General features: G+C 66.8%; 52 protein-coding genes, 2 tRNA genes and 1 pseudogene (1 of these 55 cut by a window edge). 10 read left to right on the forward strand and 45 right to left on the reverse strand.

Translation table 11 applies throughout. From position 1 onward, the window contains the following. A partial coding sequence (locus tag KJ554_10195; protein MBU0742706.1) for a hypothetical protein occupies positions 1 to 238 on the reverse strand: 238 nt, incomplete at its 3' end. Positions 239 to 491: 253 nt separating this feature from the next. Here KJ554_10195 and KJ554_10200 point away from each other — a divergent pair. Further along, positions 492 to 1,592 carry a S1 RNA-binding domain-containing protein gene (locus KJ554_10200; GenBank protein MBU0742707.1) on the forward strand — a complete coding sequence of 367 codons (1,101 nt, stop codon included), beginning with the start codon at positions 492 to 494 and terminating at the stop codon, positions 1,590 to 1,592. A 24-nt stretch (positions 1,593 to 1,616) separates the two neighbouring features. On the opposite strand, the gene KJ554_10205 is transcribed toward KJ554_10200, so the two are convergent. After that, complete coding sequence (locus tag KJ554_10205; protein MBU0742708.1) at positions 1,617 to 2,780, reverse strand: cysteine desulfurase; 1,164 nt, start codon at positions 2,778 to 2,780, stop codon at positions 1,617 to 1,619. Between the two features lie 9 nt (positions 2,781 to 2,789). Then, positions 2,790 to 3,746 carry a quinolinate synthase NadA gene (nadA, locus tag KJ554_10210; GenBank protein ID MBU0742709.1) on the reverse strand — a complete coding sequence of 319 codons (957 nt, stop codon included), beginning with the start codon at positions 3,744 to 3,746 and terminating at the stop codon, positions 2,790 to 2,792. 258 nt (positions 3,747 to 4,004) lie between these two features. Between nadA and KJ554_10215 the strand changes: the two genes are divergently transcribed. Then, a complete protein-coding gene (locus tag KJ554_10215; GenBank protein MBU0742710.1) occupies positions 4,005 to 5,171 on the forward strand; it encodes a hypothetical protein in 1,167 nt (388 codons plus the stop codon). Between the two features lie 81 nt (positions 5,172 to 5,252). Beyond that, positions 5,253 to 7,175 carry an oligoendopeptidase F gene (gene pepF / locus KJ554_10220; protein MBU0742711.1) on the forward strand — a complete coding sequence of 641 codons (1,923 nt, stop codon included), beginning with the start codon at positions 5,253 to 5,255 and terminating at the stop codon, positions 7,173 to 7,175. Positions 7,176 to 7,240: 65 nt separating this feature from the next. On the opposite strand, the gene KJ554_10225 is transcribed toward pepF, so the two are convergent. The 16 genes and pseudogenes from KJ554_10225 to KJ554_10300 all read right to left on the reverse strand — a co-directional run bounded on the left by KJ554_10225 (position 7,241) and on the right by KJ554_10300 (position 23,524). Continuing rightward, positions 7,241 to 7,316: transfer RNA gene (locus KJ554_10225), tRNA-Lys, on the reverse strand. Positions 7,317 to 7,401: 85 nt separating this feature from the next. Further along, a complete protein-coding gene (locus tag KJ554_10230; GenBank protein MBU0742712.1) occupies positions 7,402 to 8,697 on the reverse strand; it encodes an adenylosuccinate synthase in 1,296 nt (431 codons plus the stop codon). Between the two features lie 101 nt (positions 8,698 to 8,798). After that, positions 8,799 to 9,191, reverse strand: a complete 393-nt coding sequence (locus KJ554_10235; GenBank protein ID MBU0742713.1) for a hypothetical protein — start codon at positions 9,189 to 9,191, stop codon at positions 8,799 to 8,801. Positions 9,192 to 9,276: 85 nt separating this feature from the next. Beyond that, complete coding sequence (gene yihA, locus KJ554_10240) at positions 9,277 to 9,855, reverse strand: ribosome biogenesis GTP-binding protein YihA/YsxC (GenBank protein ID MBU0742714.1); 579 nt, start codon at positions 9,853 to 9,855, stop codon at positions 9,277 to 9,279. 18 nt (positions 9,856 to 9,873) lie between these two features. After that, a complete protein-coding gene (gene lon, locus KJ554_10245) occupies positions 9,874 to 12,285 on the reverse strand; it encodes an endopeptidase La (protein MBU0742715.1) in 2,412 nt (803 codons plus the stop codon). A gap of 101 nt (positions 12,286 to 12,386) precedes the next feature. After that, the gene (clpX, locus tag KJ554_10250) at positions 12,387 to 13,649 is read right to left on the reverse strand and encodes an ATP-dependent Clp protease ATP-binding subunit ClpX (GenBank protein MBU0742716.1); all 1,263 of its coding nucleotides are present in this window, start codon (positions 13,647 to 13,649) and stop codon (positions 12,387 to 12,389) included. A gap of 27 nt (positions 13,650 to 13,676) precedes the next feature. Then, the gene (gene clpP, locus KJ554_10255; protein MBU0742717.1) at positions 13,677 to 14,279 is read right to left on the reverse strand and encodes an ATP-dependent Clp endopeptidase proteolytic subunit ClpP; all 603 of its coding nucleotides are present in this window, start codon (positions 14,277 to 14,279) and stop codon (positions 13,677 to 13,679) included. Positions 14,280 to 14,379: 100 nt separating this feature from the next. After that, positions 14,380 to 15,687 carry a trigger factor gene (tig, locus tag KJ554_10260; protein MBU0742718.1) on the reverse strand — a complete coding sequence of 436 codons (1,308 nt, stop codon included), beginning with the start codon at positions 15,685 to 15,687 and terminating at the stop codon, positions 14,380 to 14,382. 46 nt (positions 15,688 to 15,733) lie between these two features. Then, positions 15,734 to 15,816, reverse strand: a tRNA-Leu gene (locus KJ554_10265). Positions 15,817 to 15,931: 115 nt separating this feature from the next. Then, a pseudogene (locus KJ554_10270) lies at positions 15,932 to 17,333 on the reverse strand (sigma-54 dependent transcriptional regulator). An 89-nt stretch (positions 17,334 to 17,422) separates the two neighbouring features. After that, a complete protein-coding gene (locus KJ554_10275; GenBank protein MBU0742719.1) occupies positions 17,423 to 18,745 on the reverse strand; it encodes a 4-hydroxybutyrate CoA-transferase in 1,323 nt (440 codons plus the stop codon). Next, a complete protein-coding gene (locus tag KJ554_10280) occupies positions 18,742 to 19,845 on the reverse strand; it encodes an alanine dehydrogenase (GenBank protein ID MBU0742720.1) in 1,104 nt (367 codons plus the stop codon). The genes KJ554_10275 and KJ554_10280 overlap by 4 nt, the downstream gene beginning before the upstream one ends. Positions 19,846 to 19,918: 73 nt before the next feature. Next, positions 19,919 to 21,334, reverse strand: a complete 1,416-nt coding sequence (locus KJ554_10285; GenBank protein MBU0742721.1) for a 2-oxoacid:acceptor oxidoreductase family protein — start codon at positions 21,332 to 21,334, stop codon at positions 19,919 to 19,921. After that, on the reverse strand, positions 21,331 to 22,392 hold the full coding sequence (locus KJ554_10290) for a 3-methyl-2-oxobutanoate dehydrogenase subunit VorB (GenBank protein ID MBU0742722.1): 1,062 nt from the start codon (positions 22,390 to 22,392) through the stop codon (positions 21,331 to 21,333). Before KJ554_10290 ends, KJ554_10285 begins: the two co-directional genes overlap by 4 nt. Positions 22,393 to 22,416: 24 nt before the next feature. Then, positions 22,417 to 22,647, reverse strand: a complete 231-nt coding sequence (locus KJ554_10295; protein MBU0742723.1) for a 4Fe-4S dicluster domain-containing protein — start codon at positions 22,645 to 22,647, stop codon at positions 22,417 to 22,419. Positions 22,648 to 22,741: 94 nt separating this feature from the next. Then, positions 22,742 to 23,524, reverse strand: coding sequence for an enoyl-CoA hydratase/isomerase family protein (locus tag KJ554_10300; GenBank protein MBU0742724.1), 783 nt, complete (start codon positions 23,522 to 23,524; stop codon positions 22,742 to 22,744). A gap of 239 nt (positions 23,525 to 23,763) precedes the next feature. On the opposite strand from KJ554_10300, the gene KJ554_10305 reads away from it, so the two are divergent. The 3 genes from KJ554_10305 (at position 23,764) to KJ554_10315 (ending at position 27,394) form a co-directional block, all read left to right on the forward strand. After that, a complete protein-coding gene (locus KJ554_10305) occupies positions 23,764 to 25,314 on the forward strand; it encodes an acyl-CoA carboxylase subunit beta (protein MBU0742725.1) in 1,551 nt (516 codons plus the stop codon). Between the two features lie 22 nt (positions 25,315 to 25,336). Then, on the forward strand, positions 25,337 to 26,854 hold the full coding sequence (locus KJ554_10310) for an acetyl-CoA carboxylase biotin carboxylase subunit (protein MBU0742726.1): 1,518 nt from the start codon (positions 25,337 to 25,339) through the stop codon (positions 26,852 to 26,854). Between the two features lie 180 nt (positions 26,855 to 27,034). Then, positions 27,035 to 27,394, forward strand: coding sequence for a biotin/lipoyl-binding protein (locus tag KJ554_10315; protein MBU0742727.1), 360 nt, complete (start codon positions 27,035 to 27,037; stop codon positions 27,392 to 27,394). 61 nt (positions 27,395 to 27,455) lie between these two features. Here the strand turns inward: KJ554_10315 and KJ554_10320 are convergent, their stop codons facing one another. Next, positions 27,456 to 28,577 carry an aminopeptidase gene (locus tag KJ554_10320; protein ID MBU0742728.1) on the reverse strand — a complete coding sequence of 374 codons (1,122 nt, stop codon included), beginning with the start codon at positions 28,575 to 28,577 and terminating at the stop codon, positions 27,456 to 27,458. Positions 28,578 to 28,795: 218 nt separating this feature from the next. Between KJ554_10320 and mce the strand changes: the two genes are divergently transcribed. Beyond that, entirely contained in the window at positions 28,796 to 29,212 is a 417-nt protein-coding gene (gene mce / locus KJ554_10325; GenBank protein ID MBU0742729.1) for a methylmalonyl-CoA epimerase, read from the forward strand. A gap of 71 nt (positions 29,213 to 29,283) precedes the next feature. Here mce and KJ554_10330 read toward each other — a convergent pair whose 3' ends face one another. The 8 genes from KJ554_10330 to KJ554_10365 all read right to left on the reverse strand — a co-directional run bounded on the left by KJ554_10330 (position 29,284) and on the right by KJ554_10365 (position 37,340). Beyond that, positions 29,284 to 29,955 carry a hypothetical protein gene (locus tag KJ554_10330; GenBank protein ID MBU0742730.1) on the reverse strand — a complete coding sequence of 224 codons (672 nt, stop codon included), beginning with the start codon at positions 29,953 to 29,955 and terminating at the stop codon, positions 29,284 to 29,286. 109 nt (positions 29,956 to 30,064) lie between these two features. Beyond that, positions 30,065 to 30,925 carry an ABC-2 family transporter protein gene (locus KJ554_10335; protein MBU0742731.1) on the reverse strand — a complete coding sequence of 287 codons (861 nt, stop codon included), beginning with the start codon at positions 30,923 to 30,925 and terminating at the stop codon, positions 30,065 to 30,067. 1 nt (position 30,926) lies between these two features. After that, entirely contained in the window at positions 30,927 to 31,808 is an 882-nt protein-coding gene (locus KJ554_10340; protein ID MBU0742732.1) for an ABC-2 family transporter protein, read from the reverse strand. Beyond that, positions 31,798 to 32,823, reverse strand: coding sequence for an ATP-binding cassette domain-containing protein (locus KJ554_10345; protein ID MBU0742733.1), 1,026 nt, complete (start codon positions 32,821 to 32,823; stop codon positions 31,798 to 31,800). The genes KJ554_10340 and KJ554_10345 overlap by 11 nt, the downstream gene beginning before the upstream one ends. 27 nt (positions 32,824 to 32,850) lie before the next feature. Continuing rightward, entirely contained in the window at positions 32,851 to 33,123 is a 273-nt protein-coding gene (gene xseB / locus KJ554_10350) for an exodeoxyribonuclease VII small subunit (GenBank protein MBU0742734.1), read from the reverse strand. After that, positions 33,095 to 34,450: an exodeoxyribonuclease VII large subunit gene (gene xseA / locus KJ554_10355; protein ID MBU0742735.1), complete on the reverse strand. Its 1,356-nt coding sequence runs from the start codon at positions 34,448 to 34,450 to the stop codon at positions 33,095 to 33,097. Before xseA ends, xseB begins: the two co-directional genes overlap by 29 nt. Beyond that, positions 34,447 to 35,823 (reverse strand): MATE family efflux transporter, encoded by a 1,377-nt coding sequence (locus tag KJ554_10360; GenBank protein ID MBU0742736.1) that lies wholly within the window; start codon positions 35,821 to 35,823, stop codon positions 34,447 to 34,449. Before KJ554_10360 ends, xseA begins: the two co-directional genes overlap by 4 nt. Then, positions 35,820 to 37,340, reverse strand: a complete 1,521-nt coding sequence (locus KJ554_10365; GenBank protein MBU0742737.1) for a leucyl aminopeptidase — start codon at positions 37,338 to 37,340, stop codon at positions 35,820 to 35,822. Before KJ554_10365 ends, KJ554_10360 begins: the two co-directional genes overlap by 4 nt. Positions 37,341 to 37,563: 223 nt before the next feature. Here KJ554_10365 and KJ554_10370 point away from each other — a divergent pair, with 223 nt between their 5' ends. The 3 genes from KJ554_10370 to KJ554_10380 are packed head-to-tail and all read left to right on the forward strand — an operon-like array spanning position 37,564 to position 40,010. Further along, positions 37,564 to 38,868: a dicarboxylate/amino acid:cation symporter gene (locus KJ554_10370; protein ID MBU0742738.1), complete on the forward strand. Its 1,305-nt coding sequence runs from the start codon at positions 37,564 to 37,566 to the stop codon at positions 38,866 to 38,868. A gap of 3 nt (positions 38,869 to 38,871) precedes the next feature. Continuing rightward, on the forward strand, positions 38,872 to 39,603 hold the full coding sequence (locus tag KJ554_10375; GenBank protein MBU0742739.1) for a YIP1 family protein: 732 nt from the start codon (positions 38,872 to 38,874) through the stop codon (positions 39,601 to 39,603). Beyond that, on the forward strand, positions 39,600 to 40,010 hold the full coding sequence (locus KJ554_10380; GenBank protein MBU0742740.1) for a DUF2752 domain-containing protein: 411 nt from the start codon (positions 39,600 to 39,602) through the stop codon (positions 40,008 to 40,010). Before KJ554_10375 ends, KJ554_10380 begins: the two co-directional genes overlap by 4 nt. A 15-nt stretch (positions 40,011 to 40,025) precedes the next feature. On the opposite strand, the gene KJ554_10385 is transcribed toward KJ554_10380, so the two are convergent. The 17 genes from KJ554_10385 to KJ554_10465 form a co-directional block, all read right to left on the reverse strand. Continuing rightward, complete coding sequence (locus KJ554_10385) at positions 40,026 to 41,363, reverse strand: hypothetical protein (GenBank protein ID MBU0742741.1); 1,338 nt, start codon at positions 41,361 to 41,363, stop codon at positions 40,026 to 40,028. Positions 41,364 to 41,486: 123 nt separating this feature from the next. Continuing rightward, on the reverse strand, positions 41,487 to 41,939 hold the full coding sequence (mscL, locus tag KJ554_10390) for a large-conductance mechanosensitive channel protein MscL (GenBank protein MBU0742742.1): 453 nt from the start codon (positions 41,937 to 41,939) through the stop codon (positions 41,487 to 41,489). Between the two features lie 117 nt (positions 41,940 to 42,056). Then, entirely contained in the window at positions 42,057 to 43,202 is a 1,146-nt protein-coding gene (locus KJ554_10395) for an acyl-CoA dehydrogenase family protein (GenBank protein MBU0742743.1), read from the reverse strand. A 52-nt stretch (positions 43,203 to 43,254) separates the two neighbouring features. Next, on the reverse strand, positions 43,255 to 43,419 hold the full coding sequence (locus KJ554_10400) for a hypothetical protein (protein ID MBU0742744.1): 165 nt from the start codon (positions 43,417 to 43,419) through the stop codon (positions 43,255 to 43,257). 23 nt (positions 43,420 to 43,442) lie between these two features. After that, the gene (locus KJ554_10405) at positions 43,443 to 45,278 is read right to left on the reverse strand and encodes a carbamoyltransferase (protein MBU0742745.1); all 1,836 of its coding nucleotides are present in this window, start codon (positions 45,276 to 45,278) and stop codon (positions 43,443 to 43,445) included. Continuing rightward, positions 45,275 to 45,727, reverse strand: a complete 453-nt coding sequence (locus KJ554_10410; protein ID MBU0742746.1) for a hypothetical protein — start codon at positions 45,725 to 45,727, stop codon at positions 45,275 to 45,277. Before KJ554_10410 ends, KJ554_10405 begins: the two co-directional genes overlap by 4 nt. Before the next feature lie 200 nt (positions 45,728 to 45,927). Next, positions 45,928 to 47,037: a hypothetical protein gene (locus KJ554_10415; GenBank protein ID MBU0742747.1), complete on the reverse strand. Its 1,110-nt coding sequence runs from the start codon at positions 47,035 to 47,037 to the stop codon at positions 45,928 to 45,930. 89 nt (positions 47,038 to 47,126) lie between these two features. Next, positions 47,127 to 48,266, reverse strand: coding sequence for an acyl-CoA dehydrogenase (locus KJ554_10420; protein MBU0742748.1), 1,140 nt, complete (start codon positions 48,264 to 48,266; stop codon positions 47,127 to 47,129). Positions 48,267 to 48,278: 12 nt separating this feature from the next. Next, positions 48,279 to 49,121 carry a 3-hydroxybutyryl-CoA dehydrogenase gene (locus tag KJ554_10425; protein ID MBU0742749.1) on the reverse strand — a complete coding sequence of 281 codons (843 nt, stop codon included), beginning with the start codon at positions 49,119 to 49,121 and terminating at the stop codon, positions 48,279 to 48,281. Positions 49,122 to 49,176: 55 nt separating this feature from the next. Then, positions 49,177 to 50,361: an acetyl-CoA C-acetyltransferase gene (locus KJ554_10430; GenBank protein ID MBU0742750.1), complete on the reverse strand. Its 1,185-nt coding sequence runs from the start codon at positions 50,359 to 50,361 to the stop codon at positions 49,177 to 49,179. Positions 50,362 to 50,394: 33 nt separating this feature from the next. Continuing rightward, entirely contained in the window at positions 50,395 to 51,510 is a 1,116-nt protein-coding gene (locus tag KJ554_10435; GenBank protein ID MBU0742751.1) for an acyl-CoA dehydrogenase family protein, read from the reverse strand. A 254-nt stretch (positions 51,511 to 51,764) separates the two neighbouring features. Beyond that, complete coding sequence (locus KJ554_10440; protein ID MBU0742752.1) at positions 51,765 to 52,439, reverse strand: lamin tail domain-containing protein; 675 nt, start codon at positions 52,437 to 52,439, stop codon at positions 51,765 to 51,767. Between the two features lie 147 nt (positions 52,440 to 52,586). Further along, entirely contained in the window at positions 52,587 to 53,192 is a 606-nt protein-coding gene (locus KJ554_10445) for a nitroreductase family protein (protein ID MBU0742753.1), read from the reverse strand. Positions 53,193 to 53,207: 15 nt separating this feature from the next. After that, the gene (locus KJ554_10450) at positions 53,208 to 53,909 is read right to left on the reverse strand and encodes a pirin family protein (GenBank protein ID MBU0742754.1); all 702 of its coding nucleotides are present in this window, start codon (positions 53,907 to 53,909) and stop codon (positions 53,208 to 53,210) included. Positions 53,910 to 54,028: 119 nt separating this feature from the next. After that, positions 54,029 to 55,009, reverse strand: coding sequence for a methylmalonyl Co-A mutase-associated GTPase MeaB (gene meaB / locus KJ554_10455; GenBank protein MBU0742755.1), 981 nt, complete (start codon positions 55,007 to 55,009; stop codon positions 54,029 to 54,031). Between the two features lie 17 nt (positions 55,010 to 55,026). After that, complete coding sequence (gene scpA, locus KJ554_10460) at positions 55,027 to 57,171, reverse strand: methylmalonyl-CoA mutase (protein MBU0742756.1); 2,145 nt, start codon at positions 57,169 to 57,171, stop codon at positions 55,027 to 55,029. Continuing rightward, positions 57,168 to 57,184: the 3' end of a methylmalonyl-CoA mutase subunit beta gene (locus tag KJ554_10465; GenBank protein ID MBU0742757.1), read on the reverse strand. The gene runs 1,921 nt beyond the window's last position; only the last 17 of its 1,938 coding nucleotides appear in the window; its start codon lies beyond the right edge, outside the window; its stop codon occupies positions 57,168 to 57,170. The genes scpA and KJ554_10465 overlap by 4 nt, the downstream gene beginning before the upstream one ends.

Genomic DNA, 57,184 nt, shown 5'->3' on the forward strand with positions numbered 1-57,184 from the left:
GGTCATACACAACTCTTGACCATAACTCCGCCAGGGCCAGCGTGTAGTCGATGGCGGAGTCGGTCGACATGCGCTTGATGCGATGGCCGAGCAGCACCCAGACCAGCAACACCCCGATCAGGGCGTTGCAGAGGGCGATCCACAGACCGGAATGGCCGAAACCCCAGCCGATCTTGCCGGCGAAACCGATGAACAGCACAGCCGAAGAATAGGCCGTCGCGCAGGTGAAGGCCGTCATCCAGGGGCCCACGTTCCCGCCGCCCAGGAAGAAGTCGCGACAACGCGGCCGCGCTGGCCGCCCGCACCTTCACAGCGGGTAGGCTCGGCTGCGGAGGCAGATTGTCCAATATTTTCGCGGTGGGAACCCAGGGTGATAAAAGACACGCCGGGGGTCGTTTCTTGATCCACCGCCACGTTGCCTTGTGCTATATTCGCAGCGTTCGCGCGCCGCGCGTCGGCGCCTTGGCACGTATTGAACCGGGACCACGCAGATGACCGACGACGATCTCCGCCACGACGACGGCGAGGAAACCTCCGCAGAATTCGAGAAGCTCCTGTCAGAAGAGGAACCCGCCGCCGCCGAACAGGCGCCCGAACCCCGCGCCGGCGACAAGCTGACGGGTGTCATCGTGCAGATCGGCGAAACCGCATGTTTCGTCGACTACGGCGGCCGCAGCGAACTCCCCATCGCCACTGCCGACTTGCGCGACGACGAGGGGACGATCCGGCACAAGATCGGCGACACGATCACGGCCTACGTCGTCGGCAAGGGAGACGACCTGAGCCTGACCATCAAGCGACGCGCAAAGGGCAAGGACACACGCGTGATCGAGGAGGCCCTGGCCAGCGGCATGCCCTTGACCGGCACCGTCAAGGAGACCAACAAGGGCGGGTTCGTGGTGCTGCTGGGCGAGCACCGCGCCTTCTGCCCCGTCTCCCAGATCGACGACAGTTTCGTCGACAAACCGGCGGCATGGGTCGGCCGCAGCCTGGACTTCCGGGTGATCGAATTCTCCGAGGGCGGACGCCGGCTCGTGGTGTCGCGCCGCGCTCTGCTGCACGAGGAAAAGGAACGCCTGGCGGTCGAGACCCGCAAGACGCTAGCGGTCGGCAACGTCTGCGACGGCAAGGTCATCCGCATCATGCCTTACGGCGCCTTCGTGGACATCGGCGGCGTCGAGGGGCTGGTGCACGTCTCGGAAATGAGCCACCAGCGCATCGCGAATCCCGGCGACATCCTGAGCGAGGGCCAGGAGATCACCGTCAAGATCATGGACATCCAGAATCTCGGGCAGGGTCGCAGCGAACGGGTCAGCCTCTCCCTGCGGGCGCTCGAGAGCGACCCCTGGGACGGTATCGAGGACAAGCTGAAGCCGGGAGAATGGTACGAAGGCGTCATCACCGGACTCGCCGATTTCGGCGCCTTCGTGGAATTGCTGCCCGGAATCCGCGGGCTGATCCACGTCTCCGCGCTCTCCGACGAGCGGGTCTACCATCCCTCGGACGTGGTGAAGGAAGGCCAGCAGGTATCGGTCCGCATCATCGAGATCGACAAGCAGCGCAAGCGCATATCCCTGTCCATCACAGGCTAGCGCCGCCCCCCCGGGGGGGGGATCTCACAAGGCTCCCCCCTCCTCCCTCACCTTCCCGACGGCCGCGATGATCCGGTCCGCCGCGTATGCGACCTCTGCCGCGGTGTTGTTCCTGCCCAGACAGATGCGCAGGCTGGACGCCCTGTCGTCGGCGTCCAGGCCGATCGCCGCCAGCACCCGCGACGGCTTGCCGTCCGCACTCGAACAGGCCGAGCCCGTGGACAAGGCGAGTCCTGGCAACTCCCGCAACAACCGGACCGCCGCGACGCCGGGGAAGGTGAGGTTCAGGCTGCCCGGCAGGCGTCCTGCTGCCGCACCGTTCAGCCGCACGTCGGGCACGGCGTCCGTGATGGCGGCGAACAGGGCTTGCCCCATCCCGCGCAGCCTGGCCGCGTCGTCCTCCCGGCGCTCCCGTGCCAGCCGGCAGGCCTCGCCCAGGCCGGCGATACCGGGTACGTTGAGGGTGCCCGAACGGATGTCCCGCTCCTGGCCGCCGCCCGTGGACACAGCCCGCACCCTCACGCACGGCCCCCTGGCCCTGAGGTAGAGGGCGCCGACGCCTTTCGGCCCGTAGAACTTGTGGCCGGACAGCGAGAGCATGCCGATGTCGTCCCGGACGACGTCGAGCGGCACCTTGCCCACCGCCTGCGCCGCGTCGGTGTGGAAGATCACGCCCCTCTCCCTGCACATCGCGCCGATCTCGGCCCAGGGCTGGAGGGTGCCGAGCTCGTTCTGCGCCGCCACGACACTCACCAGCGCGGTGCCGGGCTTGACGGCGTCCGCGACATCCTCGCTGCTCATCCGGCCGTCCGGGCGGCAGTCCACCGTCACGATCTCCCAGCCCCGCGCAGCCAGTTCGGCCACCGGGCGCGCCACCGATTCGTGCTCCAGGTTGGAGGTGACGAGACGGCCGGGGTGGTCGTGAAGGGCCGCGAGACCCTTCAGGGCCAGGTTGTTGGATTCCGTCGCGCCGGAGGTGAAGACGATCTCGCCGGGCGAGCAGCCCAGCAGCGCCGCGACCTGTTCCCGCGCACGATCGACCAGGGCGGCGGCCGCCCAGCCGAATGCGTGGGCGCTGTGCGGATTGCCGAAATGGTCGGTGAGCGCCCGGTCCATGACCTCGATCACGGCCGGATCCACCGGCGTGGTCGCATGGTGGTCGAGATAGACGGGTGTGCGCACAGTCATGACGATCGCTCAGCTCAGGGCGAGCATGCGCTCGATGGGCCGCAGTGCCCTCAGCCGCAAAGTCTCGTCCAGGACGATCTCGGGGCTGCGGTCGCGCATGCAGAGATAGAGCTTCTCCAGGGTGTTGAGTTTCATGTACGGGCATTCGTTGCAATTGCAGGTCTCATCGGCCCCGGGCACGGTGAAAAACTCCTTGTCGGGGTTCTCCTTGCGCATCTGGTGGATGATGCCCGGCTCGGTCAACACGATGACCTCGCGCGCGCCGGTCTCGCGCGTGAACTTCAGGATGGCGCTGGTGGAGCCGACATGGTCGGCATGCTGGAGCAGGGCTTCCGTGCATTCGGGGTGGGCCGCCACCACAGCTTCGGGATGGGCGACCTTGAGTTCCACGAGCTTGCGCTCGCTGAACTGCTCGTGCACCTCGCAACTGCCCGGCCACAGGACCAGGTCACGTCCCAGCTTGCGGGAGACCCAGGCGCCCAGGTGGCGGTCCGGCGCGAAGACCACGGGCCGGTCGGCGGGGAGGGAGCCGACGATCTTCACCGCGTTGCTCGAAGTGCAGATGATGTCGCTCATGGCCTTGGTTTCCAGGGAGCAATTGATGTAGCTGATGACCGCGTGCCCGGGATACCGCGCCAGGAACGCGGCGAACTCGCCGGCCGGGCAGCCGTCGGCCAGGCTGCAGCCGGCCGCGAGGTCCGGCAGCAGCACCTGCTTGTCCGGGTTGAGGATCTTGGCCGTTTCGGCCATGAAGTGCACGCCGGCGAAAACGATCACCTCGGCGTCGGTCCGGGCGGCCTGCTGGCTCAGCGCGAGACTGTCCCCCACGAAATCCGCCAGATCCTGTATCTCCGATTCCTGGTAGTAGTGGGCCAGGATCACGGCGTTGAGATCGCGTCGCAGATCGTCGATCGCCTCGCACAGATCCAAGCGGGGATCGATGCGCCCAGGGTTTTGCTCGCTCATATCCCGTTTCCCATCCGCCATTTCCGGACCTCGCCATCTTCGAACCGCCACCAGGGAATATTCGTCCAGCAATCGCGAGTCGGCAAGTCCTTATGGACATCTAATCCCCGGATGCTTAATATTCATGAGTTGCCGCGTTCGTTTGCGCTCCGCCGGCCGCGGTGCGCGCCGTGAAACGCATGCAGTCGGGATCCTGGACGCCGGGATCCGGCCCCGATTCGATCCAGCACCCCACCCTACGCGAGGGACCTTGATACGATGAATTACGGTACCAAGAACAATCACAGGTGCGATACCGCCCCCTCCGTCGGGCGGCTATGGCTGCTCCTGGTCGCCACGCTGTTCGCTGTTTCCCTGAGCGGATGCAGCGACGAGAAAGTGGGCGAAGTTCCGCAAACTCCCTTCCCGGAGCCCGATATCATCGACTGGGTCTTCTCCATCTGGGGCAGCGGCCCCGACGACGTGTTCATGGTCGGCAGACCGGGCTTCATCCTTCATTTCGACGGCGGCACCTGGACCAGAACCGACGTCGCCGCGAGCACCCTGACGACCGTCTGGGGCACGGGGCCCAGCGACGTCTATGCCTGCGGCCATGCGGGCGCCCTCTTCCATTTCGACGGCACTGCCTGGTCGCGCATGGACAGCGGCACGGACATGAACCTCTACGACGTCGGCGAGGGACCTTACGGCGAGATCTACACGGTGGGCCACGACGGCGTCCTGAAGAAACTCAGCGGCGGCAGCTGGGTATCGACGCAGCGCCGGGCCTACCGCAGCTATCCCGTCGAGGGAGACCCGCCCGTGGAACAAGCCCCCGAAGATACGCTCGTCTTCCGCGATAGCATCGACTTCCTGACCGCGATCTCCGCCTATGGCATCGCGGGGAATTCCGCCATCGTGCTGATGGAGAACAACCACGAGGGTTTCGACCACGAATGGGAATGGGGACCGGTCGAGGACGATGACTTCAGCCTGATGACGTCCGCTGTCAGCAGCATCACGGTCGATGACAACTACCTGGCCACCGATACGGGCAAGATCCTGCGCCTCACCGCAACCTTCGATGGCTACCAATGGGTGCAGCCGCGCAACCAGCAGGGCACACCAAGATACCCGTCCACCTTCCCCGCCCGGGTGACCGATCTCTGGCTCGACGAAGAGGCGGACCTGCTCTACCTGACGACATGGACCGGTCGGATCGCCACCATGCAGCAGGACGGATCCTCATCCCGGACCATCTACGCTGACTCGGGCTGGCTGTCGGCCATCTGGGGCACTGGCAGCACGAACATCTACGCCGCCGGCTACGGGGGCGTCGTGTTGCATTTTGACGGCAACACCTGGGAACCCGTGGACGTACCTCTCCCCGACACCACCGCCAAAGAGATACCTGTCACCGATAAATTCGGACGGCCGCTACTCTAGGCGACCGCCAGACGATGTAGGCCCGACCCGCCACGCCGGTCGGGCCCGAAAACATGACGACACTTACCAGGAGGTGACCACATGAACCGGTCGGCACGTTTGTCCGGAGCCGTGTTCTGCTTCATGCTGACGACCCTGCTCGTGGCCGTATCAGCGCTGGCCTACGAGCCGAATCCGGCCGACGCCCGGGACCAGGTCCCCGACGCCTACAAGTGGCGTTATGACCACGTCTTCCCGTCCGTCGAGGCCTGGGAAGCCGAACTGGACGCCATGGAGGCGCTGGTCCCCCAACTCGCCGAATACGAGGGCCGCCTGGGCGAATCCGCCGACATCCTACACGAGTCCATAACCCTGTTCGAGGAGGCCATCCTGCGCCTCTACAAGCTCTACGCCTACACGCAGCTGCGCCTCGATCCAGAACTCTCCGACGCCGAGAACCAGATGATGCAGGGCAAGGTGGGCTTCCTCTTCCAGAACTTCGGCAGCACCACGTCCTACATGGAGCCGGAGCTGCTGGACATGCCCAAGGAGAAGATCGACGGCTTTCTGGCCTCGCGCGACGATCTGAAGATCTACCAGTACTACTTCGACGACATGTTCCGCATGAAGGCGCACAGCCTGAGCAAGGCCGAGGAGCGCATCCTTTCCATGGCAGGCCAGGTCCGCGGCGCCGCCGCGGCCGTCTCCTCCAAGCTGCGCGACATCGACATGGCCTTCCCGGAAATCGTCACCGAGGACGGCGACATGGAACCCCTGACCCTCGCCGGTTTCGGCAAGGCCCGCTCCAGCCAGACCTATCCGGTGCGCAAGCAGGCCGCCAGGGCCTTCTTCAAGACCTTCCGCCAGTTCGAGAACACCCTGGCCGCCACCCTCGACGGCGTGGTCAAGTCTCACCTGCTGACCAAGGAACTGCGCGGCTACGATAGCTGCCTCGAGGCTTCGCTCAAGGGCGACAACATCAGCACCACCACCTACCGGATGCTGATCGACACCATCAACGCCAACCTCGGACGCACGCTGCACAAGTACGTGGACCTGCGCCGCAAGGTCATGGGTATCGACGGCCCGCTGGAGTTCGCCAACCTCTACAACCCGATGCTCGAGGGCGTCGAGGTCGAATACACCTACGAGCAGTGCGTGGCGCTCCTGCTGGAGGGCCTCAAGCCCCTGGGCAAGACGTACCTGAAGGACCTGGCCGTAGGCCTCGATCCCGCCAACGGCTGGATCGACGTCTACCCCAACGAGAACAAGCGCACCGGCGCCTACAGCAGCGGCATCGTGGCCAAGAAAGTGCATCCCTACGTGCTGCACAACTACGACAACACCCTGGACGCGGTCTTCACCACCGCCCACGAGTTCGGCCACGCGCTGCACACCTTCTACTCCACGGCGACGCAGCCCTTCGTGTACTCGGACTACACGACGTTCCTGGCCGAGGTCGCCTCGACCTGCAACGAGGAGATCCTGCTGAGCTACTTGCTCGCTAAGGAGAAGGATCCCGCGAAGAAGCTGATGCTGCTGAACAAGCGCCTGGAGAACATCCGCCTGACCATATTCCGGCAGACGCTCTTCGCCGAGTTCGAGCTGCGCTTCCACGAATACGCGGAGGAGGACAACACCCTGACAGCCGACTTCCTCAACGACCTCTACAAGGACCTGATCACCAAGTACTACGGGCCCAACTTCGCCATGGGCGAGAACGACGAGGTGGAATGGGCGTTCATCCCCCACTTCAACTACAACTTCTACGTCTTCACCTACGCGACGGGCCTGACCAGCGGCATCTCCCTGGCCCGCAACATCATGGACCAGGGCCAGAAGGCTGCCGACCGCTACATCGACGAGATGCTCAAGGGCGGCTCCTCCGCGCCTCCGCTGGAGCTGCTCAAGCGCGCCGGCGTCGACCTCGAAAAGCCCGACCCGATCCTGACCATGCTGGACCTGTTCGAGCAGACTGTCGACGAGTTCGAAGCGCTGTGGACGAAGACGTACGGGGACAGTTAGACCGATCGACCGGATCGTAGACACCAGAGGGGCTCCGCAACCGCGGAGCCCCTCCGGTATATGTATGGTGAGCCGCCGGGGACTCGAACCCCGTACCATCTGCTTAAAAGGCAGATGCTCTACCTGATGAGCTAGCGGCTCGGTTTGGCAGGATGCGAGACGCGAAATCGTCCGACCCGGAGGCCGGACGATCTCAAGATACCACCTGTCCCCGAAGGTGTCAAAATCACGTGGAGACGCCCTCGGGCGTCCAGATCATCTCCTCGCGATGGCAGCCCACGGAAACGCCGACGATGTGCGTGCCCAGCTCCTGCTCCAGGAACTCCAGGTACTGACGCGCCCGGGCGGGCAGGTCCTTCAGGGCCCGGCAGCCTGTCGTGGGTTTCTGCCAGCCGGGGAACTCGCGGTAGATGGGCGCACAGCGCGCCAGCGCGCCGGCGCGGCTGGGAAAGGACGACTGCTGTTCGCCGGCGAGCTCGTAGGCGGTCGCGACCTTGATCGCGGGCAGGCTGTCCAGAACATCGAGCTTGGTGATCACCACGCCCGTCATGCCGTTCAGATCCACAGCATAGCATCCGGCCACGAGATCGAACCACCCGCACCGTCGCGCCCTGCCGGTGGTGGCGCCGAACTCGCCGCCGAGGCGGCGCAGGTCGTCCCCTTCCTCGGCCAGCAGTTCGCTGGGGAAGGGACCGTTGCCCACGCGCGTGCAGTAGGCCTTGAAGATGCCGATGATCTCGCCCAGGCACCGCGGCGGCAGCCCGGTACCGGTGACGGCGCCGCCCACCGAGGCGTTGCTGGAGGTCACATAGGGATAGGAGCCATGGTCGATGTCCAGCAGTGTGCCCTGCGCCCCCTCGAAGAGGGCCTTCTCGGTGCCGCGCCTGACGCCGGCCAGGGCCTCGTGGCCGTCCACGACCATCGGACCGATGGTCTTGGCCAGGACCACCAGCTCCTGCGCTATGCTCGAAGCGGGCAGGGGTTCGGCCTCGTACAGGGCCGAGAGAGATTCGTTGGCCTCGAGCACCTTCTCGATGACCGTGCGCTCAAGGTTCTCGTTGGGCTGCAGCAGATCGCCAGCGCGCAGTCCCCTGCGCGCTACCTTGTCGATGTAGGCGGGGCCGATGCCACGGCCGGTCGTACCGATGCTCCTGCGCTTCAGCCGGCTCTCCGCGTACTCGTCGAACCGCTTGTGGTAGGGCAGCAGCAGTTGTGCCGCGGACGAGACGAAGAGCCGTCCGCGGATCTTGATGCCGAGCTCCTCGAGGGCGAGGACCTCGTCCCGCAGGGCCCAGGGATCGATGACCATGCCATTGCCCAGATAACCCTTCACGCCCTCGCTGAGCAGGCCCGAAGGGACCAGATGCAGGACGATCTTCTGCGTGCCGCGCATGATTGTGTGACCGGCGTTGGCGCCGCCCTGGTAACGGACGACCCAGTCGATCCCCTCGCTGAGCGCGTCGACGATCTTGCCCTTGCCCTCGTCGCCCCACTGCCCGCCGATGATCACGCGATTGTCCACGTTCGACTCTCCCGTCCACACGCCCGGCGTGGTGTTCGCACAAAAAAAACGAGCCTCGTCTCAGAGACCGTCTGGATGATCGATTCGCCTGGTTGTCGGTCTCAGCGGTTGTTGAACATCGCCTTCAACTCACCCCAGGTTGCCTCTTCGAAGACGCTGGCCGACGAGCAGTCTCCTGCGAGGCCGGGGTTGCTGGACTCATGATCCACGCCGTTGTCCGGATGACCGTTGCCGTCCACGTCGCCGATCTCGGCGCCGTTGGTGCAGCCGTCACCGTCGGAATCGAGGCCGGCAAGATAACTGGACCAGGTGCGGCCGCTATCGTCGAAAGCGAGGCCGAAGGCATTCAGAGCGGGGGCGCTCGCGGTCGGTGCCGCGTCCGGCTCGTGACAGTTGTCGCAGGAGAAGGGCACATGCAAGGGCAAGCGCTGCTGCCACTCTTCCGTCGCCGACGCGGACGCGACAAAGAAAAGCAACAGTGCCAAGACGCTCATTGGTCCTGCCGTTTGCCGTATACTCATATTCCTCCCGTCTCCCATATGATAGCACCCGGAACGGGCCTATGTCAACGCCCATGAATCATGTTGCCAGCACCGCCGCGATCCAGGCCTTCAGGTCCCCCGCCCCCTCCCGCGTGACGGCCGAAGTGGGGAAAAAAGGCGTTTCGGGCGTCAGACCCAATGTATCCACGATCTCCTGGTAGTGGGCCCCCCTCTTGTTCCGGCCGACCTTGTCCACCTTCGTAACGGCAACGGCGAAAGGGAGTTTCGCCTTGTGCAACCAACCCGTCATGAGACGGTCCTCCGCCGAGGGCCTGTGCCGCGCGTCCAGCAGCTGTATAACCGCCAGGGGCCGGTCGCCGGCGAACAGATACGCCTTCATCAGACGCGTCCACGCCGCACGAAGGGTCTTGCTGACCTTCGCGAAGCCGTAGCCCGGCAGGTCCACCAGGTAATAGGTGTTATCGACCAGAAAATAGTTCAATAAACGAGTTTTTCCCGGTTTTCCGCTGATTTTCGCCATGCCGCGGCGATCCAGGAATAAGTTGATCAGCGACGATTTCCCGCAATTGCTGCGCCCTACGAACGCGAATTCGGGCAGGACACGCGGGGGCCGCGAAGCCAGATCGGGAGCACTGAGTACGAATTCCACGTCCATGGGCGCTCATCCTGCCGGTCAATGCGTCGCCCGCGGCGACGAATCTTCTCCCGCGGAGCTGCGTGGCGCGGGACGGTCCTGGCGGCGTTCGTCGCTGACAAGGGCTATCTCGAGCACCTCGTCCATGCTGTCGACCAGGTGCATATCCAGGTTGCGGCGGATGGCCGACGGCAGTTCCCGATAATCCTTCTCGTTGTCGCGGGGAATGATCAGGCTCCGGCAGCCGGCGCGCATGGCTGCGACCGCCTTTTCGGGCAGCCCGCCGATGGCCAGCACCTTGCCGCGCAGGGTGACTTCGCCGGTCATGGCGACATCCGGGCGCACCGGTATCTCGCCGAGCAGCGAAACGATGGCCGTGGCCATGGTGATGCCGGCGCTGGGGCCGTCCTTGGGCACCGCACCCTCGGGTACGTGGATGTGCAGATCGTTGTGCTGCATGAAATCCTCGGGCAACCTGGCGCAGCGGGTGCGCGCGAAGCTCAGGGCGGTCTCCGCGGATTCCTTCATCACGTCCTTGAGGTTGCCGGTCAGCTTCAGCTTGCCCGTGCCCGGCATGCGCGTGGCCTCGATCTGGAGGATCTCGCCGCCGACCGACGTCCAGGCGAGGCCTGTCACGACGCCGATCTCGGCCGGTCCGTCGATCTGCTGCCGACGGTACTTGGGGATGCCCAGGTACCTCTGGACGTTGCGCGGGGTGACCCGTCCCGGAAACTTGCCGTGCTCCGACCTGTACATGGCCACCTTGCGGCAGATCGAGGCGATCTCGCGTTCGAGCTGGCGCACGCCGGCCTCGCGGGTATAACCGTCGATCATCAGAGAGAGGGCCTTGTCGGTGAATCCCGCCAGCCAGCCGGTCACGCCGTTGCGCTCGATCTGGCGCGGGACCAGGAAACCGCGGCCGATTGCGAGCTTCTCGTGGTCCAGATAGCCCGGCAGCCGGATGATCTCCATGCGGTCCTCCAGGGCCGGCGGAATCGAGTGCAGGGAGTTGGCGGTGGTGATGAACATCACCTCGCTGAGATCGAAATCGACCTCCAGGTAGTGATCGCTGAAATGGGTGTTCTGCTCCGGATCGAGAACCTCCAGCAGAGCCGAGGAGGGATCGCCCCGGAAGTCGGCGCCCATCTTGTCGATCTCGTCGAGGAGGAAGACGGGGTTCTTGGTGCCCGCCTTGCGCAGGGATTCGATGATGCGCCCGGGCTTGCTGCCGATGTAGGTGCGCCGGTGGCCGCGGATCTCGGCCTCGTCGCGGATGCCGCCCAGGGAGATACGCACGAACGAGCGGTTCATGGCTCCGGCGATGCTGCGACCCAGGCTGGTCTTGCCCACGCCCGGGGGACCCACCAGGCAGAGGATCGATCCCTGCATGCGCTTGGTCATCTTGAGCACGGCGAGATACTCCAGGATCCTCTCCTTGACCTTGTCCAGCCCGAAGTGGTCCTCGTCGAGCTGCTGGCGAACCTTCCTGGTGTTCAGCCGATCGCGGGAACGCTTCGACCACGGCAGGGAGAGCAGCGTGTCCAGGTAGTTGCGCACCACGGTCGCCTCGGGCGACATGGCTGGCATCTTGGCCAGCCGGTTGCTCTCGCGTTCGGCCGCTTCGGCGGCTTCCGGCGGGAGATCGCTCCCGGCTACGCGCTCCTGGTATTCCTCGATCTCGCTGTCCTCGTCGGCGGTGTAGCCGAGTTCCTTGCGGATGGCGCGCAGCTGCTCGTTCAGGTAGAAGTCGCGTTGGTTCTTCTGGACCTGGCTCTGGACCTCGGTGTCGATGCGCTGCTCGATCTCGAGGATCTCCAGCTCGTCGGCGAGAATCAGGTTGATGCGGCGCATGCGCTCGATCAGCCGCGGTTCCTCCAGCAGCTCCTGCTTTTGCGGGACCTTGCCCACGATGTAGGCGCTGATCGAGTCGGTCATCCGCTCGATCTCATCCATGTTCAGCACCGACAGCAGCACCTCGTCGGGCAGGCGCTTGTTGAGACGTACGTACTCTTTGAACCGCTCCTTGATCGAGCGGCTCAGCGCCTCGACCTCGGGGCCCTCGTCCGAGGTCTCCGGCAGGGGGGTGACGAGCACCTCGCCGTAGTCTTCCGCCTCGATGAATTCGGTGACAGTGACGCGGGACACGCCTTCGACGAGGATCTTGAGAGTGTCGTCGGGCGTGCGGATGATCTGGAGGATCTTGATCACGGTGCCCACGCTGTAGAGCTCCGCCGGCCCCGGCTCCTCGACCTCGGCCTCGTGTTGCGCGACGACGCAGATGTACTTGTCCCTGTCCATGGCGGCCTCGAGGGCCGATACGGAACGCGAACGGCCCACCAGCAAGGGTGTCACCATGTAGGGGAAGACCACCACGTCCCGGAGCGGGAGCAGTGGCAGCTGGGTAGGGAACGCGTGACCGGTGCCGCCGGCCGCTTTGTGGCTTTTGCTCATCGTTCTCCTCGGGGCCGGCCCCGCGTGGTCTCGCCCCCGGTCAAGACGCGGGCGGGGCTCGCCGCGACGAATCCCCGCCCGTAGCGTTCGGTCGACCGCCTTCAGGCGCCCTTGACGTCCACGTCCTCCTCGGCGTGGACGATCTGGGCAGCGGCCCGGCCCTGGACGACGTCGCCGGTGATGATCACCTGGCGCACGTTCTCCATCGACGGCACGTGGAACATGACGTCCCTCATGACCGCCTCGAGGATGGAGCGCAGGCCGCGGGCGCCGGTCTTGCGCATGATGGCCCTGTCGGCCACGGCCTCGATGGCGTCGGGCGTGAAGGTCAGTCCTACGTTCTCCATGTCCAGCAGCTTCTGGTATTGCTTGGTCAGGGCGTTGCGCGGCTCCTGCAGGATCCGGATCATGGCGTCGCGATCGAGCTCCTGCAGCGAGGCGGTCACGGGCATGCGGCCCACCAGTTCTGGGATGAGACCGTACTTGACCAGGTCCTCGGGTTCGGTGAGCGCCAGCACCTCGTCGTCGGTCACGGCCAGGCCCTTGTTCTCCTCGCGCTCGAAGCCGAGCACGTTCTGCCCGATGCGCCGCTTCACGATATCCGCCAGACCCTGGAAAGCGCCGCCGCAGATGAACAGGATGTTGCGGGTGTTGATCTCGATGTACTTCTGCTGGGGATGCTTCCGTCCCCCCTGCGGCGGTACGTTGGCGACGGTTCCCTCGAGGATCTTCAGCAGCGCCTGTTGCACGCCTTCGCCCGAGACGTCGCGGGTGATCGACGGATTGCTGCTCTTGCGCGTGATCTTGTCGATCTCGTCGATGTAGATGATGCCCTGCTCGGCCGCCTGGGCATTGTAGTCCGACGCCTGCAGCAGGCGCACGAGGATGTTCTCGACGTCCTCGCCCACGTAACCGGCCTCGGTCAGGGTGGTGGCATCGGCGATGGCGAACGGGACGTTCAGGAAGCGGGCCAGCGTCTGCGCCAGCAGCGTCTTGCCCGTGCCCGTACTGCCGACCAGCAGGATGTTGCTCTTCTCGACCTCGACGTCGTCCCCGATGCGTCGCTGGTTGATACGCTTGTAGTGGTTGTAGACCGCGACCGCGAGACTGATCTTGGCATCGTCCTGCTGGATCACGTACTCGTCGAGATGTGCCTTGATCTCGTGCGGCTTGCCGAACGTCTGCATGGACTCCGGCGCTTCGTCCAGCAGTTCTCCCTCGAGGATGTCGTTGCAGAGCTTGATGCACTCGCTGCAGATGTACACGTTCGACGGCCCGGCCACGAGCTTCGCCACTTCGTCCTGGCCGCGGGCGCAGAACGAGCACTTGATCATCTGCGGTGATCCGGTCTGTCGGCGCTTCATCCTCTTCCTCCGTGCGCTGCGATCCGGCTATTGGCCGCCGGTGTCTATCTCGGACCGCTTCTCGATGACCTTGTCGACGATGCCGTACTCGAGGGCGTCGACGGCGGACATGAAGAAATCGCGGTCGCTGTCCTTCCCGATCTTCTTGACGGTCTGCCCGGTGTGCTTCGCCATGAGATCGTAGAGCTTGTCGCGCAGGTACAGGATCTCCTTGGTGTAGATCTCTATCATGCTGGCCTGGCCCTGGCTGCCGCCCAGCGGCTGGTGGATCATCATCCGGGAGTTCACCAGCGCGGATCGCTTGCCCTTCGCACCGGCCAGAAGCAGCACGGCGCCCATGCTCGCGGCCTGTCCCATGCAGATGGTCGCCACGTCATTGGAAATGTACTGCATCGTGTCGTAGATCGCCAAGCCCGCGGAGATGCTGCCGCCGGGGCTGTTGATGTACAGGTAGATGTCCCGGTCGGGATCCTCCGCCTGCAGGAACAGCAGCTGGGCGATGACCAGGTTCGACACCGTGTCGTCGATGGCGGTACCCAGGAAGATGATCCGGTCCTTGAGCAGCCGCGAGAAAATGTCGTATGCGCGTTCGCCGTGGCTGGTCTGGTCCACGACGTAGGGGATCAGCATGCGAGACTCCTTCCGGGTCTGGTTCCTCCGTGGCGGACGCCGTACGGTGCTACACCGACGGTGGCGACACGTTCCTTGCGGGCCGGGCGGCGGTCAGGGGCTACTCGAACTTGGCCCGCGACCGCAGGAAAGCGAACGTCAGCTCGTCGCCGAGATCGTGCCTGATACGCTCGTCGTCGCCGTTGGACTCGACGTAATCCCGGTAGCCCTCTACCGGGAAGCCGCTGCGCTCGGCGATCTCGTCGATACGCGCCGCCAGCTGCTCCGCGGTGACCACGATGTCCTCCTGCTTGCGGATCGCTTCCAGGATGACCATCGCCTTGATCGAGCGCTCGGCCCGGGGACGACCCGTCTCCCTGTAGGCGGCGATCTGCTCGTCGGTCGGCGTCTTGCCCAGGTAGGCGCTGCGCTGCTTCATCTCCTCGACGCTGGACTCCAGATAGCGGCTGATCAGCGAAGGCGGCAGCTCGAACGGATTCCGCTCGACGAGCAGGTCGACGATCTGCTCTCGTATCTCGTGATCGACCTTCTTCTGTTCCTCGGCCAGCAGTTCATCGCGAATGTTCGCCCTCAACTCCAGCAGGGTCTGTCCTTCCTTGAGCGACGAGGCGAAGGCATCGTCGAATTCCGGCACCTGCTTGGCTGATACGCCCTTCACGACGATCCTGTAGGTGACCGTCAGCCCGCGCAACTCCTCGCTCGAGTAATCGGCGGGGTAGGTCACGGTGACCTGGCGCTCGTCGCCCACCTGCGTGCCGGTCATGGCCTCGTCGAAAGCCTCGAAATTGCCCTCGGCGCCGATCACGAAGGCGTAGTCCTTGGCGATCTTCTCCTCCAGCGCCCGGCCCTCGTCATCCAGGGGCGTGATGTCCACTATCAACCGGTCGCCAGACGCGGCGGCGCTCTCGGTGAGGTCCCAGGCGGCGCGGCTGTCCCGCAGGCGCTCCAGGGTCTCGTCCACGGCACCGTCCGGCAGGGCCACCTCCCGCTGTCGCAGGGGCAGATCGTCGTAGTCCCGCACCACGATCTCGGGGCGCACTTCAACGGCCAGACTGATCTTGACGGGCTCGCCTTCCTCCATGTGCAGGTCATCCATGACGGGGTCGGAGACCGGCATGAACCGGTGTTCCACCAGAGCGGCCTGGTAGGCGCGCGGGACCACCTTCTCGAGGGTGTCCATGCGGACTTCGCCGCCGAGATCCTGCTCGACCATGGTCAGCGGCACCTTGCCCTTGCGAAAACCGGGCCGGGTGTGCCCCTTGCGGGCCTGGCGCAGGTTCTTGCCGTATTCGCCTTCGAAGTAATCGCGGTCGATCTCGACCTGCAGGACACGCTTCCACGTCTCGGGTTCCGAGAGCGTCAGCTTGAAGGGCCCAGCGGGGGCTCCGGCTTCGGATTCGGTGGTCATCGTCACTCAACCTCGACTTGGTTGCTGCGCGGCGGCGCGCAGGGAATGGTGCGAGAGGGGGGACTCGAACCCCCACGGTTTCCCACAGGAACCTAAATCCTGCGCGTCTGCCAGTTCCGCCACTCTCGCGTCACGGCAGGGCGATCGGACCGAACGACCCACAGACAGACCCGGAGATCACCACACCATGGAATTCAAAGGGCTTGCAGGATCCGGGCCAATATAACGTTGCCCCCGGATAGGGTCAAGCAATGCCGCTGGAGACGCGCGGCGGACCGGCGGAACTACTTGATCTTACGATATATGGTCCGGGAAGCGATGCCCAGGATGCGCGCGGCGGTTTCCTTGTCGCCGCCGCAGCCATCGAGCGTGGCCTGTATCAGTTCCATCTCGGCGTCGCGCAGCGGCGTGCCGATCGGGATTGTGACCGCCCCTCCGGATCTCCGGCCCGCCCGGACCGTCCTGGGGAGCAAATCCACGCCGATCACGTCGCCGCGGCACAGGACGGCCGCGCGCTCCACGCAGTTCTCCAGCTCCCTTACGTTGCCGGGCCAGTCGTAGCGTCCGAGCGCCTCGCGCGCCTCGCGCGTGAAGCCCTTGATGTCCTTGTGGTTCTTCTCGCAGACCTGCTCCAGAAAGGCGTGCGAGAGCAGTTCCACGTCCCCGCCGCGCACGCGCAGCGGCGGTATCTCGATGTTGATGACGTTGAGGCGATAGAAGAGATCCTCGCGGAAGGCGCCGTCGGCGACCAGCTGCTCGAGGTCGGCGTTGGTGGCGGCGATGACGCGCACATCGGTCTGGATGGGAGCGCTGCTGCCCAGGCGCTCGAACTCGCCCACCTGGAGCACGCGCAGCAGCTTGACCTGGACCGCCGACGGCATCTCCCCCACCTCGTCCAGAAACAACGTGCCGCGGTGGGCGGCCTCGAAACGGCCCTGCCGGCGCGCGGTGGCGCCCGTGAAGGCGCCCCGCTCGTAGCCGAAGAGCTCGGCTTCCAGCAGGGTCTCGGGTAACGCCGCGCAGCTCAACTTCACCAGGGGGCGGCCGGCCCGCTCGCTCCAGCGGTGGATGGCGTTGGCCAGGACCTCCTTGCCCGTGCCGCTCTCCCCCGTCAAGAGGATCGTGCTGCGGCTCGGTGCCACCTGCCGGGCCGTTTCGATGGTCCTGCGCATGACCTCGCTGCCGGCGATGACGCTCTCGCGGGCATCACCGTCCTTCAGCAGGCGCCGCAACTGCAGGTTCTCGGCCAGGAGCTGCTGCTTCTCCAGGGCCTTGCGGACGACATTGAGGGTGAGGGTCGTCGTGAAAGGTTTCTCCACGAAATCATAAGCGCCCATCTTCATGGCCTCGACCGCCGTCTCGATGGTTCCGTGACCCGTGATGATGACCACTTCGGTGGTCGGCGACACCACCTTGGCGGCCTTCAATAGCTCCACACCGTTCATCCCGGGCATCATCAGATCCGTCAGGACGAGCGGCACCTCCTCGCTGCGCAAGATCTCGAGACCCGCTTCGCCGTTGCCGGCGATGCGGGTCCGGTATCCGTTGCGGGTGAGCAGCCGCGACAGGGCCTGACACAGCTCGGGCTCGTCGTCCACGATGAGGATGGTCGCCCCGTCGGGCGAAACGGCGGTACTTTGCGACAAGGAGAGCCTCCGATGATGGGGGGAACATGCCGGAGGACAATTTGTCGATGAATTGACAATATGTCAAGGGCGGAATGACAGATTGCGCGTCAGGCCAAGTCGGCGCCGGGCCAGTTGCGGCCGAATATCTGCCGTTCGCCGGCCGCGCGCTCAAGTTCCTCCTGGAACTTCGGCTCGGCGATGTCGATCAGAGCCCGCGCCCGCTCGCGCACGTTGCGACCGTAGAGATGGGCAGCACCGTGCTCGGTCACCACGTGATGGACGTCGGCGCGTGTGGTGACGACGCCCGCGCCTTCGCTCAGCATGGGCACGATCCGCGATACCTCGCCCCGGCGCGCGGTGGAGGGCAGGGCCGAGATCGGCCGGCCGCGCTTGCTCATGGCCGCGCCGCGCATGAAATCGACCTGTCCTCCGAAGCCCGAGTAGATGTACGGGCCCAGCGAATCGGCACATACCTGTCCGGTCAGATCCACCTGCAGGGCCGCGTTGACGGCCACCATCTGGTCGTTGCGAGCGATGTTCACGGGGTGGTTCACGTAATCGGTGGGATGGAATTCTATCATGGCGTTGTCGTGCACGAAGTCGTAGAGCCGCTGGTCGCCCAGGATGAAGCCGGCGACGACCTTGCCGGGATGGAAGTTCTTCTTCTCGCAGGTGACGATGCCGCATTCGATCAGGTCGAGCAGACCGTTGCTGAACATCTCCGTGTGCACCCCCAGGTCCGACTTGCCCTCGAGGCAGCGGATGAGCGAGTCGGGAATGCCGCCGATGCCAAGCTGCAGACAGTCGCCGTCCTCGATCAGCCCGGCGACGTGGCAGCCGATCTTCTGCTGGACCTCGTCCAGGCGGGCGCCCGCGTAGGTATCCAGGCGCCGGTCGACCTCGACACAGGCCTGGAGCTTCGACACGTGCACGAAGCTGTCGCCGAGGGTGCGGGGCATCTGCCGGTTCACCTCGGCCACGATGGCCTTCGACGCCAGCGCCGCGCACTTGGTCACCCCGACCTCGATGCCGAAGCTGCAGAACCCGTGCTCGTCGGGCGGCGAGACCTGGACGAAGGCCACGTCGGGCCGGTGGGAGGTGCGGAAGAGATCCGGCACCTGATGGAGGTGGACCGGGATGTAGTCGGCGCGGCCCTCGTTCACGGCCTGCCGCACGTTCGGCCCCACGAACATGGCGTTGCAGCGGAAGTGCCCCTCCATGCCCGGCGCCACGTAGTCGGCGGGACCGGTGGTCAGGATGTGGATGATCTCCACGTCGTCGAGTTCCGGACCGCGCTGCACCAGCGCATCCATCAGCGATTTGGGGACGGCGCAACCGGCGCCCAGGTAGACCGTGTCGCCGGACTCGACGATCCTCGCCGCCTCGGCGGCGGTGGTGCGTTTGGCCCGATAGTCTTCCAGCCAGGTCATGCCGAGCCTCCGCTCTGCGCGCCGTCGCCGGCGAGATACGGATCCGCGGGGCGTCCCGCGATGATGCCCGTCCCCCGCCGCAGGGCGGAATCGGAGTCCACGGCGGTCTCCAGGCCCTCCTCGGCGATGCGCGAGACGTAGGGCAGGACAGCGATGCTGAGCGCGTGGGTCGCGGTGCGCGCGACGAGACTCGGCACGTTGGGCACGCAGAAATGGGTGATGCCGTGCCGGATGTAGGTCGGATCGCTCAGGCGCGTGGGACGGCTGCTCTCGAAACACCCGCCCTGATCGATGGACAGATCGATGACGACGCTTCCCTCGCGCAGGTTCTCGACCTGGCCGCTATCGACCACGACGGGCGCGCGCCCCTCCCGGATCCGGACCGCGCCCACCACCACGTCGGCGAAACACAGCACCTTGGCGAGCGTGTAGGGGCTGGTGATGTAGGTGGTGACCTGGCCCTCGAAGTGCCAGTGCAATTCACGCAGCAGATCGTAGTCCACGTCCAGCAGGGTCACGCGGGCACCGCAGCCGAGCAGGGCGCGCGCGGCGTTGCGGCCGGCCACGCCGCCGCCCAGGACCACGGCTTCCGCGGGAGGCACCGCCGGGAGGCCGCCGAGCAGGATGCCCTTGCCGCCGTGATCGGCCTGGAGGTAGCGGGCGGCGATCTGCGGCACCATGCGTCCCGCGATGCGCGACATGCTGGCCAGCACGGGCGCGGTGCCGTCGGCCAGCGCGACGGCGGCGTAATCCACGGCGCTGCAGGACCGCTCGAGGAGGATCTGCCTCAAGCCGGCCTCGCGGGTCGGCAGGTGCAGATAGGCCATGAGGATCTGGTCCTGGCGCAACCAGCCGTGCTCTCCCGGCGTCGGGTACTGGACCTTCACCAGCAGGTCGCTGCGGCCGTAGACCTCCTCGGTGCAATGCGCGATCACGGCGCCTGCCGACCGGTACGCATCGTCCGAGAAACCGCTGCCGGCTCCGGCCCCCTGCTCGACTTGGATCTCGTGCCCGAGCTGTACGAGGGTATGCACAGCCGCGGGCGAGAGGCCGACGCGCTTCTCGTCGTCGACGTGCTCGCGGGGGATGCCGATGATCATGACCGGGACCTCCGGGAGTGGCTCCGCCCCCGGCGTCTACCGGGGGCGTTATCGTTGCGGTGACGCGACGCGGCTAGCTGTCGCCGCGCACATGGGCGTAGCCAAGCTTGAGCGCGGTGATGTTCATTTCCACCAGGTTCTTCTTCTTCACGACCGCACGCAGCGTCTGCTCCACGAAGTCGAGGTCGAAAGCGCCGGTGGCGGCGCACAGGGCGCCGAGCATCACCACGTTGGCGATCTTGGGCGTGCCTACCTCGTCGGCGATCTCGGTCGCCGGGATGAGGACCACGTTGAGACGGTCGGCGTCGGGCCGGCCCTCGACGATCCCGGTATCGACCAGGATCGTCCCGCCATCCTCGACGTCCTTCTCGAACGCGTCGAGCGACGGCTGGTTCATCACGACCAGCGCGTTGGGTTTGTCCACCAGGGGCGTGCCGATCCGGGTCTCCGAGATGTTGACGGAACAGTTGGCCGTGCCGCCGCGCATCTCGGGACCGTAGGAGGGAATCCAGCTCGCGTGCAGCTTGGCCCGCATGCCCACCTGGGCCAGGAAGAGGCCCAGGGTCAGGATGCCCTGGCCGCCGAACCCGGCGCACTTGCACTTCAGGTCCCGGGTCAGGGTCACGGTCGCCTCGATTTCCTCGGCGTCGCCCGCGCCCAGATAGGCGTTGACCTTCTCGGGCCGGAAAGGCTCCACCGGACGGTACCACTCGCCCTCGCGGTCCGCGGATTCGTCCTTGAGGACGCCCAGCGGGAAGATCTTGGTCATCTCCTCGAGCAACCAGTCGCGCGCGTCGGGGCCGTCCATCTTCCAGCCCGTGGGACAGGTCGAGAGGATCTCCACGAAGCTGTATCCGCGGTTCTCCACCTGGTTGGTCAGGGCCTTGCGGATAGCCTTGCGGGCTTTCATGATGTGTTTCGAGTTGCCGATGGCCACGCGCTCCACGTAGGTGGCGGCGGGCAGCGTGGCGATGATCTCGGCCATGCGGATCGGGTTGCCGTGGACATCTTCCTGACGGCCGAGCGGCGTGGTGGTCGTCTTCTGCCCGATCATAGTCGTCGGCGCCATCTGGCCGCCGGTCATGCCGTAGATGGCATTGTTGACGAAGAAGACCGTGATGTTCTCGCCCCGGTTGGCCGCGTGGATGGTCTCGGCGGTGCCGATGGCTGCCAGGTCGCCGTCGCCCTGGTAGGAGATGACGATCGAGTCCGGGTTGGCCCGCTTGATGCCCGTGGCCACCGCGGGCGCGCGTCCGTGGGCCGCCTGGAAATTGCCGCAGTCGAAGTAGTAGTACCCGAACACCGAGCACCCCACGGGCGAGACGAAGACGGCCCGCTCGTTGATGCCCAGGTCGTCCATCGCCTCGGCGATCATCTTGTGGACGTTGCCGTGCCCGCAGCCGGGACAGTAGTGGGTGGTCTCCTTGTGGGGACCGCTCTTGCGCTCGAACTCGGGGTAGAAGGATTTCGGCTTCTCGAAGATTTTCATGACCGGCCTCCTTCCAGTATCCTGTCGTATTCCGCGAGCAGCTCTCCCGCACCCGGCACCATGCCGCCGCAGCGGCCGTAGAAGTGGACCGGTGCCCTGCCCTCGACCGCCAGCTTAACGTCCTCGACCATCTGGCCCGTGCTCAGCTCCACCGAGAGGAACTGCACGTCGCGCTCGGCATGCTTGGCTAGGATCTCGCTGGGATAGGGCCACAGGGTGATCGGCCTCAGCAGACCGACCTTCTTGCCGGCGGTCCGCGCCTGGTCGACCGTCGAGTAGACGATGCGCGAGAGGATGCCGTAGGCGACGATGATCAGGTCGGCGTCCTCCGTCCGGTATTCCTCGAAGCGGACCTCGTTCCGCTCGATCTCCTTGTACTTGGCGTCGAGCTTGAGGTTGTGCGCCTCCAGCACCTCGGGCTCCAGGAAGATCGAGCTGATCAGGTTGCGGTGCGTCTCGGGCGTGCCCCGCACGCACCAGTCGGTATGGTCGAAGGGCACGGTACGCGCCTCCGGCACATCCACCGGCTCCATCATCTGGCCGGTGAAGCCGTCGGCCATCAGGCAGGCGGGGTTGCGGTACTTGTCGGCCAGATCGAAGGCGAGCATGGTGAGGTCGCACATCTCCTGGGCGCAGTTGGGCGCCAAGGCGATCAGGCGGTAATTGCCGTGGCCGCCGCCCTTGGTCACCTGGAAGTAGTCGCCCTGCTCCGGGGCGATGTTGCCCAGACCGGGTCCGCCGCGCACCACGTTCACCACGACGCAGGGTAATTCCGCACCGGCGAGGTAGCTCAGCCCCTCCTGCTTGAGCGAGAAGCCGGGACTCGACGAGGCGGTCATGGTGCGGATGCCCATGCCGGCGGTGCCGTAGACCATGTTGATGGCCGCGATCTCGCTCTCTGCCTGTATGAAGGTACCGCCGAGGGCCGGGAAATGCAGGGCCGCGGCGTGCGCGATCTCACTGGCCGGCGTGATGGGGTATCCGTAATACGCCACGCAGCCGGCCTGCAAGGCCCCGGTCACGATGGCGTCGTTCCCTTTCATGAACTTTCTGGACATGTCCGGTCTCCTGCAGGATGAGGGTCACGGTTTGACGACGCGGATGGCCGCCGGCTCGGGGCAGGCGTAGAAGCAGAGGGCGCAGCCCGTGCAGTCGTGCCCGAGGTAATAAGCCGGATGGTAGCTGGAGCCGTTGAGCTTGTCGCTGATGCTGATGACATGCTTGGGGCAGACGTCGATGCAGAGCTTGCAGCCCTTGCATAATTCCCCGTTGATCTCGAGGAAGGGCTCTGTCTTCCGGAGGGTTTCGGTCATCCTGATCTCCTCGAGTCTTATGGGATCCCGCCACCCGGCAAAGATAGTAAACGCCTTTCGCCCGGCAAAGGATGATTCCCGCCCCGCACGGGCGTCAACGATCCTCGAACGCCGGTTTGCGCTTCTCGAGGAAGGCCCGGCAGCCCTCCTTGGCGTCGGCGAGCGATCCCACCACGCCGAAGAGCCCCGCCTCGAGGCGGCAACCCGCGTCGAGCGACATGTTCGACCCTTCGCCCATCGCCTTCAGCGCGTAGCGGAGCGTGGCGCCCGAGCGGGTGGCGATGGCGGCGGCGGTGTTCCGCGCCGCATCGAGAAGTTTCTCCGGCTTGAAGACCATGTTCACCAAGCCGATGCGGGCGGCCTCCGCGGCGTCGACCATGCCGCCGGTCAGGATCATCTCCGCGGCGATCCCTCGCCCCACCAGACGCGGTAGCCGCTGCGTGCCGCCGTAACCCGGGATCAGTCCCAGCGTCACCTCGGGCAGGCCGAGCTTCGCGTTCTCCGACGCATAGCGGAAGGTGCAGGCCAGCGCCAGCTCGCAGCCGCCGCCCAGCGCGAATCCGTTCACCGCCGCGATCACTGGCTTGCCCAGGTTTTCGATGTTCCACATCAGGGACTGACCGCGTTCAGCCAGACGTTCCAGCTCCGGTCCGGAGACATCCGCCAGCTCGCCGATATCTGCGCCGGCCACGAACGCCTTGTCCCCCGCGCCGGTCAGGATCACGACGCGCGCGGCGTCGTCCCTTCGCAGCGCGCCGAAACAGTCGTGCAACTCGCCGACCAGCTCGGCGTTCAGGGCGTTCATCTTGTCGGGGCGGTTGATCGTGACCAGGGCGATGCCGTCACTGACGTCCAGCAGAAGTGTCTTGTAGGCCATGGGTGCTCCTAGGGTTCGTCTCGTCGTCCACGCTGACATGTACGGTCCGCGTATGGTAGCAGACACCCTCCGGGCTGAGAACCAGGGAATCCGGCATGGTCCCGGCGCGCCGCCCCGGTGATGCGGATATTTGCGCATTCGTCACCTCTCGACGCATCGCAGGTTGACCCCCGGTGCGCGCCTGCGGTACCCTATCCCGCTGATCCGGACCAACCCCCCAACCAGCGAAGAGGCAAGACATGTCCGAGACCTTCGAGGACAAGCTCAACCGCTTGAACGAGCTGCGCCAGAAGGCGTATCTCGGCGGCGGGCAGGAACGCATCGACCGCATCCACGAGAAGGGGCGCCTGACCGCCCGCGAACGCATACACCTCCTGCTCGACGAGGGTTCGTTTCTCGAAACCGGTGTCTTCGTCACCCATCGCGAGCCGACCATCGACGGGGAGCAGCCGGTCGGGGACGGCATCGTCACCGGCGTCGGCCGCATCGACGGCCGTCAGGTCTACGTCTTCGCCCAGGACTTCACCGTCTTCGGCGGCAGCATGAGCGAGAGCAACGCCCTGAAGATCTGCCGCCTGATGGACCAGGCGCTGGAGAACGGCTGTCCCGTGATCGGCCTGAACGACAGCGGCGGCGCGCGCATCCAGGAGGGCGTCAAGTCCCTCGCCGGCTACGCGGAGATCTTCTGGCGCAACACAATGGCCTCGGGCGTGATCCCCCAGATTTCCGCCATCCTCGGCCCCTGCGCCGGCGGGGCGGTCTACTCCCCGGCCATCACCGACTTCACCCTGATGGTGGACAAGACCAGCTACATGTTCGTGACCGGGCCCAACGTCATCAAGATGGTCACCAACGAGGACGTGACCTTCGAGGAGCTCGGCGGCGCCGACACGCACTCCACCAGGAGCGGCGTCGCGCACATGATGGCCGACAGCGACCAGGACTGCCTGCTGCTCACCCGCCGCCTTCTCGGCTACCTGCCCCAGAACAACCTCGAGGAGGCGCCCGTGCGTCCGACCAAGGACGCCCCGGACCGCATCGAGGAAAAGCTCAACGGCATCGTGCCCGACGATCCGCGCAAACCCTACGACATGCACGAAATCATCCGACTCGTGGTGGACGAGGCCGAGTTCCTGGAGATCCAGCCCCGCTACGCCATGAACATCATCTGCGGTTTCGCGCGTCTGGACGGCATGCCGATCGGCGTGATCGCCAACCAGCCCAAGGTGAGCGCCGGCGTACTGGACATCGACTCCTCCCAGAAGGCGGCCCGCTTCATCCGCACCTGCGACTGTTTCAACGTGCCGCTTGTCACCTTCGAGGACGTGCCCGGTTTCCTGCCCGGCACCGGACAGGAATTCGGCGGGATCATCAAGCACGGCGCCAAGCTCCTGTACGCCTACTGCGAGGCGACGGTACCCAAGCTCACTGTGATCACGCGCAAGGCCTATGGCGGCGCCTACGACGTCATGAGCAGCAAGCACATCCGCGGCGACTGGAACGTCGCCTGGCCCAGCTCCGAACTCGCGGTCATGGGCCCCGAGGGCGCCGTGAACATCCTGCATCGCGAGGAGCTCGGCCGGGCCGACGATCCCGACGGTCTGCGCAAGGAGCTGGTCGACGATTTCACGGCCCGCTTCGCCAATCCCTACATCGCCGCGGGCCTGGGCTATCTCGACGACGTGATCGAGCCGTCCCAGACCCGCCGGCTGCTGATCAGGGCCCTGCACAACCTGCGCAACAAGAAGCAGGAGCTGCCGGCCAAGAAACACGGCAACATCCCCCTCTGAGCGCAACGTAGGAGCCCGCACGATGAGCAAGAAGATCAGCAAGGTCCTGGTGGCGAACCGCGGCGAGATCGCCGTGCGCGTCGTGACCGGTCTGCGCGAGCTGGGCATCACGGCCGTCGCCGTCTACAGCGAGCCGGACCGCACCGCCCTGCACGTCCTGCTGGCCGACGAGGCCTACCCCATCGGCCCCGCGCCAGCGACCGAGAGCTACCTGCTCGGCGAGCGGATCATCGAGACCGCCCGCGCCTGCGGCGCCGACGCCATCCACCCCGGTTACGGCTTCCTGAGCGAGAACGCAGGTTTCGCCCGCGCCTGCGACGCGGCCGACATCGTCTTCATCGGCCCCACCGGCGACTCCATCGAGCTCATGGGCAACAAGCTGTCGGCGCGCCGCCTGATGATGGACAGCGGCGTGCCCGTGATCCCCGGCACCGAGGCCGCGGTGCGCGATCCCGACGCGGCCGCCGCGGCCGCCGCGGAGATCGGCTATCCCGTCCTGCTCAAGGCTGCCGCGGGCGGCGGCGGCAAAGGCATGCGCATCGTTCGCGACGGAGAAGAGATCGCCTCGGCCCTGCGGCAGACCATGGGCGAGGCCAGATCGGCCTTCGGCGACGATGCGGTGTTCGTCGAGCGCTACATCGAGAATCCCAAGCACATCGAAGTGCAGGTACTCGGCGACGGCGAGGGCAAGGCCATCCACGTCTTCGAACGCGAATGCTCCGTGCAGCGCCGGCACCAGAAGGTGATCGAGGAATCCCCGTCGCCGAGCCTGACGCCCGAGCTGCGGGAGCGGATCTGCGCCGCCGCCGTACGCACGGCCGAATCGGTGGACTACCGGGGCGCGGGGACCGTCGAGTTCATCCTGTCGGACCAGGGGGAGTTCTTCTTCCTGGAGATGAACACGCGGCTGCAGGTGGAGCATCCGATCACGGAGATGGTCACCGGCACGGACCTGGTCCGGGCGCAACTTCACATCGCCGCCGGAGACGGCATCCCCTACGCGCAGGAAGAGCTTTCCCAGCGCGGCTGGGCCATCGAATTCCGCGTCTATGCCGAGGATCCCGGCCGCAACTTCGCGCCCAGCATCGGCAGGATCACGACCTACAATCCCCCGTCGGGTCCCGGCGTCAGGTTGGACACCGGCATCTACCAGGGCTTCGACGTGCCCATCCACTACGACCCCCTGCTGGCCAAGCTCGTGATCTGGGGCGAGGACCGCGGCCAGGCCATCGCCCGCGGCCGCCGCGCGCTGCGCACGTTCATCCTGCACGGCCCCGGGCACAATCTGCCCTTCCATGTCTGGGCCCTCGGACAGCCCGAGTTCGCAGACGGCAGCTACACCACCGATTTCGTGGGCGACCGCTTCGATCCCGAAACGTATCGCACCCCGTTGAGCGAGGAGCAGACCGAGGCCTTGATCGCAGCGGCCGCCGTCTACGAGGAAAACCGCCGATCCGCCCCGGTCGCACGCGGCGAGGGCGCACCGGCCGGCAGCAACTGGCGCCTGGACGCCCTGCGGCGCATGACCGGCAACAGGTAGGAGCAGCGCATGTGGATGAAGAAGAAGTACGTCCTGAACATCGGCGCGGCGCAGTACACCGCCATCCTGGCCCGCGACGACGGCCGGTTGGCCGTCCAGATCGACGACGGGGAACTGCGCGAGATCGACGCCGAGTTGCTGCACGGCGGCGGCGCCCTGTCGCTGCGCATCGACGGCCGCATGCACCTGGTGGACCTCACCCCGGGCGAGGCGATCGGCGCCGTGGCGGCCAGCGTCGACGGCTACGCCGTGGATCTGACCGTGATGGACGAACTGCGCGCCCTGGCGCTGGAAACGAAGACAACCGCGGGAGGCGACGGCGTCGTGAACGTGGAGATCCCCGGCCTGGTCGTCGCGATCAACGTGTCGGAGGGTCAGGTCGTCGCCAAGGGGGACACCCTGCTGGTGCTCGAGGCCATGAAGATGCAGAACGAGATCGCGGCGCCCGTGGACGGCATCGTGGCCGAACTCAAGGTCGCCGCCGGCCAGTCCGTGAACGTGGGCGACGGCTTGCTGCGGATCGAGCCGGCGGCCGACTGAGCGAACGGCGGCGAGGAAGCCCCGGAGGGAGCGTGCGGTCACCCCCTCGCCGCAGCCGTCGTCAGCGCGTCAGGTTCTCGGGATTCAGACCCTCCAGCTCCGGCAGCACGAAAAGCCCGTCCTCGCGCACCTTCACGCCGTCGAAGCGGATCTCCCCGCCTCCCCAGGCGGGGGTCTGGATGCTGACCAGATCCCAGTGCACCGCGGACTTGTTGCCGTTGTCCGTGGCGGCGTAGGCGGCGCCCGGGGTCAGGTGGAAGGAGCCGCCGATCTTCTCGTCGAAGAGCGTGTCGAGCATGGGCTCGGTGATGAAGGGATTGACGCCGAGGGCGAATTCGCCGAAGTAACGGGCGCCCTCGTCGGAGTCGAGGATCTCGTTCAGCTTCGCGACGTCGCCGTCGCAGGTGGCCGCGACGATCTTGCCGTCCCTGCATTCGAAACGGATGTTCTTGAACAGCACGCTGTCGCGCATCGAGGCCGCGTTGTAGGTGATCACGCCGTTCACCGAATCGCGTACCGGACAGGAGTAGACCTCGCCGTCGGGCACGTTGCGGTGGCCGTCACACTTGACCGCGCCTAGGCCCTTGATGCTGAAACTCAGGTCGGTGCCGGGGCCGGACAGCTCCACCCTGTCGGTGCGTTCGAGCAGCTCCTTGAGGGGATCCATGGCCGCGCTCATGCGCGCGTAGTCGAAGCCGCAGACCTGGAAGTAGAAGTCCTCGAAGCTCTCGGTCGGGGCCTCGGCCTGGATGGCCATGCTCGGATTGGGGTAGCGCAGCACCACCCACTTCTTCTCGTTGACGCGCACCGAATGGACCTCGTCCCAGTATGCCTGGTTGTACCATTTCATGCGGTCGGCAGCGACATCCCGGTGATCGAAGGGATTGCTGCTGCCGCGGATGGCGATGTAGCAGTCGGCGTCCTGCATGATGCGCTTGTGGAACTGGGCCCACAGGGAGAACTGCTTCTCGCCGGCGTGCTTGACGAAGGACCGCGACACGTCCTCGTCGTTGTAGTACCAGAAGGGTACGCCTCCCGCCTCGGTGACGGCGCGTATTATCTGCCGGCCGAGGTCCAGGGTCTCGAGTCCCTTCAGTTCGAGGTAGACGACCTCGCCGGGCTGGACGGTGATGCTGTAGCCCACCAGCTGCCGGGCGAGAGCGACGTGACGTGGATCCAACATGATGCCTCCCGAATTGGCTGCCAGAGGATCGCAGGAACATCGGCCCGAGTATCCACTCGATCATAAGTCACACAAGTCCGCATGCAAACGATTAGGTTGTGCTCTCGAGTTCGACCGAATGTTTGGTGTTGGAGCTCGTGGGGGTGGTGCTATCTTGAGGTCGAACCGACCACCTGGAGGCCATCATGGACATCAACGACATACCCCTGCCCGCCGGCATGGCCGGCCGCCTGGATCACATCGGGATCGCGGTGCCGGATCTCGAGGAGGCCGTGGAGCTGTACAGCGGGCTCCTGGGTCTCGAGCTCGAGCGCATCGAGGAGGTGCCGCGCGAGAAGGTGCGCGTGGCCTTCCTGAAGCTGTCGCGGGGCGGCGGCGCGGGACACGTGGAACTGCTGGAGCCGCTGGACGACGACTGCAACATCGCCCGCTTCATCGCCAGAAAAGGTCCCGGCCTCCACCATCTCGCCTTCTCTGCGGATGACATCGAGGCGGCGCTGCGCAACTGCCGCGCGGCGGGGCTACAGTTGATCGACGAGACGCCGGCGGCGGGCGCCGGCGGCAAGCGTATCGTCTTCCTGCATCCCAAGTCGACGGGTTCGGTGCTCGTGGAGATCTGCTCGGGCGGACACTGATCCCGACGGACCAGGAAAGACGGCGCCCCCACCTTGAGGCCGGGGCGCCGTTCTTTCAGGCGGAGGGCGCGTCACTCGAGGGCGAACAGGCCCGTGTCCTGCCAGTCGACCTCGCCGCGCACGGGGGTCAGATCGGGTTCCTCGCCGTTCCAGTTGAGATAGGCGGGGATGTAGCCGGCGCTGAAGACGACACCGAGCATCTTGGCAGCGCCGCTACCCGTCCAGAGCGCCTGGGTGCCGCTGTCCGGGCAGCCGATGAGCACTTCGCAGCTGTTCAATCCAGCGGGGTCCAGGCTGAAGACCACGTTCTCGGGCTCGCCCGGCAGCCGGATGCTCCAGTGCACGAGTGTGGCGTTGCCGTCGATGAACTTGATGCCGGTGAACTTGCCCACGTAGAGGCATCCCTTGTTCATGCCTACGTTGATGGATTGGTCGGGCAAATCGGTCGCCAGGATCTCCCATTCCGCGCCCTCGACCTTCAGTTGCAACTCGTAGCCGCCCACGCTGAGATACTTCCCGTGGTTGTAGATGATCGGCTGGATGTCGGTAAGGACGGCGTAGAGGTCCACCACCAGTCCCAGCTCGGGCAGGGGTTCGCTCTTCATTACGTGCTCGAATTTCGGCCCCTCGCTGAACGACAGGTGGATCGTGCCGTGGTGCCCTCCCCAGGTGCTGGCGGACGCTATCGCGGCCGAAACGACCGACAAGGTGAGAATAGACAGGATCCTTAACGAGCGTGACATCTCCTGTTCCTCCTCGAGCAGCCTGAACCGTGACCACCGACCGCATACATACACAAGATGGCCCGGTCGGGTTCCCCCGTCAAATCGGAACCGGGGGGGGGGGGGTGAATCAACTGCCGGTACTCGCGTAGCGCGAAATCCCCCGCAACCACACCAGATAGCCCAGGCCGAAGGTTGCCACACCCACCAGCGGGGTGAACATGGCGATCCGGTGGTATTCGGGGCCGCCGACGAACCAGGTCGCCGGATAGAAGGCCACCCAGGCGAAGGGCAGCACGAAGGTCAGGAAGATCCGCACCAGCGGGCTGAAGATGGTCACCGGGTAGCGGCTGAACCTGATGATGTTGTACACGGGGGGCGCCAATCCCATGCGGTCCTCGATCCAGAACGAAACCGACGTGAGGCCGAGGAACACCCCCAGGTACACCAGGGAAGCCGCGACAGCCAGCGGCACCAGCAGCAGGACGTCGAGCGCGTTCGGGGCGAGTTCCAGTCCTACACAGGCGTAGATCATCACCGCCGCGCCCAGGAAGAGTTCGTTGAGACCGCCCATGCCGAAGGAGCTGAACAGGACCTGGGCGAGGGGATTGACCGGTCGCAGCAGCACCCGGTCGAGATCGCCCTCTATGATGTAGCTCTCGCTGAAGCGGTAGATGTTGATGCTGACCAGGTTGAAGAGCCCCAAGGGCAATAGGCTGAAGCCGTAGATGAACAGCACCTGCTCGAAGGTCCAGCCCTTGAGGGACGTGATCTTGCCGAACAGGACCGTGAGCACGGACAGCTGGATCCCGAGCGAGACCAGGTTGGCCAGCAGATCGACGAGGAAGTCGGTGCGGTAGGCCAGGCGGGTCTTCAGGAACTGCGCGAAGTATGCCGCGTAAATGCTTGTTTGACGCCAAGGTTCACGCATACGCCGCCGCCAGCCGTTATCCAGTCTCGGCAGCGTCGTGGCGGTGTCGCGTCTGCTCATCTCATCCCCCCTGCAGCGTGACCTGACGTACCGACCGGTTCCACAGCCAGCGCCCGAACAGGAAGAGGCCGCTCGCCCAGCCGGCCTGCAGCAACAAGGCGGCGGGCAGATCCGCACCCTCGCGCAGGCCCAGGAAGATGGTCACCGGTATGTAGCTGATGGCCTGGAAGGGGAGCCACGAGACCACCGTCTGCACCCAGTCGGGAAAGAACGTGAAGGGGATGAGCACGCCCGTCAGAAACTCCATCATCACCATCTTGGCGCGTATCACGCCGTAGATGTTCTGCAGGCGGAAGGCCAGACAGCCCACCAGGAAATTGATCTGGGCATTGACCAGCAAGGCGAGCAGGAAGCTGAGCAGCGTCCAACCGTAAAGGGAGGGGTCGGAGGGCGTCTGCAGCCCGAACAGCGGCACGACGACCACGGTGATGGGCAGCGTGAACATGAGGAAGCGGAAGGCGGCCTCGCCCATCGCTTCGCTCATCATCATGGTCTGCACATGCAGGGGCTTGATCAACTGTACCGCGATCTCCCCCTGTACGACCTGGTGCGAGAGAGTGCGGTCGATGTTGTTGAAGTAGAAGCTGCGGCCGATCCAGCTCACGACGACGTAGGTTATCATCTGGGCGAGCGTGAGGCCGCCGATCAGGGCCGCGTCCGCGCCCTCGGGGCGGCTGGCGTAGAGGGCGGAAAACAGGAAGTAGTTGCCGGCCACGAAGATCGTGTAGGTGACGACACCCGTGTAGTAGCGCAACCGGTACGCCAGGAACTTCAGGAAGGCGAGCCGCATGAACTGGACGTAGAGGCCCAGCGTGGCCCGGCTGCCGCGTCGCCAGCGGTTCAGGACCACGGTCGCGGCCGCGCCGACGGCTTCACCGCTCACGGGGGACGACCTCCCGCCCGCCGCGGCGATAGATCTCGCGCACGATCTCCTCGATGCTCTGTTCCTCGAGCCGCAGATCGAGGACCGGTCTGATGTTGACCAGGGTCTTGATCACCTCGGCGGCCCTCACCGCGCGGCGGCTGAACTCGACCGTGTGCACCAAGCCCCGGGCTTCCCCCCACGTCACGGGGAGGTTGCCGGTGTCCGCCGCCAGATCGGCGCTGGTCGCGGATTCGCGCAGTTCGACGTGCAGTTGCACCCGGTCCTCCACGCTCGAACGCAGGCTCTCGAGCTCGCCGTCGAACACGACGATCCCGTGATCGATGATGATCACGCGCCGGCAGAGTTGCTGGATGTCGCCGAGGTCGTGCGTGGTCAACAGGATGGTGGTGCCCAGCCGTTCGCGCACGTCGCGCAGGAAGGAGCGCACGCTCTCCTTGGCAACCACGTCCAGACCGATGGTGGGCTCGTCCAGGAACAGCAGGCGGGGGCTGTGCAGCAGGGCGGCCGCCAGGTCGCAGCGCATGCGCTGCCCCAGCGAGAGCTTGCGTACTGGCTGGTGCATGAAATCGTCGAGGGCGAGCAGTTCGCGCAGCATGCCTAGCTGCTGCTTGTAGTCCGCGTCGGGGACCTCGTAGATCTTCTTGAGCAGGCGGAAAGACTCGACCACGGCGAGATCCCACCAGAGCTGGGTGCGCTGTCCGAATACGGCGCCGATGTGGCGCGTGTAATGGCGGCGGTCGCGATAGGGCACCAACCCGCCCACACGGACCTCTCCGGAGGTCGGCGTGAGGATGCCCGTGAGCATCTTGATGGTGGTGGACTTGCCGGCGCCGTTGGCGCCGATGTAGCCCACCATCTCGCCGGGCTCGATGTCGAAGGACACCTCGTTGACGGCCCGCAGCGTGTCGCGGCGCGGGCGCACGAGATCCACCACGCCGCCCCAGACGCCTTCGCGGCGCTTGGTGATGTCGTAGTCGCGGCACAGGCCGCTTACCCGGATCAGTGGCTTCACGTTCTCAACTCCGGTCGCGGGCGGGACTCAGTCGCCGTCGCGATCGACGGCTTCCTCGTCCCCCCGTTCGAGGCTGCTCACGAATTCCTGGACCTCGAGTTCGGTCCGGCGGAGCTTGGCGCGGCAGGCGTCCACCAGCGTGACGGCACGCTTGACCTCCGCCGAGAGATCGTCGATGGCGACCTCCCCCGCCTCGAGCCTGGCCAGGATCGCCTCGACCTCCGCGATGGCCTCTTCGAAGCCGGGCGCCTTCTTCGGCTTGGGCGTCAAGTCATCCTCCTCGCGTCGTTTCGATGACATCCACGATACTCTCGATGCGGCCGCCCCGCAGCCGCGTTGTCAGGCGGTCGCCACGCCGCACCGCGCTGGCGTCCCGCAAGACCAGGCCGTCGGGCCCCAGGGTCAGGCTGTAGCCACGGGCGAAGAGACGCCCGGGATCGAGCAGTGCGGCCTTCTCGTGCAGGGATGCGCAGGTTCGCGCCGCCCCGGCGCAGACAGCCAGGGCGGCGGCGGCGATCCGGTCCGACGTCCGCCGATGGCGCGCGGCTGCCCGCTCCAGGTTCAACCTCGCCAGGGCTAGCACGCCGTCTCGCCGGCGCACCAGCGCGACACCCCCGGCGTTCACGTGCGCGACTACCGACAGGCGCAGGCGCGCCGCGACGGCACGCAGGAATCGTCGGCGGGTCTCGAGCTGGGACATCGTGGCGGCGTGGAGGGCTTCGGTCAGCCTCGCCACGTCCCGTGCGGCCGACTCGATACGTGCGGTTAGATCGTGCACCGCGGCGGTAGGCGTCTTGCAGGCATGGTGCGCCACGGCATCGGCGATGGAGCGGTCGATCTCGTGACCGATGGCCGTGATCACGGGCACCGGACAGCGGGCGATGCCCTCCGCCACGGCCTGGTGATCGAACCAGGACAGATCGGCCCGCGAACCCCCGCCGCGGGTGACGACGATCACGTCGACGCCGGCGCGCGCGAGTCCCTTCAGCGCTCCGGTGACCTGCGGCACCATGCCCTCTCCCATCATGCGGCAGTCGGCGCGCATCACGCGGAAACCGTAGCCGGACTCCCGCAATCCGCTGAGGAAGTCCTTTTCGGCGGCGCTGCCGGCCGACGTTATGAGTCCGACGGACAGAGGCAGCCGGGGCATCACCAGACGGCCGTTCAGCTCGAGCAGCCCGTGTTCCCGGAGGTGGGCCAGCACGCGACGGCGGCGCGCCTCCAGCTGGCCGAGCGTGTAGGTGGTGTCGACACCGACGAGCTTGAGCTGGAGCTTGCCGAAGGGCGGATAGAAGTCCACCACGCATTGCAGGCAGACCTCGAGCTTGTCGGCCAGCCGGAAATCGGGGTCGCTGCCGTCCAGGTAGCGCTGCAGTCCGTAGCGGCGCCGGTCCCATTCCAGCAGGGCCACCGGGATCGACACGGCGGCATCCCGGCCCGTACCGTGCAGCTCGAAGTAGGCGTGGCGGCGATGGGCCGCATCCGCCGGCAGGCGCTGGACCTCGCCGCGCACCCAGACGGCGCCGGGGAAGGCCTCCAGCAGGGCGGTCCGGATCTCCTCGTTGAGCTCGGAGACGGTGAAGACGCGCCGCTCGTCGCCGTCGCCGTCGGTGAAGAGGTCGTTCATCGCGCCTCCAGGGCGGATCCGCAAGCGTGACGCTGCCAGTCGCCGCGCAGATACCACCAGGTGATGCCCACGGCGTAGGCGAAGAACCAGATCAACACGCCGATCCAGGCACCGCTGAGCCCGAGCTCCAGCTTGATGCCGAAGAACCAGGCGCAGGGCAGGAACAGCAGCCAGGCGGTCGCCACGTCGGTCAGCATGACGATGCGCGTGGCGCCTGCCCCCTTCAGCGCCCCGGCGAGGGTCAGGCCCACGGCGTCGAAGATCTGCACCAGACCCATCATGCGCAGGATCGGCGTACCTGCACGGATCAGCTCCGGATCGGTGGCGAAGAGGCCCATCAACCAGCCGGGGGCCAGCAGGAACGCCACGCTGAAGGTGCCCATCAGCACCACGGCCACGGCCACGCCGCCCCAGCCTGCGCGCACGGCTCCCCGCGGATCGCCCCTGCCCAGGCTCTGCGCGACCAGGGTCTGCACCGCCACGCCGACGCCGATGCCCGGCATGAACGACAGCGCCGCGATGCGGAAAACCACGTTCCCGGCGGCGACCGCCACGGTGGAGATGCGCCCCAGGATCGCGAAGAACACCAGCACGGCCAGCAGCGCGCCCAGGACCTGCACGCCGGCGGGCCAGGCCATCCTGAACATCGGCCGCAACAACGCGGGCCGCCAGTTGCCCAGGCTGAGGAAGCGAAAACGATGCCGGACGGACGGCCGCATCATCAGGGCCGCAAAAGCCGCCACGGCCAGCAGGCTGGAGACGGCGCTGGCGATCGCCGCTCCCCTCACACCCAGGGCCGGCGCGCCGAGCTTGCCGAAGATCAGCACCCAGTTGAGCAGGACGTTGACCAGGTTCATGCCGACGCCGACGATCATGCCGATGCGGGTCCAGCCGATCCCGTCGTAGACGGCCCGCAGCTGGAACGTCAACATGAAGGGGATGGCCCCCAGGACGCGCCAGCGCAGATACTCCCCGCCCAGACGGTGGACCTCGACGTCCTGAGCCACCATCCCCATCCAGGTTTCCGGCCGCCAGAGACCCAGGGCGGTCACGGCCGCGCCGAGCAGGATGGTGACGGCGCCCGCGGTGCCGAGCACCGCGCCCACCTCATCGTCGCGACCCGAGCCCACGCGATGCGCCGTGAAGGTCTGTGCGGGAACGTCCAGCGCCTTGAGCGTGCTGGCGACGGCCGAGAAGAGCAGTGTGGCGATACCGACCGCGGCCAGCGATGCGGCGCCGAGCTGGCCGACCATCAAGGTATCCATCAGGCCCATCAGGGTCTGGGACACGTTGGCGGTGACAACGGGCATCGCCAGGGTCAGAATCCCGCGGACGAGCGCCCGGTGCGAAAGGTGATCCAGCGCCGAGGTCATCTGGCCTCGCGCGTCAACACCTCGACGGCGCGTGCGATCAGGCGCGCCCCGAAACCGGTGGCGCCCTTGGGGCCGAGCGGACCCGTCGCCGCGGCCCAGGCCGGGCCGGCGATGTCCAGATGCGCCCAGGCGGCGTCCTCGTCCACGAACTCCTCGAGGAAGGCCGCCGCGGAACTGGCCCCGGCATAGCGTCCGCCGATGTTCTGGATGTCGGCGATGGGACTCTCGATCTCCTTGTGGTGCTCCTCCACCATGGGCAGCGGCCAGACCCTCTCGAAGGTCTCGCCGCCGGCCCTCTGCAGGACCTCCCCCAGCCGGGAGTCGTTGGTGAAGAGACCGGCGAACTCCTGTCCGAGCGCGATGACGCAGGCTCCCGTCAGGGTGGCCGCGTCGATCATCCAGTCCGGCTTGCGCTTGCCGGCGTAGTGCAGCGCGTCGGCCAGGATGAGGCGACCCTCGGCATCGGTGTTGAGCACCTCCACGGTCTTGCCCGAGGCCATGCTCAGGACGTCGCCGGGACGGATGGCCGCGCCGTCGGGCATGTTCTCCACGGCGGGCACGACGACCAGCAGTCTCACCGGCAGGCCCAGCCGCGCCACGATCAACGCGGCGCCGAGGACGGCGGCGGCGCCGCCCATGTCCCCCTTCATCTCGTGCATGTTCGAGGCCGGCTTGATCGAGATGCCGCCCGTGTCGAAGGTGACGCCCTTGCCGACCAGCGCCATCAGGGGCAGCTTGCCGCGCGCGCCCCGGGGACGCATCTCCAGCACGATCAGCTTGGATTGCTGGCGACTGCCCTGACCGACGCCCAGGATGCCGCCCATGCCCAGCTTGCGCAGCCCGGCTTCTCCCCTCACGGTGCAGGTCAGGCCCTCCCGTCCGGCCATGGCCCGGGCCGCGGCGGCCAGCGCGGTGGGCGTCAGCTTGTTGGGCGGGCGGTTGACGAGATCCCGCGCGAAGAGGCAACCCGCGGCATAGGCGCTGCCGCTGGCGAGTCCCCTGCGGATCTCGGACCCGGCCGCGGCATCGTCCGCCAGGATCTTCCAGGTGCGCGGCGAAGGCTTCTTGTCCCGGCCCGTCTTCGCCTTCTCGGTGCCGGTCTCGAAGAGGGCGAGCTCGCTCCCCTCGACGCAGCAGCGGGCCACGGCCTCGGGCGTCAGTGCGCCCAGCGCGGTCCAGGGCAGGGCCAGCACGCAGCTGCGGGCCCCCAGCGTGCGGGCGCGCTGCGACGCCGCAGCCAAGGATCGTCGCAGGGACTGGGGGCTGATCTCGTCCGGCTTGCCGAGTCCCAGGACCAGCACCCAGGTGGCGGACGCGCCGCCGCCGGGCAAGAGGTGGAGCTTGCCGTCCTTGCCGTCGAAGACCTTGCCGTCGGCCAGGCTCGCGAGCCCGCCGATCTTCTTGTCCAGTTCGCGCCATGGCCCGAGCACGGGACGGTCCTTCTGGCTGGCGACTCCCACGACGAGCAGATCCGCGCGCGCTTGCGACGGCTTCACGGTTCCCGTACTCCAACGCATACCTGACATCTCCTTTGATCCCGTTGCCGATGAGGTGGGCGGCAGATCGCACGAAGGGGAATTGTAGCACCCTCCGGCAGGCCCGCCACACCATATTTACCCCGGCTCGCCGGCAGCGGCTGCGCACATGGCCCGGGACATACGATCCTTGTCCGGCACCCTGACATCGCCTATGCTCTCTCGAGATTCGGGGCGCGCGCTGGACCGGACGAGGCGGAGGGTGATGGCAATCGGCGGCAACAGGACGCTCAGACCGTGGCGCTGGGCCCTGCACTGGCAGATCGCGCTGGCGCTGCTGCTCGGGGTGGCCGCGGGTCTGGCCGCCGGCGAGCGCGAGATCGCCGGTTTCTCCCCCGTCTCGGCCTTCGCCTTCCTCGGCACGCTGTTTTTGCGCGCCCTGAAGATGGTCATCGTGCCGCTGCTGGCTGGCTCGATCATATCCGGCGTCGCCGGGCTCGGCTCGGCCCGCACGCTAGGCCGGCTCTTCGGCCGCACATTCGCTTGGTACATCTCGACCAGCCTGCTGGCCATCCTCACCGGGTTGCTGCTGGTCAATCTCATCCGTCCCGGGATCGTGGACGGCGTACCTGTCGGCCAGAGCATGGGGCTCGTGGCCGAGACCGCGGAGCTCGGCGAGGAGCTGGGTGGACGCGGTCCGGGGGATCTGGTCGACATCATCCTGCGCATGGTGCCGGAAAATCCCGTCGCCGCGGCCAGCGAGGGCCAGATGCTGCCGTTGATCTTCTTCTGCATGCTCTTCGGCGCGGCGCTGACCCTCCTGCCGCCGGACAAGCGCGAACCGCAGACACGATTCTGGGAGAGCCTCTTCGCGGTCATGATGACGTTGACCGGCTGGGTGATCCGCTTCACGCCCATCGGCGCCTTCGGCCTGATCGCCCGCATCGCCGCGACCAGCGGCCTGGAAGCCTTCGCCTCGCTGCTGCGCTTCGCCGCTACCGTGTTGCTGGCCCTGGCCATCCACGCGCTGATCGTGCTGCCGGTGCTGCTGCACCTGCTGGGCCGCATCGATCCGCGGCGGCACGCCCGGGTGATGGCCCCCGCGCTGATGACCGCCTTCACCACGCGCAGCAGCTCCGCCACGCTGCCGGTGACCATGGAGTGCGTCGAGAAGGGTGCCGGCGTGAGCAACCGCGTCACCAGCTTCGTGCTGCCCCTGGGCGCCACGGTGAACATGGACGGCACGGCCCTGTACGAGTGCATCTGCGCTCTCTTCATCGCACAGGCCTACGGTATCTCGCTGGGGCCGATGGACCAGTTCCTGGTGGTCGTCACCGCCCTGCTGGCGAGCATCGGCGCCGCGGGGATTCCCTCGGCGGGGCTGGTCATGATCTCGATCATCCTGTCCACGGTGGGGCTGCCGCTCGAGGGCGTGGCCCTGATCCTGGCGGTCGATCCCTTGCTGGACATGGTCCGCACCGCCGTGAACATCTTCAGCGATTCCTGCGGCGCGGCGGTGATCGCCCGCCGCGAGGGCGAAACGGATCTCTACCCCGATACATTGGAGTGACCCATGACCGACGATATCCCCGACGAAGGCGCCGGATTCCCGCCTGCTCCCGATCCCTATCGTGTCGGTGACGGCGGTCCGCCGCCGCAAACGCCGCGGGAGAACCTGCCCCCCTGGGAAGACCGTGCCCATTTCACGGTGGTCGCGGGATTCCTGAACACGATCCCGCAGGTGATGACGGCTCCGGGGCGCTTCTTCACGGACCACCCTGTCCGTCGCGGGCTGCTCGGACCGGTCACCTTCGGCGTCCTGATCGGCGTCATCTCGGCGATCGCGGAATGGGTCTGGTCGCACATCTTCACGGGATTCGAGCAGAACCTGCTCGGGCTGCTGGGCGAGGACTACGAGATCTCGGGCGCCGAGGCGTGGATCTCGGAGTTTGCCGAGGGCTTCGGGGTGCTGGTCAGCCCGGTGCTGGCCCTGATCGCCGTCTTCCTGGTGGCGGGTCTGGTCCATCTGGGGGTGATGCTCGCGGCCGCCGACCGCAACCGCGGCTTCGAGGCCACCCTGCGGGCCACGGCCTACGCCGGCGGCGCAACCATCCTGGCGCTGATCCCCATCTGCGGCGACGGCATCGGCAGCATCTGGGCGCTGGTGGTCGCCGTGATCGGCGTGCGCACCATGCACGGCATCGGCACCGGGCCCGCGCTGCTCGCCGTGCTGGCGCCGCTGCTGCTCTGCTGCTGCGGCTGCGTCGGCCTGATCGCCCTGATCGCCGGGCTCGCGGCCTCGTGAAGATCGGCCCGGAACGCGACGCCTTGCCGCGCCTGCTGGCCTTCGTCTACGCGCCCCTGGGGCTGGCGGTCCGGTGGCTGTTCGAGCACCCTGTCATCGACCTGGACCGTGTCGCCTGCCCGCTGCTACAGCACACGGGCATCGCCTGCCCCACTTGCGGCGGCACGCGCGCCGGTCTGGCCCTGGGTCGGCTGGATCCCGCCACCGCCTGCGCCGAGAATCCCCTGATCGCCCTGCTGCTGATCATGCTCGGTGCGTGGTTCGTCTACGCCGTCTTGGCCACGCTCCTGCCCTTTTTGCGAAGAACGGTGCGCTTCACGACGGGCGAATGGCGCGTACTGCGACTGCTGGCCGTGGGTGCAGTGATGGGGACCTGGGTCTACGAGATCATCCGCCACAGCCGCTGAGAGCCGCTTCGCCTCTCAGGCGCGCCGCGCCGGAGCGCGAAAAGCCGGGGCGGGGACCTCGCAGCCGACCGCCAGAAGGCGCGACCGCGCCGTCCCGTAGAATTCGCGCGCCGGCACGCGGGAGAAACCCAGCTTGATGTCGTCGAGCGTCTCCCCCGAGATGAACCGCTGGTGGTGCAGGAGCGTGGGCCGCCTGCCGCGGCTCTCCGTCTGGATCAGACGCCGGTGACTGCTGCTCAGCGTCGTGCGCGGCGTGTTGTTCTTGGCGGCGGACCAGATCAGATCGAGGATCTCCTCGCCCGCCACCAGGGGCGCATCCGTACGCTCGCGAAAAGCCTCCTGGATGGCCTCCGCCAGGGCCAGATCGGACCCCTTGCTCGTGAAGCGGGCCAGGTGCTTGTCGTAGGTGTCGAGGGCGTCCATGACGAAGGCGCCGAGCATGGCGTCGAAACCGTGCTCGGCGCCGATGCGGATCATGGCGAGGTCGTCACAGACGCCGTCGCCGGGCCGCCGGCGGAAATAGGCCTGGTCGTACAGCGGGTAGGACCAGACGGCGCCGTCGCGGTCCGGCATGACCACACCCAGACGTTCCAGATCGCGCAACGTCTCGTCGTCCCAGGGCGCGCTCCCCGGATCGACGATGCCGGTCAGGCGGAAACGCTCGCGATCCACGATGCGGATCTCGCCGCCCCCGAGCAGGTAGGGATCGCCGTCGAAGGTGCGGCCGCGCCAGGCCACGGTCATGCGGCGGTGCGCCTCGTCGTCCATGAAACCGGCCAGCACCATCCCGCGCAGGAAGTCACGCGTGTCGACCTCGACGCCGCGCAGGAAATCCACGCCGAGCAGTGGGCCGTCGGCTGTCTCCAGGCCCATGGTCCTCGTCGCCAGCCGCGCCAGGACGTGGTCGCGCACCGTCTCCACCAGGCGCGATCGCGCCTCGCGCACCCGGTCGCCCCTCATCTCGGGCCAGGTCCTCTCCAGTTCTGTGAGCACGCGGTCGAAAGTGGCCTCGCGGAAGACGAGCGGAGAGCCGTACTCGTCGGTGAACCAGCCGTGACCGTTTTGGGCGCGGCCTACAACCGACTGGGGCAGCAGCACGCGCAACACCTCCTGCGGGGCGGCGAAACGCTGGGCCAGCAGGAAATCGAAATCATCGTGGCATAGCTTGCGGAAGAGATCCTCGTTGCCCCGGATGGTGAGGTAGTTGATGCCGCGGGCGAAACGCTCGCGCCCGCCGCGGCGCTTGTCGCGACGCCTGTCGCGTCCGGCGCCGCGTCCGCCCAGGCGGTCGAGGATGGCCAGCACGCGCTCGGCGGCGCGGCGTGATTTCCTGAATCTGCCTTTCTTGCCCATGACGCAATACTAACTCCGCGTCGCACGGCCCGACAGGAACATGTTGGCCCCGGGAACCTCTCCGGACGGGAGAAGGCCGCCCCGTGAGGGGGCGGCCTTCTCCCGTCGTGCGCTGGATCTGTCCTACTCGAGTCCCGAGGCGCAGAAGGCGCACTTCTTGGCCTTGATGGGGATCGTCGAGAGACAGTGCGGGCAGTCCTTGGTGGTGGGCGCCGCCGGGGGCGCCACGTCCTCGCGCTTCAGCTTGTTGATGTTGCGGATGACCATGAAGACGGCGAAGGCCACGATGAGGAAGCTGATGATGGTGTTGATGAACACGCCGATGTTCATGGTGACCGCGCCGGCCTCCTGCGCCATGGTCAGGGTCTCGTAGGGACCCGCGGCTTCCGCGCCGGCCTTCAGCACGACGAAGAGGTTGGCGAAGTCGACGCCGCCGAGCAGCAGGCCGATGGGCGGCATGATCACGTCGGCCACCAGGGACTTGACGATGGTGCCGAAGGCAGCGCCGATGATGATACCGACGGCCATGTCGACCACGTTGCCCTTGATGGCGAATTCCTTGAACTCCTTGAACATGGTTGTACTTCCCTTCCATGTTTCGAGCGAAAAATGGTCAATCAAAATCAATTGAATGCCGCAACACGATAAGAATGATCGCAGATATTTGTCCACGAAATTAATTTTGTAATATGGTCAGCCGAGTTCCTTGATGACGTGTCGGGCGATGACCAGTCGCTGTATCTCGCTGGCGCCCTCGTAGATACGCGTCACGCGCACGTCGCGGTACCAACGCTCCACGTCGTATTCCTTCATGTAGCCGTAGCCGCCGTGGATCTGTACGGCCTCGTCGGCGGCGTAACCCGCCGCCTCGGTTGCCAGCAGCTTGGCCATGGCCGCCTCCTTGGTGAAGGGCCGGCCGGCGTCCTTCAACGTGGCGGCGTGCAGGGCGGTCAGGCGCGCCGCGTGCAGGCGCGCGGCCATGTCGGCGATCTTGTGGCGGATCACGTCCAGGTTCCACAGATGCTTGCCGAAGGCCTCCCGCTGGCCCGCGTAGCGCACCGTCGCCTCCAGGCAGGCGCGGCCGATGCCCAGGGCCTGGAAGGCGATGCCGATGCGGCCGCCGTCCAGCGCCTTCATGGCGATCTTGAAGCCGTCCCCCTCCGCGCCGAGCAGGCGCGTGGCGGGCACGCGGGCGCCGTCCATCTCGATGGTCACCGTGTCGCTGGCGCGCAGGCCCATCTTGTCTTCCTTCTTGCCGACGGTCAGACCCGGGGTCCCGCGCTCGACCAGGAAGGCATGGATGGCGTCGTAGCCCTTGGTGCCGGGAGTGCGGGCCAGGACCATGAAGAACTGCGCCCGGGCGCCGTTGGTGACGAAGATCTTCGAGCCGTCGAGGACATACGCGTCGCCGTCGCGGCGCGCGGTGGTCGCGAGCGCCACGGCATCGCTGCCCGCGTCGGGTTCGGTCACGCAGAAGGCGGCGATTTCGCCGGCGGCCATGCGCGGCAGGATCTCCGCCTTGATCGCCTCATTGGCGAACATGGCGATGGGATAGCTGCCCACGCTGTTGTGGACGCAGACCATGACCGATACGCCGGCGCTGACGGCCGACAGCTCCTCGACCACGAGGCCGTAGGTGACGGTGTCGGCGCCGAGCCCGCCGTACCGCTCCGGGAAGGCGAGGCCGAAGAAGCCGTTGGCCTTCATCTTCTCGACCAGTTCGCCGGGCATGTCGTTGTCGTCATCCATCCGCCTGGCGATGGGCGCGATCTCCTGCTGGGCGAAATCGCGCACCATGTCGCGAAACATGGTCTGCTGTTCGGTGAGGGAGAAGTCCATGGCAATCCTTCCGGCGACGCGTGCGTCGGTCGAGAGGCTCGTCCCCGGCGCATTAAAACAGGGTGTAGATGAAAGGCGCGACGGCCTGCCCCGAGAAGACAAGAAGGGTCAGGATCAACAGGACCACGACCGTGGGCACGATCCACCAGGCCTTGTTCTGTCTGGCGAAACGCCAGATCTCGCGCAGGAGACGTCCGGTGTGCAAGAACTTGCTCATGTCAACTCTATCCCCGGGCTCGGTCAGTCCAGCGGGAATTCCTCCCGCCAGTCGACAGCGCCGTCGATCCATTCCGGTTGCTCGGTCTTGTCGAGCAGATACCCTCCCAGGGCGAGGTAATCCATCTCGGTGCGCCGGAAACAACGGTAGGCATCGGACGGCGTGCAGACGATAGGCTCGCCGCGCACGTTGAACGACGTGTTGATGATTATGCCATAACCCGTGCGTTCGGCGAAGGCCTCGATGATCCGATGATAACGCGGATTGGTCCGGCAGTCCACAGACTGGATCCGAGCCGAGTTGTCGACGTGCGTGATCGCCGGCACGTCGGATCGCGCCTCGTTGACGCGGGCTATGATGTCCTGGTCGTCGTCCCTGGGGGCCGGCTCCCGACAGCGTTCGGCCCGGACCTGGGCCACGAGCAGCATGTAGGGAGAGGGACGGTCGAGTTCGAAATAGTCACCGATGCGCTCCACCAGGCACGACGGGGCGAAGGGACGGAACGACTCCCGGTACTTGATCTTCAGGTTCAGGAGCGACTGCATCTTCACGGACCGGGCGTCGCCGATGATCGAGCGGTTGCCCAGGGCGCGCGGGCCGAACTCCATACGTCCCTGGAACAGCCCCACCACGTTCTGCTCGTCGACCAGGGCGGCGATCTTCGCCTCCAGATCCCCGTCGTCCAGGTGTCGGTAGGGCAAGCCGTGCGCATCCAGCCATTCACCGATTTCCACGTCGGTGTAGGCCGGGCCGAGGTAGGCTCCCTGCATCCGGTCGTTCACGCCGTCGACCTGCCGCTCGTTGCCCAGCACGTGGTGCCACAGATGGAGCGCGGCGCCCAGGGCGCCGCCCGCATCGCCGGCGGCGGGCTGGATCCAGATGTCGTCGAAAGGCCCTTCCCGCAGCAGCCGTCCGTTGGCCACGCAGTTCAGGGCCACACCCCCGGCCAGGCAGAGATATCGTTCTCCGGTCACCTCGTGGGCATGGATCGCCTGCTTCAAGACGATCTCCTCGGTCACGACCTGGACCGACCGCGCCAGATCCATCTCGCGCCGCGTCAGCGGTGACTCGGGCGGGCGCGGCGGGCCGCCGAACAGGTCGGCGAAGCGCGCGTTGGTCATGGTCAGCCCGTCGAGATAGCCGAAGTAGTCCATGTTCAAGCGGAAGGAACCGTCCTCGCGGATGTCGATCAGGTGTTCCTTGATCGTGTCCACGTACCTGGCCCGGCCGTAGGGTGCCAGCCCCATGAGCTTGTACTCGCCGGAATTGACCCGGAAGCCCGTGAAGTAGGTGAAAGCCGAATAGAGCAAGCCCAGGGAGTGGGGAAAGTGCAATTCGTCGTGGAGGTCCAGGTAGTTGCCGCGTCCACGGCCGAGGGATGCGGTGGCCCACTCTCCCACGCCGTCGAGAACGAGGATCGCCGCGCTCTCGAAGGGGCTGGCGAAGAAGGCGCTGGCGGCGTGGGATTCGTGATGCTCGCAAAAGTAGAGCCGGTGGGTTTTGCCGACGCCCGCGGCTTGGAGTGACTGTTCGATGCTGGCCGAGATCCAGAGTTTCTCGCGCAGCCAGAGGGGGATCGCCATGAGGAACGATCTCGAACCGCGAGGCGCGACCGCGTAGTAGGTCTTCAGGATGCGCCCGAACTTGGTCAGGGGCTTGTCGTAGAAGACCACCGCGTCGATGCCGTCACCCACCGCCCCGCCTTCCGCCAGGCAGTACCGCACGGCATGGTGCGGGAAGGATGAATCGTGCTTGCGGCGGCTGAATCGTTCTTCCTGGGCGGCGGCGACGATCCTGCCGTCCTGGACCAGGCAGGCAGCCGAGTCGTGATAATAGGCGGATATCCCCAGGATGTTCACGCGGGGTCGCTCTCTCTGTTGCGGGTGACCGCACCCACCGGACGACGACGCTCACGAGCCTCGCGGTCCTCGCGTAGGAACTGGTCGCCGATGTTCTCGTCGCGACGCTTTTCCCGGCGCGGGATCCAGTAGGTCCAGATCCCGGGCAGGAACTCGCGGCGCAGGGGATCCTTGTGGCGAATCCGCAGGTAGACGGCGACCACGGCGAAAAAAACCACGTAGAGCGGCACCAGCAGGACGTAGGTCAGGAGCTTGCCCGCCATCCGGCCGATCGTACGCCCGCAGCCGTGGATGGGCCGGTAGCCGCGGGGCCAGAACGCGCCCAGCAGGGCGAAGACCGCGGCCAGGCCCCAGACGATCCTGGCCGGCAGATCGTGGCCGAAGACGCGGGCCAGCACGAAACCGATGACGACAAGGATCGCGGCCTGCAGGAACGCGGACCCGCGCATCGCACGCCGTGACGAGTCCCCCGCCGCGGACTCTGTCAGTCGCCAATTCCATGTAATTCTCGTCGCTTCGCGCATACGGGATCAGGGCCGTCCTTGGTATTCCATAACTCACTGTCACGAAGAAGGATACACGACTCGCAGCAACAAGTCAAGACGGTGTGAGGCTATGTGATGCCTCGGCCGCACTCCGGTCGGAGACGTCAGTCGTCGTCCGCGTCCCCCGCGTGCGGTATCCCGTCGCGAATCAACCACGCCGTGGGCAAGGCGGCTGCGATGGCCCTCGCCACGGCCTCATGACCGGCAGGAGACCAGTGGGCATCGTGCTGCAGGTAGGCGTCTTCGTATTGCTGCACAGCCGCGAGTGCCGGAGTCAGATCGATCTGCGGCACACCGTGCCGCCTTGCGATCTCTCGCGGCAGCGCGCGTAGCTCGCGGCTGAACCGGCGGGCGAACCAGCTGCCTGGCCCGCCGCTCAGGATCTGGTTGCGCTGGGGGACGACAACCATCAGCAGGGGCACACCGGTCTCCTCGCACTCGCCGTTCAGGCGGACCATCGACGCCTCCGCCAGCCTGCGGGCGTCGGCGCCGGCGTTGGCCAGGAACAGCTGCAAGCCGAGCGTGCGCTCGTCCAGTAGCGCGACCGTCCGGCTGCTGCGGGACAAACGCGAGAGCAACGCGTCCGGATCCTTTACCGCCGGCACGTAATCCCACAGCCGGTCGGGCGCGTAACGGGCAATGCGCAGCTCGTCGACGGGATCGTTGGCCAGACTGAAGGTTGCGATCACGATGTCGGGAGGCACATGCCGCCGGACGCGGCGCAGCATCTCGATCTGCTGGTACGGGCCGTAGCCGGGGATGCCGGCGTTGATTACCGTCAGGGTCGGATCGCCACAACGCCCGCGCAGGATCCGTTCGAGCTGGCGGGGAAAGGACTCCTCCTCCTCCACGCCCCAACCGAAGGCATACGAGTCTCCCAGTACGACGATGTGGAGGCCGTCCGGATCGATGTCGTATTCCGGACCGCGCAGGCCCCAGGCATTGGTCTCGATGACGACCGGCGAGTTGTCATCCTCGAAATCACCGGCGGCGTCGGGCGGGAAGATCCAGCCCAGCAACGAATCGTGATCGCAGATCAGGAATCCCCGGTCCGACATCCGGTTATCCGGATCCGCGGGCGCGGGCCCGGCCACGCGCAGGATCAATTCGCACGCCAGGAGCGCCAGCAGCAGGGGCAGAGCCGCCAGGAGCAATCGACCGCCCAGCCACTTCGCCTTCTTGCCGAAGGCTCTTCCCGGCGTTGCCCGCTGCATGCTTCATCTCCCGGTGTCCGGGGCGTGAGAGGCGCGGATCCGCACGAAGCGCCTGCCGGCGGGACCGCGACCCGACCGACGACTGCCTGCTAACGCAGCCTGTGTCCCGAGATCACGAGCCGCTGCGCCTCGCTGGTGCCCTCGTAGATCGAGGTGATCCTGGCATCCCGGAAATGACGCTCCACCGGGAACTCCTTGCTGTAGCCGTTGCCCCCGAAGACTTGAACCGCCTCGTTGGCGATCCAGTTGGCGGCCTCGCTGGCGTAGAGCTTGGCCATGGCCGATTCCTCGGAGTAGCGCTCGCCCCGGTCCTTGAGATTGGCCGCACGCAGGGTCAACAGCCGCGCCGCCTCGTAGCGGGTCGCCATGTCGGCGATCTTCCACTGGATGGCCTGGAACTTGGCGATGGGCTTGCCGAACTGGTGGCGCTGCTTGGCGTAACCGACCGAGGCCTCCAGCGCCGCCCTGGCGATGCCCAGGGCCTGCGCGGCGATGCCGATACGCCCGCCGTCGAGGGTCGACATGGCCACCTTGAAGCCGGCCCCGTCCGGCCCGAGCTGCTGGTCGGCGGGGAGGCGCACGTTGTCGAAGGCCAGCTGGGCGGTGTCCGAGGCGCGGATGCCCAGCTTCTTCTCCTTGCTGATCACGGCGAAGCCCTCGCGGTCGGTCTCCACGATGAAGGCGTGGATGCCCTTGTGCTTCAGCTCGGGAGCGGTCTGGGCGAAGACGATCAGCACGTCGGCGTTGGCGCCGTTGGTGATGAAGTTCTTCATCCCGTTCAGGACCCATGCGTCGCCGTCCCGCACGGCGCGGGTCTGCTGGTTGGCCGCGTCGGTGCCGGCGTCGGGCTCGCTGAGGCAGTAGGCGCCCAGTTTCTCGCCCCGCGCCAGCGGAGCGAGGAACTTCTGTTTCTGCGCTTCGGTCCCGTAGGTTTCCAGGGGCCAGCAGACCAGCGAGTTGTTCACGGACATCACGACGCCCGTCGACGCGCAGGCGGCGGAGATCTCCTCCATGGCCAGCACGTAGCAGACCATGTCGAAGCCGGCGCCGCCGTACTGTTCAGGGACGTTCATGCCCAGGAAGCCCAGCTCGCCGAGCTTCTTGACGGCCTCGGCGGGAAAGTGCTCGTCGCGGTCCCACCTGGCGGCGTGCGGCGCCAGCTCCTTCTGGGCGAAGTCGCGGGCCGCGTCGCGGATCATGCGCTGCTGTTCGGTCAGTTGGAAATCCAAGGCGGTCCTCCGTTATTCGTAATCGTAGAAGCCCTTGCCGGATTTGCGGCCGAGATGGCCCGCGTCCACCATCCGCCGCAGCAGCGGGCAGGGACGGTACTTGCTGTCGGCGAAGCCCTCGTACAGGACCTCCATGATGTCCAGGCAGATGTCCAGGCCGATGAAGTCGGCCAGGGTCAAGGGGCCCATGGGATGTGCCATGCCCAGCTTCATCACCGTGTCTATCGCGTTGCGGTCGGCCACGCCCTCCATCAGGCAGGTGACCGCCTCGTTGATCATAGGCATCAGGACGCGGTTGGCTATGAAACCGGGATAATCCGCGACCGCCACGGGTACCTTGCCCAGATCCCTGCTGATCTGCATCACCTGCTCGAGCACGGCCGGGTCGGTGGCCTGGCCGCTGATCACCTCGACGAGTTTCATGATGGGCACCGGATTCATGAAGTGCATGCCGATGACCTTCTCGGGACACCTGGTGCAGGCTGCGAGCTTGGTGATGGAGATGCTCGAGGTGTTGGACGCGAGAATGGCGTCGGGCTTGCAGACCCGGTCCAGCTTCTCGAGGATCCCCCGCTTCACCTCGAAACTCTCGAAGACGGCCTCGACCGCCAGGGCGGCGTCCGCCGCGGCGTCGAGGGTGTCGGAGGTGGCGATGCGGCCCAGGGTGTCCGCCTTGTCCTGTGCGGAGATCTTCTCCTTCTTGACCAGCCGGTCCAGGTTCTTGTCGATGGTGCTCAACGCCCGCTGCAGGGCGTCCGCGCTCACGTCGATCAGGGTCACGTCGTGCCCGCACTGGGCGAAGACGTGGGCGATGCCGTTGCCCATGGTCCCGCCGCCGATCACCGCGACCTTCATGCTTTTCCTCCGTTCTCTGCCATAACTAATTGTTATTCAACCAATTACAAACTCGCTACCTGCTGACGGACATGGCCACCGCATCGCCGCCGCCCAGACAGAGGGCCACCAGGCCGTCCTTGACGTCCCGGTCCTCCATGGCGTGGATCAGGGTCACCAGGCAGCGCGTGCCCGACGCCCCGATGGGATGGCCGAGGGCCACGCCGCCGCCGTGCACGTTCACCTTCTCGGCGGGCAGCCCGAGCTCGTCGATCACCGCGACGGCCTGGGCCGCGAAGGCCTCGTTCAGCTCGTAGAGGCCGTAGTCGCCCGCCGTCTTGCCGGCTTTCCGCCAGACGTTCTTCACCGCGCCGACCGGCGCCATCATCACCCACTCGGGATCGACCGGGCCGGTGCCGTAGGCCTCGACGACGGCCTTCACGGACAGCCCGTTCTCCGCGGCGAAGGATTCGCCGCACACGAGGACGGCCGCGGCGCCGTCGTTGATGGTCGAGGCGTTGCCGGGCGTGACGGTGCCGCCGTCGCGCTTGAAGGCGGGGCGCAGCCTGGCCAGCGACTCGGCGGTGGTGCCGGCGCGCGGGCCCTCGTCGGCGTCGATGACCACCGGGTCGCCCGTGCGCTGGGGAATCTCCACCGGCACGATCTCGGCCTTGAACTTGCCGGCCTCCATCGCAGCGACCGCCTTGGCCTGGCTCTCGGCCGCGAACGCATCCTGGCGCTCCCGCGACACCTCGTACTTGCTCGCGACGTTCTCCGCGGTCATGCCCATGTGGAAGTCGTTGTACACGTCCCACAACCCGTCGTGGACCATCAGGTCGGTGACCTGGCGGTGGCCGAGCCGCATGCCGTCGCGGGCGTCGAACAGGGCGTACGGGATCTGGCTCATGTTCTCCATGCCGCCTGCCACGGCGCAGCGGATGTCCCCTGCCTTGATGGCCTGCGCCGCCGCCATGACCGTCCGCAGGCCCGAACCGCAGACCTTGTTCAGGGTGTAGGCGCTGACGCTCGTGGGCACGCCGGCGTAGATGGCCGCCTGGCGCGCCGGGTTCTGACCCAGGCCCGCCTGGACCACGCAGCCCATTATCACCTCGTCGATTCTGGCGGGATCGAGGCCGGTGCGGTCGAGCAGGCCCTTGATGGCCGCGGCGCCCAGACGGCTGGCCTTGAGCGATTTCAAGCCGCCCTGGAACTTTCCGATGGGCGTGCGCACCGCTCCGACTATGACGACTCTCTCGCTCATGACGGGACCTTTCGTCGCGTGTTCGAAACTCGGTCAATCCGCAAGCACGTTGCGGGCGATGACCATGCGCTGGATCTCGCTGGTGCCCTCCCCGATTGTGCACAGCTTGGCGTCGCGGTACATGCGCTCCACCGGATACTCGCGGCAGAAGCCGTAGCCGCCCAGGATCTGGATGGCGTCGTAGGTGACCTTCATGGCCATCTCGCTGGCGAAGAGCTTGGCCTTCGCCGACATGTCCGCGAATGGCTCGTGGGCGTCCTCCAGGCGGCAAGCCTCCCGTATCAACAAGCGCGCGGCATCGATCTGGGTGCTCATGTCCGCCAGCATGAAGCCGACGGCCTGCTGCTTGGCGATGGGACGGCCGAACTGCACGCGTTTCTTGGCATAGTCGCGCGCCACCGCGAAGGCGCCCTCGGCGATGCCCAGGGCCAGCGAACCGATGGAGATGCGGCCGCCGTCAAGCGTCTCCAGGAAATAACGGAAGCCCGCGCCCTCTTCCCCCAACAGGGCGTCGGCGCCGATACGCACATCATCGAGCACCAGGGGCGCCGTGTCCGAGGCGCGCATGCCGAGCTTGTCCTCCTTCTTCTCCACCGTGAAACCGGGTGTGTCGGCGGGAACGATGAAGGCGGAGATGCCCTTGCCGGGCGGCTGATCCGGATCGGTCACGGCGGTGATGATCAGGGCGCCCGCGTAATGCGCATTGGTGATCCACTGCTTGCTGCCGTTGAGGATCCACTGGCCGCCGTCGCGCACGGCCGTGGTCTTGGTGCCCCCGGCGTCGCTGCCGGCCTCGGCCTCGGTGAGGCCGAACGATAGCAGGAACTCGCCCTGGCAGGCAGGCTTGAGCCAGCGGTCCTTCTGCTCCGGCGTGCCGTACGCGTGGATGGGCCAGCAGCCGAGGCTGTTGTGCGCCGCGACGGTCAGCCCGTGGCTGGCGCAGACCTTGCCCAGCTCCTCGACGACCAGGGAATAGCAGAGGGCGTCCAGCCGCGTGCCGCCGGCTTCGGGCGGCACCGCCAGGCCGAGCAGACCGAGCCGGCCCATTTCCCTGACGGTCGCCTCCGGGAACTCGCCGGTCTCGTCGATCTTCGCGGCGATGGGCGCCAGCTTGCTGCGCGCGAAATCGCGGGTCATGTCCCGGATCATCTTCTGGTTCTCGTTCAGGACCATCGTACCTCCGCGAGTTGGCGGGGGGTGCCCAGGTGTGGGATGTGCGGTTCGGCGCGGAACGTCTCGGGCGGACGGGCCGGAGGCCGCTTCCGCAAGGTCGGTGAGCGTACCGCAACGTCCTCGCGTTGTGAAGGAATTTCTACGCGCAGTTGCAATCGTTGCATGCAGATATGCGGGCGGGCGCCCCTTTCGGAGCGCCCGTTCCGCGTTTCCCGAACCCCCGTGCGGATTCAACGATAGTCGTTTTTCACCTGGCCCCAGCTGCTGCTCTCGTCGGCGACGAGACCGGCGCACGTGTTGATCTCGCCCGGCGTCGGCAGGCAACCGGTGCCGGGCGGCTCCTGGGCGCCGCCGTAGGGATGCAGCCCGTCGCACAGCACCCAGACGTCCTCGGGCAGGAAGCGGGCCAGCGAGCGGTCGTCGACGCCGGCGTGATCGGGGTAGATCAGGGCGTCCACCAGCGTCGACGCCCCTTCCAGGGGATGGCCGAGATAGAGTTCGAGCATGTCGCCGGCATTGTTCAGGCTGAGGCCGGTCGCCGACAGTCCCTCCGCCGCTTGCCAGGCCAGGGCGTCGCTGCCGAGGAACAGGGCGGTCTCTCCCGCGGCCAGCGTGCCCGAGAAACGGATCTGGGGATCGTCGCCCAGCGCGTCCCTGAGATAGTAGGCGTCGAGGTCCACCGGGCCGGGTCCGGTATTGATCACTTCCACCCACTCGTCGCCGCGGCTGTCGATCTCGCCGTCGGCGTCCCAGTCGCTGGCCGGGTCGGGCAGGACCTCGGAGATGAGCACGGCCGCGTTCGCGCTGCCCGAGAACCAGAGCAGCGCGGCGGGACAAACGACCAGCGACTGCAGAACCGCCACGAGGACCGCATCGAGAAAGAATCGACTTCTCAAGAATGGCATACCGCCTCCTCGCAATACTGGTAAGAGAGGTGTTCCATGACGGGAGGTCAGGCCATGCAGCAGAAAGCGTACCCGCTGGAAAGCGGGGCTGCGGGTGACGCCGCGCACGCGGACCGGGCCGGGAATTGACAGGCGGGTGCGTCACCGTCAATCGACGTTGTCGCTGCCGCGTGCGCAGAGGAAACGGGCAGGCTCGCCCCAGGCGGCGCCGAAGACGGTTCCGGCCAGGTCTCGGCGCCGGCGGGCCCCGGCACCGCCCGCGTTGGGGGCGGCGGCGTAGCCGACGGCGACTGCGGTGATCACGTCGTACTCTCCGGGCACCCGGAAGGCTGCGCGCGCCGCTTCGGGATCGATGCCGCCCATCTGGTGGACGGTCAGCCCGCGCGTCGCCGCCTCGATGCTCAACATCGCGACGGCCTGTCCGAGATCGTAGAGGGCCTTGCCGTTGGGCTTGCCGTTGCGCGCGAAGGACCGGGCGGCCACGGCGAAGAACAGGGCCCCGGCATCCTGCGCCCAGGCGCGATTGGCGTCCACGAGACAGGCCAGCGCACGGCCGAAAGCCGCCTCGTCGTCCCTCGTGACCGCGACGAAGCGCCACGGCTGCTCGTTGTAGCTTGACGGCGCCCAGCGTGCGGCCTCGAAGAGGGAGCGCAGGTCTGCCGGCGGCACGGGGCGCGGCTCGTACGCATGGGGGCTCCAGCGATCGGCAATGACGTCCAGGATCGGATGGCCGGTGCGGGCGCGCATGTCCATGTGTCTCTCCCTCGCTCAGGCCAGGTCGAAGGTCAGGAACTCGGCGGTCTCCGCCGCGCCGATGATGATGTCGCCGGGGCCGGCGGCGCTGGCGCCGTCGCCGGCGCCCAGGCGCGTCCCGTTCACGTCGAGCGCGCCATCGACCAGTTGCAGCCAGGCGTGACGGCCGGGTGCGAGGGCATAGGTCAGGTCCCGGCCCCGTTCCAGGACGCTGGCGTGGATCAGGCCGTCCTGGTGAACCCGCAAAGCCCCGCCCTCGCCCGTGGGCGAGACGATGGTGCGGAATCGGTTCAGCTTGTCCGGGACGGCAAAGGCTCGCTGCGCGTGCGAGGGCGCCAGCCCGCGCCGCGCGGGGTGGATCCAGATCTGCAGCAGGTGGGCCGTCTGGTCCCGCGAGGCGTTGATCTCGCTGTGCTCGACGCCGGTGCCCGCGGACATGCGCTGCACCTCGCCCGCGCGCAGCACGCTCGTGTTGTCCATGCTGTCGCGGTGCTCCAGGGCGCCGGAGATCATGTAGGTGACGATCTCCATGTCCCGGTGCGGATGCCTGCCGAAACCCCTGGCCGGCGCGATCCAGTCCTCGTTGATCACGCGCAGCTGCCGGAATCCCATGTGCGCGGGATCCCTGTAGTCAGCGAAGGAGAAGGTATGCCGCGTGCGCAGCCAGTCGTGGTCGGCCCCGCCCCTCTGGCCGGACGGTCTCAAGGTCAGTTCCATGATCGCTCCAGGGCGCCGGGCCCGGGGCCGACGCGACGAGGCAGAGGCGTGCCGGTGAATACGGGCCACCGGATCGCATAGATTGTAAGTCAAAAAGGGGGAGACGGCTTGCCGGAAGCTCAGTCCCGCGCGGCGGCGAGGATGCGCAGCGCGGCCTGCGTCGGCGGCATGCGGCCCTCGCGCACCGCGGTCTCGATCTGCGGCAACAGGGAGCGGACGGCCGCGTGGCCGCGCAGGTCGCTCATCATGCGGTCCTCCACCATGGACCACATCCAGCGCAGCTGCTGGTCCCGTCGCCTGCTCTCCAGCGAGCCATCTTCCGTGAGCGTTTCACGATGCCGCACCACGGCGTCCCACAGCTCATCAAGTCCGGTGCGCGCGAGCGCGCTGACGGTCAGCACCGGCACCCGCCAGCCGGCGTGGAGGGGGCGCATGAAATGCAGGGCCTGCCGCAGGTCGTTGGCGGCCAGGGCGGCGGCCTCGGTGTTGGCGCCGTCCGCCTTGTTGACCGCGATGATCTCCGCCAGCTCCATCACGCCCCGCTTGATGCCCTGCAACTCGTCGCCGGCGCCGGCGATGGTCAGCAGCACGAAGACGTCCACCATCTCCGCCACGACCGTCTCGCTCTGGCCCACGCCCATGGTCTCGACGATCACCACGTCGAAGCCGGCAGCCTCGCACAGCAGCATGGTCTCGCGTGTCTTGCGGGCCACGCCGCCGAGGGTCCGCGCACTGGGAGACGGACGGATGAAGGCGCGGGGATCGGTGGACAGGTCGGCCATGCGGGTCTTGTCGCCGAGGATGCTGCCCCCGGTCACGAGGCTGCTGGGATCGATGGCCAGGACCGCCACCTGGTGCCCGGCCGACGTCAATTGGGTGCCCAGGGCGTCGATCAGCGTGCTCTTGCCGGCACCGGGCACCCCCGTCAAGCCCACGCGGTGGGCGCCGCCGGTGCGCGGCAGCAGTGCCGCCAACACCTGCTGGGCCAGCGACTGGTGATCGGCGCGGCTGCTTTCGATCAGCGTGATCGCGCGTCCGAGCACGGCACGGTCGCAGGCCTCCACGCCCGCGACGTAATCGTCGAGCGAGAGGCCGTTCACCTTGCGCGGCGCGTCGTTCACCCGCGTTTCACCTCTTCGAGCTTCCGCATCAGGTCCTTCGCGGCGTCGGCGATGACGGTGCCGGGTGGGAAGATGGCCGCCGCGCCGGCCGCGCGCAGGGCGTCGTGGTCCCCGGGAGGGATCACGCCCCCGGCCACGATCAGGATGTCCGGGCGGCCGAGCCGCACCAACTCGGCCTTGAGTGCCGGCACCAGCGTGAGATGCCCGGCCGCCAGCGAGCTGACGCCGACCACGTGCACGTCGTTCTCGACGGCCTGGAGCGCCGTCTCCTCCGGCGTCTGGAACAGAGGACCCACGTCGACGTCGAAGCCCATGTCGGCGAACGCCGTGGCGATCACCTTCTGGCCGCGGTCATGGCCGTCCTGGCCCATCTTGGCCACGAGAATGCGCGGGCGGCGTCCCTCGCGCTCGGCGAAGTCCTCCACCTGCCTGCGCACGCCGGTCATGTCGTCGTTGGCTGTGCCCATTTCTCCGCTGTACACTCCGCTCACGGTGTTCACGGCCGCCCGGTGGCGCCCGAAGACGCGTTCCAGCGCCGCGCTGATCTCGCCGACGGTGGCGCGCGCCCGCGCGGCCTCTACCGACAGCGTCAGCAGGTTGCCTTCTCCCGTCCCCGCGCTGCGGGTCAGGGCCGAGAGCGCCGCGTCCACGGCCGACGGGTCCCGGTTCTCCCGCAGTTCGCGCAGGCGCGACAGTTGCGCCTCGCGCACCTGCGAATTGTCCACCCTCAGGACCTCGACCTGTTCCGGCTCGTCGGGCACGTATTTGTTCACGCCCACGACGGTCTGCCGTCCCGAATCGATGCGCGCCTGGGCGCGGGCGGCCGCCTCCTCGATGCGCAGCTTGGGGATGCCGGCCTCGATGGCCCGCGCCATGCCGCCCAGCTCCTCCACCTCGACGATGTGGGTCCAGGCCCGCTGCGCCAGTTCGTGGGTCAGACGCTCCACGTAGTAGCTGCCGGCCCAGGGATCCACCGTGCGGCAGGAGTCGGTTTCCTGCTGCAGGTAGAGCTGCGTGTCGCGCGCGATGCGCGCCGAGAAGTCCGTCGGCAACGCCAGGGCCTCGTCCAGGCTGTTGGTGTGCAGCGACTGGGTATGTCCGTGCGCCGCCGCCATGGCCTCGAGGCAGGTGCGCGCGACGTTGTTGAAGACGTCCTGGGCGGTCAGGCTCCAGCCGGAGGTCTGACAGTGCGTGCGCAGCGACATGGACTTCGGGTTGCGCGGCCCGAATCCCTTCACCAACCGGGCCCAGAGCAAGCGCGCGGCGCGGAGCTTGGCCACTTCCATGAAGTAGTTCATCCCCACGGCCCAGAAGAATGACAGGCGCGGGGCGAAATCGTCAACCGCCAGTCCGGCCGCCAGTCCGGTGCGGATGTACTCGACGCCGTCGGCCAGCGTGTAGCCCAGCTCCAGATCTGCCGTCGCGCCGGCCTCCTGCATGTGGTAGCCGGAGATGGAGATGGAGTTGAAGCGGGGCATGTGCTGCGCCGCGTAGGCGAAGATGTCGCCGACGATCCGCATGCTCGGCACAGGTGGATAGATGTAGGTGTTGCGGACCATGAACTCCTTGAGGATGTCGTTCTGGATGGTCCCCGCCAGCTTCTCCCGGGGCACGCCCTGCTCCTCGGCGGCCACGATGTAGAGGGCCATCACCGGCAGCACGGCCCCGTTCATGGTCATCGACACGCTCATGCGGTCGAGCGGGATGCCGTCGAAGAGGATGCGCATGTCCAGGATCGAATCGATGGCCACGCCGGCCATGCCCACGTCGCCGACCACGCGCGGGTGGTCGGAATCGTAGCCGCGATGGGTCGCCAGGTCGAAGGCGATCGAAAGCCCCTTCTGCCCCGCCGCCAGGTTGCGGCGGTAGAAGGCATTGCTCTGTTCGGCGGTGGAGAAGCCGGCGTACTGACGGATGGTCCAGGGATGGCGCGTGTACATGCTGGCGTAGGGCCCGCGCAGGAAGGGAGGTGCGCCCGGCACCGTGCGCAGGTGGTCCAGACCCTCGAGATCCGCCGAGGTGTAGAGCCGCTTGACGTCGATGCCCTCGGGCGTCGTCCAGACTGGCACGGCGGCGGGCGCATCGCCGGCGCCCGCTTCTCCCTGGAGGGACAGCTCGGCGAAGTCGGGGAACCCGCTCATCGGCCCACCTCCA

Source organism: bacterium (genome assembly GCA_018814885.1).
GTDB lineage: Bacteria > Krumholzibacteriota > Krumholzibacteriia > LZORAL124-64-63 > LZORAL124-64-63 > JAHIYU01.

Coding starts and splice junctions, on each gene's coding strand:
- KJ554_10200 (MBU0742707.1), top strand. CDS start 492: ATGACCGACGACGATCTCCGCCACGACGACGGCGAGGAAACCTCCGCA.
- KJ554_10205 (MBU0742708.1), bottom strand. CDS start 2,780: ATGACTGTGCGCACACCCGTCTATCTCGACCACCATGCGACCACGCCG.
- nadA (MBU0742709.1), bottom strand. CDS start 3,746: ATGAGCGAGCAAAACCCTGGGCGCATCGATCCCCGCTTGGATCTGTGC.
- KJ554_10215 (MBU0742710.1), top strand. CDS start 4,005: ATGAATTACGGTACCAAGAACAATCACAGGTGCGATACCGCCCCCTCC.
- pepF (MBU0742711.1), top strand. CDS start 5,253: ATGAACCGGTCGGCACGTTTGTCCGGAGCCGTGTTCTGCTTCATGCTG.
- KJ554_10235 (MBU0742713.1), bottom strand. CDS start 9,191: ATGAGCGTCTTGGCACTGTTGCTTTTCTTTGTCGCGTCCGCGTCGGCG.
- yihA (MBU0742714.1), bottom strand. CDS start 9,855: ATGGACGTGGAATTCGTACTCAGTGCTCCCGATCTGGCTTCGCGGCCC.
- lon (MBU0742715.1), bottom strand. CDS start 12,285: ATGAGCAAAAGCCACAAAGCGGCCGGCGGCACCGGTCACGCGTTCCCT.
- clpX (MBU0742716.1), bottom strand. CDS start 13,649: ATGAAGCGCCGACAGACCGGATCACCGCAGATGATCAAGTGCTCGTTC.
- clpP (MBU0742717.1), bottom strand. CDS start 14,279: ATGCTGATCCCCTACGTCGTGGACCAGACCAGCCACGGCGAACGCGCA.
- tig (MBU0742718.1), bottom strand. CDS start 15,687: ATGACCACCGAATCCGAAGCCGGAGCCCCCGCTGGGCCCTTCAAGCTG.
- KJ554_10275 (MBU0742719.1), bottom strand. CDS start 18,745: ATGACCTGGCTGGAAGACTATCGGGCCAAACGCACCACCGCCGCCGAG.
- KJ554_10280 (MBU0742720.1), bottom strand. CDS start 19,845: ATGATCATCGGCATCCCCCGCGAGCACGTCGACGACGAGAAGCGCGTC.
- KJ554_10285 (MBU0742721.1), bottom strand. CDS start 21,334: ATGAAAATCTTCGAGAAGCCGAAATCCTTCTACCCCGAGTTCGAGCGC.
- KJ554_10290 (MBU0742722.1), bottom strand. CDS start 22,392: ATGTCCAGAAAGTTCATGAAAGGGAACGACGCCATCGTGACCGGGGCC.
- KJ554_10295 (MBU0742723.1), bottom strand. CDS start 22,647: ATGACCGAAACCCTCCGGAAGACAGAGCCCTTCCTCGAGATCAACGGG.
- KJ554_10300 (MBU0742724.1), bottom strand. CDS start 23,524: ATGGCCTACAAGACACTTCTGCTGGACGTCAGTGACGGCATCGCCCTG.
- KJ554_10305 (MBU0742725.1), top strand. CDS start 23,764: ATGTCCGAGACCTTCGAGGACAAGCTCAACCGCTTGAACGAGCTGCGC.
- KJ554_10310 (MBU0742726.1), top strand. CDS start 25,337: ATGAGCAAGAAGATCAGCAAGGTCCTGGTGGCGAACCGCGGCGAGATC.
- KJ554_10315 (MBU0742727.1), top strand. CDS start 27,035: ATGCACCTGGTGGACCTCACCCCGGGCGAGGCGATCGGCGCCGTGGCG.
- KJ554_10320 (MBU0742728.1), bottom strand. CDS start 28,577: ATGTTGGATCCACGTCACGTCGCTCTCGCCCGGCAGCTGGTGGGCTAC.
- mce (MBU0742729.1), top strand. CDS start 28,796: ATGGCCGGCCGCCTGGATCACATCGGGATCGCGGTGCCGGATCTCGAG.
- KJ554_10330 (MBU0742730.1), bottom strand. CDS start 29,955: ATGTCACGCTCGTTAAGGATCCTGTCTATTCTCACCTTGTCGGTCGTT.
- KJ554_10335 (MBU0742731.1), bottom strand. CDS start 30,925: ATGAGCAGACGCGACACCGCCACGACGCTGCCGAGACTGGATAACGGC.
- xseB (MBU0742734.1), bottom strand. CDS start 33,123: ATGTCATCGAAACGACGCGAGGAGGATGACTTGACGCCCAAGCCGAAG.
- xseA (MBU0742735.1), bottom strand. CDS start 34,450: ATGAACGACCTCTTCACCGACGGCGACGGCGACGAGCGGCGCGTCTTC.
- KJ554_10360 (MBU0742736.1), bottom strand. CDS start 35,823: ATGACCTCGGCGCTGGATCACCTTTCGCACCGGGCGCTCGTCCGCGGG.
- KJ554_10365 (MBU0742737.1), bottom strand. CDS start 37,340: ATGCGTTGGAGTACGGGAACCGTGAAGCCGTCGCAAGCGCGCGCGGAT.
- KJ554_10370 (MBU0742738.1), top strand. CDS start 37,564: ATGGCAATCGGCGGCAACAGGACGCTCAGACCGTGGCGCTGGGCCCTG.
- KJ554_10375 (MBU0742739.1), top strand. CDS start 38,872: ATGACCGACGATATCCCCGACGAAGGCGCCGGATTCCCGCCTGCTCCC.
- KJ554_10385 (MBU0742741.1), bottom strand. CDS start 41,363: ATGGGCAAGAAAGGCAGATTCAGGAAATCACGCCGCGCCGCCGAGCGC.
- mscL (MBU0742742.1), bottom strand. CDS start 41,939: ATGTTCAAGGAGTTCAAGGAATTCGCCATCAAGGGCAACGTGGTCGAC.
- KJ554_10395 (MBU0742743.1), bottom strand. CDS start 43,202: ATGGACTTCTCCCTCACCGAACAGCAGACCATGTTTCGCGACATGGTG.
- KJ554_10400 (MBU0742744.1), bottom strand. CDS start 43,419: ATGAGCAAGTTCTTGCACACCGGACGTCTCCTGCGCGAGATCTGGCGT.
- KJ554_10410 (MBU0742746.1), bottom strand. CDS start 45,727: ATGCGCGGGTCCGCGTTCCTGCAGGCCGCGATCCTTGTCGTCATCGGT.
- KJ554_10415 (MBU0742747.1), bottom strand. CDS start 47,037: ATGCAGCGGGCAACGCCGGGAAGAGCCTTCGGCAAGAAGGCGAAGTGG.
- KJ554_10425 (MBU0742749.1), bottom strand. CDS start 49,121: ATGAAGGTCGCGGTGATCGGCGGCGGGACCATGGGCAACGGCATCGCC.
- KJ554_10430 (MBU0742750.1), bottom strand. CDS start 50,361: ATGAGCGAGAGAGTCGTCATAGTCGGAGCGGTGCGCACGCCCATCGGA.
- KJ554_10435 (MBU0742751.1), bottom strand. CDS start 51,510: ATGATCCGGGACATGACCCGCGATTTCGCGCGCAGCAAGCTGGCGCCC.
- KJ554_10440 (MBU0742752.1), bottom strand. CDS start 52,439: ATGCCATTCTTGAGAAGTCGATTCTTTCTCGATGCGGTCCTCGTGGCG.
- KJ554_10445 (MBU0742753.1), bottom strand. CDS start 53,192: ATGGACATGCGCGCCCGCACCGGCCATCCGATCCTGGACGTCATTGCC.
- KJ554_10450 (MBU0742754.1), bottom strand. CDS start 53,909: ATGGAACTGACCTTGAGACCGTCCGGCCAGAGGGGCGGGGCCGACCAC.
- scpA (MBU0742756.1), bottom strand. CDS start 57,171: ATGAGCGGGTTCCCCGACTTCGCCGAGCTGTCCCTCCAGGGAGAAGCG.